Here is a 57,671-nt window from a genome sequence, read left to right on the forward strand (position 1 = left end):
CGTTTTTAAACTCACTACCGCGGTCCGTATGAAACCACTGGATTTGACGCAGATCACCTTGTACGGTAGAGAAGGCACGGGAAATCAGAGCCGCATCCTTGTTTGGGCCCGCACTATGCCCGATGATTTCTCGATTGAACAAGTCGATCAGCACACAAATGTAATGCCACTTGTTTTGAACCTTTACATACGTTAGATCGCTAACGACGAAGCGCTTTGCTTCTGTCTGCTCAAACTCACGAGCCAGCACATTTGCCGTCTTTGCTTCATTGGAGGCCGCTTTGTGGGGCTTATACTGAGCGATCGTGTAGGTGGAGACCAACCCCTGCTCCTTCATAATGCGGCCAATGCGACGTCTAGATACAACTATTCCTTGTTCCTTTAGCTTGGCTTTAATCTTGCGCGTGCCGTAGGCTTTGCGGTTCTTGTGGAAGATCTCCACAATCGTTTCTGTTAGTTCATCTTCCTTCGCTCGTTCCTTTGCTTCATAGTAGAACGTACTCTTTGCAATTTGTAGGACGTCGCACATTGCTGATACCGAGTATTTATCACGGTTGTTCTGGATGATAGCTACTTTCGTCCCATGATCAGCGCGGCTTGCTTTAAAATATCGTTCTCCATCTTAAGTCGTTGAATCTCTTTACGTAAAGTGATGAGTTCATTTTCTTCGAAAGAGCGATTGTCCTTCTCCTTGAAGGAGCCTGTGGTCTGGGCTTGCTTGATCCAGCGGTCTAAAGCAGACGCAGTGAGGTCATATTCCTCCACAATCGCTGCGCGGGATTTCCCGTTTTCATAGAGCTGCACCATTTGCTTTTTGAACTCGGTTGTAAACGTGCGTCGTGGTTGTTTAGGCATTGTTGAGATCCGCTCCTTAACATGATAGGTCTATTCTACAAGCCCTTATTTTTATTGTCCAACTAAGTGTAGCCGATCCATTTTTTGATGGAGGAGGGTGGGGGTGAGGTGCTCGTTGCTGGTCTTTTTAAGGATTATCCCGTTTAGTCAGTAAGTTGAAAGAAGAACTGATCCTTATAGCACATCAGTTGCTTATGGGACCAGTTCTTTCTTGATGGAGGAGGTGGAGATAAGGTGCTCGTTGCCGGTCTTTTTAAGGATTATCCCGCTTAGTCAGGTTCAGGTGCAATACAGGGTGGCGTTCCCCATACGGCGTTTCCTGTTCTTACCTCTGTTCTTACCTCTGTTCCTGCTTCTGCTTCCGATTCCGATACTGTCTCTGCTTCTGTTTTGCTTGATTCTGTTTGTGCTTTGTATCTGCTCTGCTTTGTTATGCTCTGTTCTGTTCAGATTCTGATACTGTTTCTGTTTCTGTTTCTGTTTCTGTTTCTGTTTCTGTTTCGATTCTTTATTCTCTGTTCTCTGTTACCCGCTCTGCCGCAGTCCGTTGTCCGTTGCCGTTCCCCGCCCCCTGTTTCCATTCCCATTACCGATTCTCCATTTCTCGTTTCACGAAGCAACAAAAAATGCAGATCCTTTCTCTGAATTGTGCCTCCTGAGCTCCAGACCACCACCTGAGCGAGAGGGATAATGGTGCAAAAGGGGCAGAAGAGAGGGGTAAGAGAGGTCAAGCGAGGTCAAGTGAGGGGGACAGAGTGCTAAAGCAATATTTTGTGAAAGCGCTATACCCAAAACAACCCAAATGGTTTAAAATTAAAACAAACAAAAATAAAGAAAAAACCAAACAAACCAAAATGGAGGTAGTTCAAGAGATCATGGTACAGAACTTATGGGACTCATCTAAAGCATCGGTATTATCCTCAGATTTGGAGCAGCTGGTTTACCGATCGAATCTGCTTGGTGCAGATCGTCGGGTTTGTAACTGGGGCGGCGGTAACACATCGAGTAAAACGATCGAGAAAGACTTCCGCGGCCGGGACATTGAGGTGATGTGGGTGAAGGGCAGCGGCTCGGACCTGGCGACGATGAAGGCGGGCAACTTCACCGGATTGCGCATGGACGACATCCGTCCGCTGTTTGAGCGGGAGGAAATGACGGACGAAGAGATGGTCGCTTATCTGGCAAATTGCATGATTGACGCCAAACATCCACGGGCATCAATTGAAACACTGCTGCATGCGTTTTTGCCGTTTAAGCATGTGGACCATACCCATCCGGATGCGATTATCAGCTTGTGCTGCGCTGACAACGGCCAAGAGATTGCCCGGGAAATCTATGGCAACCGTTTTGTCTGGGTGCCTTACATTCGTCCGGGCTTCAAGTTGTCCCAAATGATCGCCGAAGGCGTGCTGGCTAACCCCAATGCGGAGCTGGTGCTGATGGAGAAGCACGGTTTGGTAACCTGGGGGGAGACGCAGGAGGAGTGCTACGCTAAAACAATAGCCATTATCAATGAGGCGGAAGCGTATATTGAAGCAAAAAGCGCTGCTCAAGCCGCAGAAGGCCGCGTATTTGGCGGGCAATTTGCGAAGCCGTTGGAAGAAGCGCAACGCCGGGCCATTGCAGCCGAAATCATGCCGCTGGTTCGGGGGCTCGCGAGCGGGGAGAAGCCGGTCATCGTGACGTTTGACGATGAGGGGGATGTGCTAGAATTCGTTGGCAGCCGGGATGCAGGCGAGCTGTCGCAGGTTGGCGCCGCGTGTCCGGATCACTTGGTGCACACCAAAGTGGTTCCCCTGTTTATCAACTGGAAGCCGGATGCTGCCGATGTCGCTGGGCTTAAGGAGAAGCTGCAGGCGGGCATTGCCGAGTATAAAGCTCAGTACCAGGCTTATTTCGAACGCAACAAGCAGGCGAATGACGTGATGTTTGATGCGGCACCGCGGGTAATTTTGATTCCTGGCATCGGGATGTTAAACACTGGAAAAAGTTGGGTGAATTCCAAGCTCAGCGGAGCGTTATACCATCGGGCGATCGCGGTGATGAAAGGCGCGACGGCCATTGGCCGGTTCGTATCGCTTAGCGAAAACGAATCCTACAACGTTGAATATTGGCCGCTGGAGTTGTACAAATTGTCGCTGGCTCCTGCCGAAGCTGAATTTTCGCGTAAGGTTGCGTTTATCACTGGAGGCGCTGGCGGCATCGGAAGCGAAACGGCACGACGATTGGCGGAAGAAGGGGCTCATGTTGTGCTGGCGGACCTCAATCTGGAAGGGGCGCAAAAGGTTGCAGCCGAGATCAACGCCAAATACGGGGAAAATCGAGCGCTGGCCGTGAAAATGGACGTAACGCAGGAGGAGCAGGTTGCAAGGGCTTATGCCGAAACGGCTTTGACCTACGGTGGAGTTGATATTATCGTCAACAACGCTGGTTTAGCCACGTCCAGCCCGTTCACCGAAACGTCGCTGCAGGAATGGAATCTGAATATGTCGGTGCTGGGAACGGGATATTTTCTCGTTGCGCGGGAAGCGTTCAAGCTGATGAAGGAGCAGGGGCTCGGCGGAAGCATGGTGTTCATTGGCTCCAAAAACTCCGTATATGCCGGCAAAAACGTTACGGCCTACAGCTCCGCCAAGGCGTTGGAGGCTCATTTAGCCCGCTGTATTGCGGCGGAAGGGGGAGAACTTGGCATTCGGGTGAATACGATTTTGCCGGATGCGATTTTGCAGGGCTCGGCGATTTGGAACTCCAACTGGCGGAACGAACGAGCGGCCGCTTATGGTATTGAGCCGGATCAATTGGAGGAGTATTACCGCAAGCGTACGACGCTGCTGGTTAATATTTATCCGCGAGATATTGCGGAAGGGGTTGCCTTCTTCGCTTCGTCCAAGGCGGCGAAAACGACTGGATGCATGTTGACGATTGATGGCGGTGTTCCGGCAGCTTTTGTACGGTAAGGCAGAATCTTTACATGTGAAGATTGCTTCTAAGTTGGAGATCAAGTCATGGGAGGTGCGAGGATGGAGCGGAGGAATCAAACGGACACGATAACGGCAGCGGCGAAGACGGACATCAAAGTATCCATGTTCGCTACCTGCATCGGCGATGCGGTGTACCCGCGAATCGCGGAAGCGATGGCCCGTTTGTTGGCCCGGGTGGGGGTCCGCCTGGAATTTCCGCAAGGTCAGACTTGCTGCGGCCAGCCGGCGTTTAACAGCGGGTATTGGGAGGAAGCACGGCGGTCGGCGGCTACGCTGCTGGAGGCTTTTGCGGACAGCGATTTCGTGGTCGGACCTTCCGGCTCGTGTATCGGGATGATCCATCACTACCCGAAGCTGTTCGAGCATGACCCGGTGCGGCTGGCAATGGCCGAGGAGCTGAAAGCAAAGTCGTATGAATTTACCCAGTTCCTCGTCCAGATGCTGGGCATAACCGATCTTGGGGCGGTGTTTCCGCATAAGGTCACGTATCATCCGTCCTGTCACGGCAGCCGGTTGCTTGGCATTCAGGAGGAGCCGATGGCGCTGCTCCAAAACGTCAAGGGTCTGGAGCTTGTCCCGCTTCCGTTCGCGGAGGATTGCTGCGGGTTCGGTGGAACGTTTGCGGTGAAGATGGCGGATATTTCCGGAGCGATGGTGACGGAAAAAGCAGATCACGTGCTCGAAACGTCCGCTGAGGTGCTGACCGGTCTGGATATGGCCTGCCTGATGAATATCGCCGGTCAACTGCGCTACCGCCGCCAGCCGGTACGAGTCATGCATCTGGCTGAACTGCTGTACGAAGGAGTGAGCGGAGCATGAAGACTGTGAAGGAACGGGTAGAGCTGGCGCTCAACAATGAGTTTTTGCGCAAAGCAGTGCGCTTTACAACCGAACGGTTGCGGGACGGGAAGCGTAAAGCCTCCGAAGACCATGGCAACTGGGAGGAATGGCGGGAACGAGGACGGCAAATTCGCCTGCATACGATCGCGCATCTTGATTATTACTTGAATCGGTTTGCCGAACAAGCCCGGGCGAATGGGGCGCATGTCCATTTTGCCGAAACGGGAGCGGAAGCGGTGAAGATCGCTTTGGAGATTGCTGCTCATAAAGCAGCCCGCTCCGTCGTGAAGTCGAAATCGATGGTCAGCGAAGAGCTGCACATCAATCGAGCGCTGGAGGAAGCAGGCATCGAGGCGGTGGAGACCGATCTGGGGGAGTATATCATTCAGCTTGCAGGGGAAGCACCTTCGCATATCATCATCCCGGCGATTCACAAGAACCGGCATCAGATTGCCGAACTGCTGTCCCGCGAGGCTGGGGAAGAGCTGCCGCCGGAGACAAGTGTGCTTGCCGGGTTTGTGCGCCGGAAGCTGCGGGAGAAGTTTCTCTCTGCGGACATTGGCATGACCGGCTGTAACTTCGCCATTGCCGAGACGGGGTCGATTGTGCTGTTCGAAAATGAAGGCAATGCCCGCATGGTGTCGACCGTGCCCAAAACGCAAATTACGTTTATGGGCATGGAGCGCATCATCCCCTCCTGGAGTGACCTGGAGGTCATGGCTACGCTGCTACCGCGATCGGCCACCGGTCAGAAGCTGACGGTGTACATGTCCGGTATCACCGGCCCGCGCCGTACGGCGGATGGAGATGGTCCAGAGGAGATGCATATCATCATCCTCGACAACGGCCGATCCGAGCAGCTGGGGGATCCGGAGTTTCAGGAACTGCTCAACTGCATCCGCTGCGGCGCATGCCTGAATGCTTGTCCGGTCTATCGCCATATCGGCGGTCATGCCTATGGCGGAACGTACAGCGGCCCCATCGGAGCGGTGTTGACGCCAGCGCTCAACAAGAACGTAGCGGAATGGGACGATATTGCTTCGGCCTCCAGCTTATGCGGTGCTTGTTATGAGGCGTGTCCGGTCAAAATCCCGCTGCATGACATGCTGGTGTACTTGCGTCGCCGCAAGGTTGAGCAAGGTTATGGCAACAAGCTGGAGACGGCGGGGATGAAGGGGTTTGCCGCAGTGACGGCGAGCTCCAAACGATTTCATCGCGCGCTGAAGGCCGGAAGAGTTGTCCAGCGGCTAGTTGTACGCAACGGGGAAATTCCGGCGCGCATCGGTCCGCTCAAGGGGTGGAACAAGTACCGCGTTGCCCCAAGCCTGGCTAATCAACCGTTCCGCGAGCGCTGGGATACGCTTCAGCATGAGTTGCGCGCATCCGCTGCCCTAACCGTGACTGCACAGGCGGCACAGGAGCGAATGAAGGCGGCGTTAAACCGGCGTGCGGCGAAGGTGGAAGGGCGTGAAGCAGCGGATCGAACCCAAAGAAGCGCCGGGGATCATGCTGGTCCTGCGTTCGTACGGAAAGAAGGTCAAACCTATGATGGATAACGAATATAACGCATGGCTAAAAAAGAAGGAAGCGGAAGCGCGGCAAAAGCAGGAGCAGTTCATGAACCGGATAGCCGGGAAGTTGAAACGGCCGCGGCAGCAGGAGGCACCGGCACATCCGTTTCGAGGTGCGCCAACGTATTGGCGTGAGCTGGAATGGGGGCTGGAGGAGCGCTTGGCGCGATTTGAAGACAATTTTACAGCAGCCGGCGGGCATGTTGCCCGACTCCCCGATTTAAAGGCGGCCAAGGAGTTTATCACGGCCAAGGCGCAAGAGCTTGGCGCCCGTTATATCGTGCGCCAGGACGATCCGTTACTCGCGGAGCTTGGGCTTGATGAAGCGTTGGCCGCCGAAGGAGCTAAGGTGTCCGTATGGAACGGGCACCGTGATGAGGCCTGGATCGCCCGGGCCGCAGAAGCGGACTTCGGCATCGTAGCGGCGGACTCTGCCGTCGCCTACACCGGTTCGCTGGTCGTTCAGTCTGCGGCAGAGAAAGGGCGCTCGGTCAGCCTGCTGCCGACAGCACTGTTCGCCATCGTCCCGGCCGAACGGCTAAAAACCCGCCTGGGCGAGGTGCTGGAGACGTTTGATGCAGCCGGGCGTGAAGCCCTGCCTGCGGGCATCCATTTTATCTCCGGCCCCAGCCGCTCGGCGGATATTGAAAACGATCTCACGATAGGAGTGCATGGCCCAGGCATCGTGTTCGCCCTGCTGGTCGGTTAAGCCGAGTGAGGAAACGAGTGTGCTAGTACAACACTTCGATGTTCTTGCTTTGCAGCAGCTCCAGCCAAGCTTCCGAAGGGCGCTGGTCAGTAATTAAATAATCGATCTGCTCCCAATCGGCCAGCTTGACGAAGGCATTCTTGTCAAACTTCGTATGGTCAGCCAGCAAAATCACTTTGTCGGCATGGCGAAGCATATGCTTCTTCAGCTCGCATTCCGGCTCATTGGAATCGGAGATGCCTTTGTCCGGCGTCATGCCCTTGCAGCTGATCACGGCGGTGTCAACGTTGTACTTCTGCACCGTTTCCTGGGCGGCAGGACCAACCAGCGACAGGGAACGGGCGCGCAGCGAACCGCCGGTGGAGATGATGTTCAGGTTCGAACTGGCGAATTCGTGGAGGACGCTGACGGAATTGGTAATGACGGTGATGTTGTTCTTCGAATGCAGTGTCTTCAAAAATTCAAAGCAAGTCGAGCTCGGGTCGATCATCAGCGTGTCGCCGTCGTTTACCAAATCGATGGCCTTCAGTGCGATGGCTCGCTTGATTTCCACGTTCAGCGTGTTCCGCGTCGTATATGGCAAGTCTTCGTTCGTGTGCCGATTGAGCATCGCTCCGCCGTAGGAGCGGGTTGCGATACCTTCTTTTTCGAGCTTTTCCAGGTCACGGCGGATCGTCTCCTCCGTCACTTCGAACATCCGGCTAAGCTCGGATACCAGAACACGCTTGTCCTGATACAGCAGGTCGATAATTTTTTGTTTGCGTTCTGCCGCCAACATGGCGTTCACCTCGGGTCCGTTCATATTGTCAAGACGCCAGGGTCTTGATTCCTTCCCATCATAGCGAGAAAAAGGGGCGATTGGCAACCGGTTATGAGGAAGCGACCAGAGGAACATTTTCACGGAAAATACAAAAACAAAAATAAAACAACATAATAATTGTTTGTTTATGTTGACTTCAAAGAAAAACAGACATAGGATGAAATTAGGAACAGGCAGCATTCCAGAGCGAGGTGCGTTTAGCGATGAGAGATTACGTTGCCGTGGATATCGGCGCCTCCAGCGGGAGGCTGGTAAGGGGAACCCTGCAGGACGGACATCTGTCGCTGCAGGATATCCACCGGTTTGATAACGGGTTTTCTGAGCGTGACGGGCATTGTTACTGGGATATCGATCATTTGTACCGAGAAATTCTCCGCGGCTTGCAACAGGCGAAAAAGCTAGGCATCGAGCGCTGCACGTTGGGCATCGATACATGGGCCGTGGACTATGCGTTGTTGGACCAGAAAGGTGAGCGGATCGGCGAAGTATATGCTTATCGCGATACCCGGACGAACGCGGCGGTCCCTCAGGTACATGCGGTTATCCCATTTGCACGGATCTATGAGAAAACGGGGATTCAGCATTTAGCCTTTAATACGTTGTATCAGTTGTATGCGCATGATCGTGAGGAGTTGGCGAAAGCCAAGCACATCTTGCTTGTACCGGATTATCTCCATTATTTGCTGACCGGGCAGCGGATCAGCGAGATGACTAATGCGTCAACCACCTCTTTGCTGAATCTGCAAACCCGCGACTATGATCCGGAATTGCTCGCGCTTCTGGGGCTGTCCCGATCGAAGTTTCCGGCTCTGACGGAGCCGGGGACGCGGCTGGGGGCCATCAAGCCGGAGCTGGTTCAGGAGTATGGGCTGCCCGAATGCGAGTTGATCGTGGCGGCGACGCACGATACGGCTTCTGCCGTACTAGGCGTTCCGGCCAGCGGTGATTCGTGGGCGTATCTGAGCAGCGGAACCTGGTCACTGATCGGTGTAGAGCGGCAGGAGCCGCTCGCGACCCCGGAAGCGATGGAGCACAATTATACGAATGAATGGGGCGCGTACGGGACGTACCGTTTTTTGAAAAACATCATGGGCATGTGGCTGATCCAAGAGGTCCGGAAGGATTACGGAAAACAGCACAGCTATGCGGAGTTGGTGGAGCTGGCCGAGGCCGCGACGCCGCTTAGGTCCCTGATCAACTGCAACGATGACCGGTTCCTAAATCCTGCGCAGATGACCGAGGAAATCCGGCAGTATTGCAGGGAGACGAATCAGCCCGTTCCGGGTACACCGGGTGAGGTAGCGCGGTGCATTTTTGACAGTCTGGCCTTATCTTATGACGTTTACTTGCAGGAGCTGACAAGGCTCACCGGCCAAAAACCGAAGAAGCTCCACATCGTTGGCGGCGGTGCCAACAATGAGCTGCTGTGCCAATGGACTGCGGACGTAGCGGGCATTCTGGTGGAAGCCGGGCCAACGGAGTCCACCGCGCTGGGGAATCTGTTGGTACAGATGATCAGCAGCGGCGCTATTCGCGATATTAGCGAGGGACGTGAGCTGATTCGGCGGTCTTTTTCGATCCGGACGTATGTTCCTCACGGGAACCATGCCGATGAGATAGCAGAGGCAAGGAAACGGTTCGCGGCTTTGTTGGCGCGGTGACGATTGGATTGATGATTATAGCATTGAGCGGATAGATAAATGAATCTAGGCCAAAAAGGAGGAGCAAACATGGACAACGCGATTCAAACCAGCTACAACGAAGCAAAAAAGCTGTATGAACGCCATGGAATTGACGTCGACGCTGTGCTGGCCCGGCTGGCTCAAATCAAAATTTCGCTGCATTGCTGGCAGGGGGATGACGTTAAGGGATTCCTCAACAAGGATCAGGAGTTGGGCGGCGGCCTGGCGGTTACCGGCAGTTATCCAGGGCGGGCGCGGACGCCGGAGGAACTGCGCCAAGACCTGGACCAAGCGCTTCGTTTGATACCGGGTCAGCATAAAGTCAACCTGCACGCTATTTACGCAGATACGGATGAAGCAGTTGAGCTGGACGCGCTGGAACCGCGGCATTTTGCCGGTTGGGTCGATTGGGCGAAGGAGCGGGGGCTGGGGCTGGATTTTAACCCGACCTGCTTCTCCCATGAAAAAGCGAAGGACGGATTTACGCTCAGCCATCCGGACCCGGAGATACGCAAGTTTTGGATCGAGCACTGTAAGGCATCGCGCAAAATCGCTGAATCGTTTGGTCGTGCGCTTGGGCAGCCTTGCGTCACCAACGTCTGGATTCCGGACGGGTTCAAGGACTCGCCGGTGGATCGGCTTTCACCGCGGGCCCGTCTGATGGAGGCGCTTGACGAAGTTTTTGCCGAGCCAATCGACGAGAAATACAACATCGACGCGGTCGAGAGCAAGCTGTTTGGCATTGGCTCGGAAAGTTATGTCGTTGGCTCGCATGAATTTTACATGGGCTATGTGTTATCCCGGGGCAAAGCGGTTTGCTTCGACGCCGGTCATTTCCATCCAACGGAGACGATCTCCAACAAGCTGTCCTCCTGGCTGTTGTTTGGCCGTGCGCTGCTGTTGCACGTCAGCCGCCCGGTGCGCTGGGACAGCGACCACGTTGTAACGATGGATGACGAACTGCTGGAAATCGCTCGCGAGCTGGTGCGTGGGGAATTGCTGGACCGCACGCATATCGGTCTCGACTTCTTCGACGGCAGCATCAATCATATCGCGGCTTGGGTCATCGGTACGCGCAACACCCAAAAAGCCCTACTGCGGGCGATGCTGGAGCCGGTTGACACGTTAAAGCAGTTGGAGCTGGACGGCGACTACACGTCTCGACTGGCGCTGGTCGAAGAGTTTAAATCGTATCCGTACGGCGCGATTTGGGATTACTTCTGCGCTTCCCAAGGTGTGCCGGTGCGGGAGGAGTGGCTGGCGGAAGTGAAAGACTACGAGACGAAGGTGCTCGAGGCGCGGTAACGAAGGTAACTCATGCAGTTGCATTTTTTTAAGCTTTATATATTTGAGTAAGGAGAGGAACCTACTGTGATTACGATGGTATCGGAAGTGGAGAAAGGTTGGCGGATCCCAGGTTTGGAAGTCCCGTTTATCCGGGAGATGGCGGAAATTACGTACCATATGTGGCGGTTGGGCTGGGATGAGCGCAACGGAGGCAACATCAGCTATTTGCTCCATGAGGCGGAGGTAGAAAAATATATCGGAACCGCCTCTGCTGCGGAGCGCCGCAAGCTGCCGCTGACGTTTCCGGTGAAGGAACTGGCGGGATGTTATTTTATCGTAACGGGCTCGGGCAAGTATTTCAAAAATGTGATCTCCGATCCGGAGGCAAACCTGGGCGTGTTGCGGGTGAGTGATAGCGGCGATGAGATTGAGGTGCTGTGGGGCTTGCGGGATGGGGCGGTGCCAACCAGCGAGCTGCCGTCCCATTTGATGAGCCATATCGAGCGCTTGAAGGTCGATCCGGCACACCGGGTCATTATGCACTGCCACGCCACACATGCGCTGGCGATGACCTTTGTCCATGAGCTGGACGAGAAAAGGCTGACGAAAACGCTGTGGGAAATGTGCACGGAATGCCTTGTGGTGTTCCCCGACGGCATCGGGATCGTGCCGTGGATGGTGCCCGGCAGTCCGGACATCGGGCGGGCGACCGCAGCGAAGATGCGTGAGCACCGCGTGGTGATATGGCCGCAGCACGGGATTTTTGGCACCGGTACGACGATCGACGAAGCATTTGGCTTGATCGAGACGGTGGAGAAGGCCGCGCAAATCTACATGCTGCTCGGCGACCGCCCGGTGTTGCAAAAAATCACCGACGCTCAGCTGCGCGACTTAGCCGCCGCATTTGGCGTAACTCCGCAGCCAGGGATTTTGAGCTAGGGAGAAAGATACAGAGGATTCGGTCCGCGGGCATAAGCCGTAGGTTGATGCTGAGGTTTGGATTGTGCGTGGAGGGCATGAGGGAAAGAGATGGAGAGCTGGTATAGAGGAGAGAATAATCGTAGACATAGTAGACATGTCCAGAGCATGAAAACGGACTCCGGTTTAAATGGGGTCTGTTTTTTCGTGATGAGGTTTTCTCGAAAGGAGCTTGATGAGCTGGAAAGGAGTTTGGTGTGCTGTTGTACGCTTGATGAGTTTGGAAGGAGCTTAATGTGTAGGAAAGCCGCTTGATGAGTTGGGCTAACGGACACAGGAGACGTTATTTGCACCATTTTGCTGGATTTTTGATTCTAGCTAAGATGAACGTAAAACAAAGACAGCCCTCCAAATTGCTACATCTCGTAGGTTAAAATGGATAGTGATTAACCCAAACCATTTCAGAGCTACATAGCAAAGGAGAGCTGATACTATGCAGTCTACCACAAAATTCGTCGGTTTAGATGTATCCAAAGAAAAAATTTCGGTTGCGATTGCAGATGTGAGCGGGGAAGCTCCACGCTATTACGGAACCATTCCCCACACACCGGCAGCGTTACGCAAGCTTATCAAAGAGCTGGGAGCGGCCGAAACGCTATCGTTTTGCTACGAGGCAGGACCCACAGGTTACGAAACCTATCGCTGGATCACCTCCATGGGGGCCCACTGTGTCGTCATTGCTCCATCGCTCATTCCCAAACGCCCCGGCGACCAAGTGAAAACAGATCGACGGGATGCCGAGCAACTCGCGCGTTTGTATCGTGCAGGAGAGCTCGCTCCCGTTTACGTCCCCGAACGGGAAGATGAGGCTCTACGGGAATTGGTTCGCGCCCGTGAAGCTGCCAAGGAAGATGCCCACCGGGCTCGTCAGCGGGTCTTGAAGTTCTTGCTCCGTCACCAGATAGAGCCACCGGCCACAATCAAGCGTCGCTGGACGAAGAAGTATCGCGTCTGGCTGGGGCAACTGGTATTCCCGTACGAGCCCATGCAGGTGGCCTTCGATGAGATGCTTCATGCTTTGAATGAGATCGAGCAGCGCATGGGTCGCCTAGAAAAAGCACTGGTAGAGCAAGCGGCGACCGGCTCCAAGGCTTCGCTAATTCAAGTTCTTCAGTCCTTACGCGGGATTGGATTGCTCACAGCCATCACCCTTGCGGCTGAAATCGGAACCTTTGCGCGTTTTCGCTCCCCAGCCCAACTGATGGCGTACTTGGGACTGGTCCCTCGTGAGTATTCCACGGGCCTAAGTACTCGTCGAGGCAGCATGACCAAAGCCGGAAACGGCCGCTTGCGCCGGACTTTAGTGGAGTCCGCTTGGAGTTACCGTCATCGTCCTGCCGTGAAGGGCGATCTCGCCAAACGACTAGATGGCATGCCGGCCGACGTACAACTGTTGTCCTGGAAGGCCCAAGAAAGACTGCATTCCAAATACCGCCATCTTGTGTTTGGAAAGAACAAACACAAGAATGTGGCCGTCGGTGCGGTGGCCAGGGAACTGATTGGGTTTGTATGGGCTGTTGCCCGAACCGTGGAACAGCCCGCCGCATCCTAACAGCTTTTCGATGATGAAGGACGCAGGGGACCTTGCCCCCTGCACCCCCACACTCGCCGTGTGGCGTTCCTCATCTTCGATGAGGAATTGCAAAAGTGTTGATTTGTAACTACCCGCTTGTCAAGGAAGACGCTTGACAAGCTCACGCCTGAGCACGAGGCCCGGGAGCAAACGAAGGTTTGGGAGAGAAATTGCGTTGTCCGTTTGCACTAAGTTTCGGAAGGGACTGAACGTGCGTTTCTAGCTTGCAAAAGCTCTCCTTGACGAAGGCATAACATGTGGTAACCAACCCACGGATAGCAGCGTGCCGACCGTCGCTCGCATTTTTGCTCTCGCGCCACGTGCTCAGGCAAGGTTTAAACTGAGGGCTTGACAAAAACGTTCATAGCAACGGACCTCAGTGCGCTTATTCTGCCCAAAACAAGCCTAAGACACCGGATTGGGGCCAACTAAGGTCACCTCTGTCCGTTAAAATTGGGAGAAGGCGCATATGATCAAAATAAGGGCGCCTCGGTCCGTTAGCACTGCAGGGGTGGTGCTGGAAGCGCTGGATGGTGACGGAACAGGGGGGAGCTGGCGTTGCAGCATGGTGATGGATAGTGTTGGCGTTGATCAATGTGCTGGATGGAACTAATGGTGCTGGATGGAACTAATGGTGCTGGATGGAACTGAATGGAGCTGGATGGAACTGAATGGAGCTGGATGGAACCGAATGGTGCTAATGCCGCTGGGGCTCGTGCTGCCAAAAATTCATTTTAATTTCGGGAACCCTATTGTCATTTGAAGTCACGGGAAGTACAATGAGGGTAATTCAACTTGTACGTACAATTAGTAATAAAGTGTCGGAATTAATAATATGGTATGTACAAGTTAGGGAGCAATCATTTTACCTAAGGAGGCGCTTTGGCATGAAATTGAAACCGCATTCATTTTGGTTCGTGACTGGCAGCCAGCATTTATATGGCCCTGAAACACTGGAGGAGGTAGCCGACCACTCCCGCATTATCGCAGAACAACTGGACCAAGACCCGGCGATTGGGTTCCCGGTGGTGTTCAAACCGATCGTGACGACACCGGACGAGATCTACAAGCTGATTCTAGCTGCAAATAGCGACGAGACTTGCGCGGGGATTATTACCTGGATGCACACGTTCTCGCCAGCCAAAATGTGGATCGCTGGCTTGTCTCAACTGCAAAAACCGCTGCTGCACTTCCATACGCAGTTTAACCGCGATATTCCGTGGGAAACGATTGATATGGACTTTATGAACTTGAACCAATCGGCGCATGGGGACCGCGAGTATGGACATATCGGTGCCCGGCTTGGGCTCAACCGCAAAATTGTCGTTGGACATTGGGAGGACGAGGAAGTTCGTGCATCGCTGGCGGGCTGGATGCGGACTGCGGTCGCTTACGCCGAGAGCCGGCAGCTGAAGGTGGCGCGCTTTGGCGATAACATGCGCGAAGTTGCCGTGACGGAAGGCGACAAGGTTGAAGCGCAAATCAAGTTCGGCTGGTCGGTGAACGGGTACGGCGTTGGCGATCTGGTGCAGGTGCTAAACGAAGTCACCGATGCGGAAGCCGAAGCGCTGCTGAAGGAATATGCCGAACAGTACACTATTACGCAAGCTGGTTTAAGCAGCGGGCCGGTTCGCGATTCCATCGCGTATCAGGCGAAGCTCGAAATTGCTATGAAACGCTTCTTAGAGCAAGGCGGCATTGGGGCGTTTACGACGACGTTTGAGGATCTGCACGGACTCAAGCAGCTCCCGGGTCTGGCTGTGCAGCGGTTGATGGAAGCCGGGTACGGTTTTGGCGGGGAAGGCGACTGGAAGACTGCAGCTCTGACTCGTGTGCTCAAAGTACTGGCGAACAACCAAAGCACCTCGTTTATGGAGGATTACACGTATCATTTTGAGCCAGGCAATCACATGATTTTGGGCGCGCACATGCTGGAGGTATGCCCGACGATTGCGGCGACGAAGCCAACGATTGAAGTGCACCCGCTGGGCATCGGCGGCAAAGCCGATCCGGCACGGATGGTGTTCGACGGTCAGGCAGGTCCGGCGGTCAACGCTTCGCTTGTAGATTTGGGCCATCGCTTCCGGTTGCTGGTTAACGTGGTTGACGGTGTGAAGGTGGAAAAGCCGATGCCGAAGCTGCCGGTAGCCCGCGTGTTGTGGAAGCCGCAGCCTTCGTTGCGTGAATCGGCGGAAGCGTGGATTTTGGCCGGCGGGGCACATCATACGGTGCTGTCTTACGCGATTACGGCCGAGAACCTGTCCGACTGGGCGGAAATGGCCGGTATCGAAGCGGTGATCATCGACAAGGATACCTCGGTACCTCGCTTCAAGAACGAACTGCGCTGGAGCGATGCGGCTTACCGGTTGCGCTAATCGCATCGGCAGTGACGCGAGTTGCAGCGGTTTGACGCCAAACTGGCTTGCTATTGGATAAGGTGTGGAAACAGCCCTCTGCGTTCGCCCGGCCTATGTTACAATAACGGGTAGTAAAAGAGAACGGTGGCATTGGTGAAGGGTGGACGAAACATGAATGACCGGAAAATTCCGAAATATATGCAGCTGAAAAACGAACTATTGTCTTGGCTTGAGCAAGGAAAGCTTCAGCCTGGGAAACAGGTTCCGTCAGAGAACGAAATTGCCGAGCAGTTTGGCTTAAGCCGGCAGACGGTACGGCAAACGTTTGGCGAACTGGAGAAGGAAGGCTGGCTGGAGCGCATCCAGGGCAAAGGTACGTTTGTCCGGCATCCCGCCCGCCGGGAGAGCGAAGCGGTGAAGACGATCGGCATTATGACGACGTATATTTCCGATTATATTTTTCCCCATATCGTTCGAGGGGCGGAAGCGGAGCTGCGCCAACATGGGTATCGCTTGATGCTGTCGAGCACGGACAACACGAAGGAGAAGGAACGGGACAGCCTGCAGCTCATGACGAGCCAGCCGCTCAGCGGACTGATTATCGAGCCGACAAAGAGTGCGGAGGGGAACCCGAATTTGGGGTATTTTTTGGAGTTGCAGGAGAAGGGGATTCCGTATTTGATGATCAATGCGAGATACCCTGAGCTTGAATGTCCGTGCCTGAAGGTGAACGACGAGGCGGGAGGCCGGAAGGCAGCGCTGTTTTTGTTGGAAAAAGGGCACCGGCAGATCGCTGGATTTTTCAAAAGAGATGACCTGCAGGGTGTCAACCGGCTAAAAGGGTTCCTATCCGCCCATCGGGACTTTGGAATTACGGTGTCGCCGCAGCATGTGGTGACGTTTACGACGGAGCAAAAAGGTGATTACACCTATCAAAAAGCGCTGGAATTGCTTCGAAAATCGGAGGATCAGCGGCCAACCGCATGGGTATGTTACAACGACGAGTTAGCGGTACGGCTGATGGATGCTGCTGCCGCGTGCGGCTTGAGGATTCCTGAGGATTTGTCCGTTATCGGCTTTGACGATTCCAGCCTGGCGGCGGCTTCGGGCACGAAGCTGACGACGCTGACCCACCCCAAAACGGCGATGGGCGAGCTTGCCGCCCGCCAGTTGATCGGGATGATTGAGCGCGGGGAAACACCGGGAGATACGGTGTTTGAACCGGAGCTGATTGAACGGGATTCGGTGCTGGAACGAACGGTATTGAAATAAACTGGTATGAAAGAGCTATCAGATCAGACACAACGGGAAATAGACCACTTGGCGATCACCGTCCTGCTGGAGATTGGCTGGGCGGTGCCGCTTTAGGCCGGAACAGGTGCTTGGTAACTTGTACGTACCTTTTATGGTGTAGGAAGACATGGGAGAACGAAAGGGGACGAAGCTTGCGATGTTGGAAGCCTTAAAACAGCAGGTTTGGGAAGCCAATCTGGAGCTTCCGAAGTATGGACTGGTCACGTTTACGTGGGGAAACGTCAGCGGGATTGACCGGGAAAGCGGACTATTTGTCATTAAGCCGAGCGGCGTGCCGTATGAGGAACTAAAGCCGGAGCATATGGTCGTGGTCGACCTGGACGGCAATGTGGTGGAAGGGAATTTGCGTCCGTCCTCGGATACGCCGACGCACCGGGTGCTGTATCGTGAATTTCCTGACATCGGCGGGGTTGTGCATACCCATTCGCCGTGGGGAACCAGCTGGGCTCAGGCAGGGCGATCGTTACCGGCGTATGGGACGACGCATGCAGATTATTTTTACGGAGAGATTCCGGTGACGCGGCCGATGACACGAGTCGAAATTGAAGGCGCTTACGAATTAGAGACAGGAAATGTGATCGTAGAACGGTTCAACGAGCTAGGGCTGGATCCGAATCAGGTGCCGGGAGTGCTTGTGCATTCGCATGCGCCGTTTGTTTGGGGCAAGGATGCGCACAATGCGGTTCATAATGCGGTCGTGCTGGAAGAGGTGGCGAAGATCGCCGCTCGTATGGAACAGATCAATCCGAATACGCCGGCGATGGATCAGGCGCTGCTGGATCGGCATTTTTTGCGGAAGCATGGAGCCAATGCCTATTACGGGCAGAAATAATCGAGAAAGTAGCAGGGAGGGGTTACGATGAGCAAGGGAAAAAAATACACGATTGGCATCGACTACGGCACCCAGTCTGGCCGCGCCGTGCTGGTGGATTTGTCGGACGGCCGCGAAGTTGCCGATCATGTGACGCCGTATCCGCATCATGTGATTGATGAGCGGTTGCCTGGCTCCGGGATCAAACTGGAGCACGACTGGGCTTTACAGCATCCTGGCGATTATATTGAGGTGCTGCGTCGCTCGGTGCCTGCAGTGCTCCAGGAATCGGGTATCGATCCGGCGGATGTGATCGGGATAGGGATCGATTTTACCGCCTGCACGATGCTGCCGGTGGACGCGCAAGGCCAGCCGCTCAGCTTCGATCCGGCGTTAGCCGATAACCCGCATAGCTGGGTGAAGCTGTGGAAGCACCATGCGGCTCAGCCGGAGGCAGACAAGATCAACGCGATTGCGGCGGAGCGGGGAGAAGCATTTCTGGCGCGGTATGGCGGGAAAATCTCGTCGGAATGGATGATTGCGAAGGTATGGCAAATCCTCGATGAAGCGCCGGAGATCTACGAGAAGGCGGATCTTTTTCTGGAAGCGACCGACTGGGTTATCGCGCAAATGACCGGCAACATCGTCCGCAACAGCTGCACAGCGGGATACAAAGCGATTTGGCATAAGCAGGACGGATATCCGAGCAAGGAGTATTTTAAAGCGCTGGATCCTCATCTGGAGCATTTGACGGATACCAAACTGCGCGGCGACGTGATTCCACTCGGGTCAAACGCCGGCGGACTGCTGCCGGAGATGGCCGAGATGATGGGCCTGAAGCCAGGCATCGCCGTGGCCGTGGGGAACGTGGACGCCCATGCAGCCGTACCGGCCGTTGGCGTTGTCACGCCGGGCAAGCTGGTGATGGCGATGGGGACCTCCATTTGCCACATGCTGCTGGGGACGGAAGAGAAGCAGGTGGAAGGCATGTGCGGCGTTGTTGAGGACGGGATCATCCCGGGCTTTTACGGCTATGAAGCGGGGCAGTCGGCTGTGGGGGATATTTTTGAATGGTATGTTGAGGAAGCGTTGCCTGCGTACGTGAAGGAAACGGCGGAGAAGGAAGGCCTGAACGTGCATCAATGGCTGGAGCGGGAAGCGGCGGCGTATAAACCGGGGCAAACGGGCTTGCTCGCGCTTGACTGGTGGAACGGCAACCGTTCCGTGCTGGTGGATACGGATTTGACTGGCATGATCCTCGGGATGACGCTGCTGACCAAACCGCAGGAGATTTATCGGGCGCTGCTGGAGGCAACGGCTTTTGGCACGCGTAAAATTATCGATGCGTTTGTTCAAAATGGGGTGCAAGTGGACGCGTTGTATGCCTGCGGCGGACTGCCGCAGAAAAACCGCCTGCTGATGCAGATCTATGCGGATGTGACGAACCGCGAGATTTTTGTGGCAGATTCCAAGCAGACGCCGGCCCTCGGAGCGGCGATGTTCGCAGCGGTGGCGGCAGGCGCGGAAGCAGGCGGCTACGACTCGATTCTGGATGCGGCCCAGAACATGGCCCGCGTCAAAGAGGAAACGTTCAAGCCGATCCCGGCGCACGTTGAAGTATACGAGAAGCTGTATCAGGAATACAGCCAGCTGCACGACTACTTCGGCCGCGGTGCAAACGACGTGATGAAGCGGCTGAAGCGAATCAAGCAATCGGCGGAGTAAGCGGAGGGAAGATGCAGGGGAGTGAGGAGGCCGACTTGTTCAAGGGCTGTACAAGGACGGGGGAAGGACTGGAAGCTTCGCTCCCCTTATGCTAAGTTCATAATCACTGATTTAAGCCGGAACCGTGGGTGTTGCGAGTGATGAGTTAGGGAACTTTTTTCGCTGATCGGGGAAGTGTGGCATTTGTAGGACCATGAGGTTTTGGATGTGGTTTTCAGAAAGTTGCAGGAAGTTGATGGATGGTCAAGGGAGGGAAATACATGCTGCAAGACAGAACGTTGGAGCCGTTGAAGGTGATTGAACTCGACCGCGGGGTCATCCGGAAGGTTGCTCCTTACTTGCGAGAACAAGGTTATCGCCAAATCCTGCTGGTGGCGGACGATCACACGTATGCGGCGGCGGGAGAGCAGCTGATGGGTTTGCTAGAAGTAGCGGGCGTGAAGACGCGCGTTGTTCTCATTCAACCGGATGCGCAAGGCGATGTAGTTGCTGACGAGATTGCGATCGTTCAGCTGTTGCTGGAGATCCGTCCTGACGAGACGGATGCGCTTCTGGCGGTGGGCTCCGGGACGATCCACGACATCGTCCGGTTTGCCGCCCACAAAACGGGCAAGCCGTTTGTGTCAGTGCCGACCGCGCCGTCCGTGGACGGCTTCACCTCGGCGGGCGCGCCGCTGATTGTGCGAGGGGTCAAAAAGACGGTGCCGGCGGTGCCGCCGGTGGCGATTTTTGCTGACCTCGACATCCTGATGGCGGCCCCGCAGCGGTTGGTGGCTGCGGGCTTTGGCGATATGCTCGGGAAATACACCAGCCTGTTCGATTGGAAGTTCTCCCACCTGACAGCGGGGGAACCTTATGACGAACAGGCGGCGGCGATTACCGAGCGCGCGCTGCGCAGCTGCGTATCGCACGCCGAAGCCATCGGCGCGCGCACGGAAGAAGGGATCCGCGCCTTGATGACGGCGCTGATCGAATCCGGCATCGCCATGCTGCTGTTCGGGCAGTCACACCCGGCCTCCGGCGCAGAGCATCATCTCTCCCATTACTGGGAGATGGAGTTCTTGCGCCAGGGCCGGCGGGCGTTGCTGCACGGTGCCAAAGTTGGCGTTGCCTGTGCGGAGATCGCCCGCGTGTACCACGCCGCGGGCGAAGGGACGCTCCCGGGCGCCGAGCCTGCGGCGCTCCGGGAGCACCGGGAGCAGGTCCGCGCTTGGCTGCGGGACCTGCCCGGCGAAGCCGAGCTCCGCGGCCTGCTGCGCCAGGCCGGCGGGCCGTCCACCCTCGCCGAGCTGGGCGTCGGCGAGGAGCTGTTCGCGCGCAGCCTGCGCGAAGCCCATCGCGTGCGCGACCGCCGCACGCTGCTGCGGGCGCTCAACGAGGCGGAGCAGGCCTAGCGCGCGAACCCGCCCGCGGCCTCGCCGGGCGTACGGCCGCGCCAAAACGAGCCGGCTGGACTCCACGTTCACGGAGTCCAGCCGGCTCGTCCTGCGAATAGCGGTAATTCATTCCGCTATTCGGCCAAATCCCAAATTTTTGGCGTGAATAACGCCAAAAATTTCCCTTATCTGGCGCGGATCCCCCTAAAAACGGGGGGAATCCGCGCCACCTCCCCCAAATAAGGCCCTAAAATGGCCTTATTTTTCATCAAATCCGCGGCAAAGGCAAAATAAGGCCATTTTTTACCGCTATTTTGCCGCGCCTCTTGCGCCGCACCGCCTCATGATTTTGCCGTGCCTCATACGCCGCTCCTTCCGCCGCACGCTTCTTCCGCATGCCTCTTCCGCACGCCTCTTCCGCATGCCTCTTCCGCCGCATGTTTCTTCCACCGCATGCCTCTTGCACAGCGCCACCTCTTGCGCAACACCGCCCTTGCACCGCACTGCCCTAGCGCAGCACCGTCCCTAGCACGGCACCGCGTCGAGCGCAGCACCTCACCGTCATCGTACCCTCACTCGTCGCAGGTAGCTTCTACCGTCACCATTACTCTGTTGCGCAACCTTTCCCGTACATTCATCATCCCTTGCAACTGTCATCCCCTCCACAGAGAGCTATGGCGGCGGCAGGAGCAGGCACCGCTCCTCACTTACGAAACCATCCTTTCCTGCTCTCCCAGCAACTCGATTAACGCGCGGAGTGCACTGGTGGGTTGGGCGGTTTTGCGGTAAATAATCTCGGTTTTCAAGTAGCGCATCGATTCGGGAACTTCGTGAATCCGCATGGCGCCTTCCTGCGCCTTCTGCTCGGCGACCATCCGCGGCAACAGCGAGATGCCAAGTCCGGCGGAGACGCCGCCAAGAATGGCTTCCAGCGTGCCGAACTCCATCGTGGCGACGTTGGTTTGACCGTGGGTCTTCTTCATCTCCTCGAGCTGTTCGCGGAAGGTGCAGCCGCGGTTGTACACCAAGCTAGGCTTCAACAGGGCCTCGTCCAAGCTCTCAATGCCCGGTGGAGAAATAACCACCACTTCCTCGTCAAAGACGGGAAGGCGAGTGAGATCCTCATGATTAAATCGGAAGCTGCCAAAAGCGACATCCAACTCATATTGCAGCACTCTCTCCATCAGGCGATCGGACATATCTGTCAGCAGGGTTAACTCCACCTTCGGATACTTTTCATAATACTGGCTGAGCAGTTTAGGCATCCGCACTGCCGCCGTCGTTTGCGTCGAGCCGATCAGCAACGGACCGGTCGGCTCGCCGGAGAAGGAGAGCGCCGACGCTGCTTCGTCCAGCAAACCGATAATTTTGTCTGCATAATCCAACAGCATCTTGCCGCTGGAGGTTAAGGTCATCCCCCGGTTGTGCCGGTAAAACAAATCAGTCCCCAGCTCCGTCTCCAGCTGCTTGATGCGAGCCGTCACATTGGACTGCACATAGCCAAGCCGGGCGGCAGCTTTTGTGATGGAGCCGTCCCGAGCAACGGCTTGAAATATCCGCAATTCCGCACTATCCATATGGAATGCCTCCCTTTTGGCCCGTTGTCATCACAAAAAATGATATCAGATATCTTTATCAATCATTATACATAATCACCAACCTCCGATACAATACAAATCATGAAAGTGACACCTAAGGAGGAAACGACAACGTGAATATATTCAAATATACCGGTCTGCTGTTGCTGACCACTTTCTTGATGGGGACGGCGTATCCGGCTGCCAAACTGGGGATGATGCATACCACCCCGCTCATGCTGATGGGGATCCGATTCTTATTGGCCGGGGGATTGCTCGCCTTACTCAGCGCCAACAAACCTCAACCTAAGGGTGCGAAGTCTTGGCTGCAGCTTTTGCTGCTCGGGTTGTTCCAATCGGTTGGGGTGATGGGGTTCACCGCTTACAGCATGCGCTGGATTACCTCTGGCGAGTCCGCTATCATCTCAAGCACGAGCCCGTTGATGCTGATCCTTTGGGGAGCTCTGATGGGAACTGCCTATCGCGTAAGGCAATGGGTTGGCGTGGTGATTGGCTTTGCTGGTGTGGTTATCACCTTTGGCATGAACCTGAGCATTAACCCTGGCACGGTATTTGCATTGGCGGGAGCCGTCAGCTTCACGGTGGCCACGTTGATCATTAACCGCATCGGTCCGGCGTTTGACAAAAGAGTGCTGGCCGCCTATCAAATGCTGCTCGGCGGCGTGATGCTGTTAATCTTCAGCTTTGCAGGGGAGCATCCCAGCTTTGAATTGAACCTGTCGTCCGCGTCCGTGGTCATCTGGCTCGTGATCTTTTGTTCCATTATTCAATTTACGATCTGGTTTTATTTGCTCAGCCACAGCGATCCCGGCAAAACCAGTTCATTCCTGTTCCTTGTGCCGATCTTTAGCGTCATTTGCAGTTGGCTGCTGTTTGGTGAGCAGATCACTTGGTACGTTTATGTTGGCGGGGCTTTGACTTGTGTAGGGGTGTTCCTGGTGAATTGGCAGGGAAGCAGTAACAGCCAGTCGGCTGAAAAAAATAAATCGAGTGTACTTCGCTTACAGGAGGAGATGGAAGCATGAGTTACCATAACAAAGTTGTGCTAATTACCGGGGGCGCTACGGGGATCGGCCGGGCGACGGCAACGCTGCTGGCTGAACGCGGGGCAATGGTTGCCGTCAATTACTCCCGTTCAGAGGCGGAGGCCCAAGAGACCGTGCAAACCATTCAGCAATTTGGCGGCTGGGCGATTGCGATTCGCGCCGACGTTTCAAACAACGAGGAGGTCATCTCTATGGTTGACCAAATCGTCCAGCAATTTGGGACGATCGATTATCTGGTCAATAACGCCAGCATCACCCGGTATATTGCAATGGGCGATCTGGATGCAATTACGGAGGATGCCTGGGACGATCTATTTGCGGTAAATGTAAAAGGGATGTTTTATTGTGCGCGAGCGGCAGCTCCGTATTTAAAGCAGGGTAAAGGGGCAATCGTCAACGTGGGCAGTATAGCAGGGATTACGGGCAAAGGCTCCTCGGTCCCCTATGCGGTATCCAAAGCAGCGGTGCACGGTTTGACCAAATCGCTGGCTCACGCATTGGCGCCGGATGTGCGGGTGACCGGTGTAGCTCCTGGAGCGGTCAGCACACGTTGGTGGGCTGGACGGGAGGAGCAGATGCGGTCGCTGACTTCCCAGCTGCCATTGGACCGGATCGCTTCGCCGGAGGAGATTGCCGCACTGATCGCGTCGATTCTGGAACAACCTTCGATGACGGGACAAATCCTTACCATCGACAACGGGCAAACGATGTAAGAACCTATTCCTTATGCTAAAAATAAATCAGCCTTCAGGACCTAACGGTAACCTGGAGGCTGATTTTTTTGATTGTTGTTATTGCTCTTTCACATCATACAGCACCCGAGCCAGCAGGTCCTGGCTGTAGTTGCCGAAGTTCTTGCCGTAGATGGTCAGTCCGCGCTTGTTGATCGGCTTGTCGGTGACGGCGATGCGGAACGTCAGCTCGCTTTTGTAATCCAGTTGAATCTGTTCCAACGTAACGTCGGAAATGCGGCAACCGTCGATAAAGCTGCCCTCATTGTTAATGCGGATCAGCTTCAGCATTCCATATTGGTTCAAGTGCGGCGGCCACCAATCCGGATTAAATGTGCCGCGTGCATCACCGAAGTCCCCCGGACTCGTCCAGAAACCGATTTCGACGCCGTTCAAGTAAAAATAGATGTCCGACGGGTAGTTATCGCAATACCCGGGTGCCTCGGAACCCAGTTCCATCGAAAATTGAATTTCCCGGAACGTTTGATTGGGCTTCAAGTAATTCGGGATGCGGTATTCCAGAAAGCCCTCGGACAACCAAATAATCTCCGAGTCGATTCGCTGTGGATCGGCGAAGTAACGCGGATCGTCAAAATCACCGATAATGCTGTGCTTCGTAGCCAAACCGCAGGTAGGGACCGCATGATAATTGCTATAATGGCCCACCTGAATTTCCACTTCGTATAAATTGTCGACATCCTTGCTCCGCAGGTCGACCATCAACTTGTCTTTGTTCAGATAACATATCTTCTGGATGCCATGCTTGCCAACGGAAGTATTAATCTCAATCAGACCGCTTTCCTCCAGCTTCTTGATGTGCATCGTTATCGCTCCGTTGCTTAAGCCCAGCTTGGTGGCGAGGTCATTGAGGTTTAAAGCCTGATTTTTGGCCAGCAGTTCGAGGATTTGAATTCTGATCTCCGAGCTTAATGCTTTGAAAATGTCGATCCCGCTCATCAAATCCTTAATATAGATCATCGGATAATCGAACCTTCTTCCAATAATTAATGGGTAGTTTTATTTTAGATAATTATAAACTAACTTGGTCGCATAATAAAGCATCAAATCAAAAAATGAAGATCCGATTCGAAAAATAGATTAAATTTGCAGTAAATGAGTAATTAATTTTAAGTTTATTTAAACTAAATTTCAAAATCACATTGTAATTTCAGGCAATTTTTCAGCATTTTCACGGTGTTTAGGACCATTCATTCAATTAATTTTATATAAATATAAAATGTTTTAGGTAAATATATTTACAACCCTAATCTCATATGTTATTTTATACCTGTAAACGGATTCATTCAAGGATATTCGAAATAATTTAATATTTACTAAAATGGAAGGTGGTCAACATGTCATCCACAGCACTGCGAGCAACGATGGTCATCGACAAAGCCTTTAAAATTGCGGAAGTAGATCGGCGCATTTACGGCTCCTTTATTGAACATTTGGGCCGAGCTGTCTACGGGGGGATCTATGAGCCTTCGCATCCGGAGGCGGATTCACATGGATTCCGTAACGACGTCAAGGAGCTGGTGAAGCAGCTGAACGTCCCGATCATCCGATATCCCGGCGGGAACTTTGTTTCCGGGTATAACTGGGAGGATGGGGTTGGTCCGGTTGAATCGAGGCCCAAACGCTTGGAACTGGCCTGGAGGACGATTGAACCGAATTGGGTAGGCACAAACGAGTTTGCTGGATGGGCCAAAGAGGTTGGTGCCGAAGTCATGATGGCGGTGAATTTGGGGACCCGCGGCGTTGATGCGGCCCGCAACCTGCTGGAATACTGCAACCATCCGGGGGGCAGCTATTGGAGCGATTTGCGCCGAAGCCACGGTTATGAGCAGCCCCATAAGTTCCGAACCTGGTGCCTGGGTAACGAAATGGACGGTCCATGGCAAATCGGACAAAAGACACCTCAGGAATACGGACGGCTCGCCTATGAGACTGCGAAGGCGATGCGACAGGTTGATCCTGATATCGAACTGGTATCGTGCGGCAGCTCCAGCTCGTCGATGCCAACGTTCCCGGAATGGGAAGCGGTGACATTGGAGCATACCTACGAGGTGGCGGATTATATTTCCCTGCATCAATACTATGGCAACCGGGACAACGATACGGCGAATTTCCTCGCCCGTACGATGGATATGGACCACTTCATTCGTACGGTGATTTCCACCTGCGATTATGTTAAGGCGAAGAAACGCGGCAAGAAAACGATGTACCTCAGCTTCGACGAATGGAACGTTTGGTACCATTCCAACGATGCCGATGCCAAGCTGGAGCCCTGGGGAATTGCGCCGCCGCAACTGGAAGACGTTTATAACTTCGAGGACGCTTTGCTGGTCGGAAGCATGCTGATTACGTTCCTGCGCCACGCCGACCGAGTGAAGATGGCTTGCATGGCCCAGTTGGTGAACGTAATCGCTCCGATCATGACGGAGAATGGCGGACGTTCCTGGAAGCAAACGATTTATTATCCTTACATGCATGCTTCGCTTTTTGGACGGGGCGTATCGCTGCAGCCGGTAGTTAACTCCCCGGTGTACGACGCGAAGGATTATACCGATGTTCCTTATTTGGACAGTGCGATTGTATATAACGAAGCGGACGAGACGTTGACGATTTTTGCGGTCAACCGTCATTTGGAGGAAGCGCTTGAGCTGGATTGCGATATTCGCGGGTTCGAAGGCTACTGTGTGATCGAGCATCTGGTGCTGGAACATGACGACCTCAAAGCTGTAAATACAGCGGACCAGGAAAATGTTAAACCTCACACCGGAGGTAATGCGGTCTGCGAGGACGGTTATGTAAAAGCTCGTTTAGCTAAAGCCTCCTGGAACGTGATTCGCTTGGGTCAAGCGAGATCTTAAAGAACCAAACGCTTCTGAGAAGCAACGGCTTCATTCACCCTTGAGACGATGACAACACCTAGCTATACACAACAGGCATGCGCTTCTTCAGGTCATCGATTGACCATCGGTTTTACTAGAGAAGTGGGAGATAACCGACTGTAAATGAAGTGTGTAGATTTTATTTTGTCAGGGAGGGTCAAGGATGAAGAAAAAGGTTTGGATTGTGCTGTTAGTCTTATCAATGGCCACATGGCTGTGGGGTTGCGGCAAGACGTCAACCACGGCGGGGGGTGAAACCTCCGTGTTGGACGGCGGTGCGGGGGAAGATGCGATAGAGCTTTCCTATTGGACGTTTGTGGAACTGCATGGACAGCATTTTGAGAAAATGCTGGAGAAATGGAACACCGCCAATCCGGATCGGCAAATTAAGCTGAACGTCACGGTGATGCCTTACGATGATATGCACAACAAATTATCCATCGCCGTCCAGACGGGTGTTGGGGCGCCGGACATCGCGGATATTGAGCTGGGCAAGTTCCCGGATTTTCTGGCCGGCACGCCGCAGCTGGTCGAATTAAATGACGTCATCGACCCGTACCGGGACACGATCGTCAAATCCAGAATCGACCTCTACAGCAAGGACGGTGTGAATTACGGTATCCCAACTCACGTTGGCGCCTCGGTTGCTTTTTACAACACGGAAATTTTAGAAGAGGCCGGAGTGGATTACAAGACGATCGTCACCTGGGAAGATTTTAAACAAGCCGGAATCCAAGTGTATGAGAAAACAGGCAAGTATATGGGCACCGCCGATACGAGTGCAACGTGGCAGCTTTCCCAGCTGCTGGCGCAGCAAGGTGCGGATTTCACGGATGACGCCGGGAACCCGACCATCAACTCGGAACCCTTGGTGAAGGCACTTACCCTGCTGAAAGACCTGCAAGACAACAATGTGATCGCCACCATCGCCGGAGGGCAGCCCGATACGGAGGAAGCTTACGGGGAGTTTAATGCGGGCAACTATGCGACCGCTTTCATGCCGTTGTGGCAAATGTCGAGATACACGAACTATATGAAGGATCTCTCCGGCAAAATCGCCATCGCCCCGATTCCGGTTATCGAAGAAGGGATGCCGCGTTCGGTTGGCGGCGGCGGAACCGGGACGGTCGTAACCAAAACGGCCAAAGACATTGAGCTGGCCAAGGATTTCCTCGCTTTTGCCAAATTGTCGGAGGATGCCAACATTGAAATTTGGAACACGTTGGGCTTTGACCCGGTCAACATGGACGTTTGGGAAATGAAGGATGTAACACATAACCCGGACAACCAGTTTGTGCAATACTTCATTAACAACCCATTTGACGTGCTGAACGACATCAAGGACGAAATCCGATTGATTAAATCCACCTCCGCTTCACCTACGATCAATAACGTGCTTTGTACGGTAACGTTAAACGAGGTTTTTGAAGACGGGAAGGATATTAAGCGAGCTCTGGATGATGCGCAAGCGCAAATCGAGCAGGAGCTGAAGTAATTGAAATAAGCAGCGAGCTACTCCTCCGGGAGTAGCTCTGTTTAAAAAAAGGGGTAGGGCGATGTTTAAAAAATTCCTTTACTCACAAAAGGTTGCTCCTTACGTATTTGTGTTGCCGTTCGTGCTCGTATTCCTCATCTTTTGGGTGTATCCGCTGATCAGCTCCTTCGGGATGAGCTTCCAGAAAGTGACCCTGGGACAGGAAGCAGCGTGGATTGGCATAGACAACTATGAGAAATTGATGGGCGACGGGGTTTTCCTCAAGGCCGTGACCAACAGTGCCATCTATATGGTCTTAACCTTGGTGATTCTGATCCCGTTTCCGATGTTGTTTGCCGTATTGATTAACAACAAGTTCATGTGGGCGAGGGAATTTTTCAAATCCTCGTTTTTCTTCCCGGCGTTGACGTCAGTGGTGGTGGCCGGGACGATCTTCCGACTGATGTTCGGTGAAATGGAAGGGTCGCTCATCAACAGCTTTTTGGGCTTGTTTGGCGTGGAGCCGATTAAATTTTTGAAAGGACAAACGACTGGCTTTATTGCCTTATTGGCACTGGCGACCTGGAGATGGACCGGGGTAAACATGCTTTACTTCCTATCTGGACTCAAAAATATTCCCGAAGAATACTATGAAGCCGCTTCCATCGACGGTGCTTCTCCCATCCAGCGATTTACGAAAATCACGATGCCGCTGTTGAAGCCAACGACCATCTATGTTTTAACGATCAGCATCTACGCCGGTCTGGCGATGTTTATCGAAAGCATGATGCTCTGGAACGGCAACAACTCTCCGAAGAACATCGGCTTAACCATCGTGGGCTACTTATACCGTCAAGGGATTGAGAAGAATAATCTGGGGTATGCGGCCGCCGTTGGCATCGTGCTTCTTGTCATTACGATGGTGATCAATCTGACACAGCTGGCCTTTACCGGCATGTTTAAGAAGGGGGAGGAAGCATGACGAAATCGAAGCGCGGCTTGCTAATTAAGATCGTTTTGTTCGTGTTTTTCGCCTTCCTGTGCGTGCTGGTGCTTCTGCCGTTTTATGCTGTAACACTGGCTTCCTTTAAGCCTGGGGAGGATTTGATCCGATACGGACTGAACCTGAAGTTCGATCTATCGGTCATGAGCTTGGATAACTTTGTCTACTTATTTACGGGCAATCATTCCTATTTCTTATGGTTTTTCAATTCACTATTGCTGACGGTCGTCCAAGTCATGGTGACACTGTTGGTCAGCGCTACGGTGGCATACGGGTTTTCAGCTTATGAGTTCAAAGGGAAAAATACCCTGTTCATCTGTGTCCTGCTGATCATGATGGTTCCATTTGAAATTCTGCTCCTGCCACTGTATACCCTAACCTACGATATCGGGCTAATGAACTCTTATTCGGCCATTATTCTGCCTGGCATCGCCAGCGCGGCGACGATCTTCTTCTTCCGGCAGTATTTGCGGGGAATTCCCCGGGAAATTATCGCTGCGGGACGCGTCGACGGAGCGAGTGAGTACGGAATCTACGTGCGGATTATCTTACCGGTGATGAAGCCTTCTTTTGCGGCGATGGCCATCCTCAACGGGATGAACAGCTGGAACAACTTCCTTTGGCCGTTTATGGTGCTCAGCGACGCCAATAAATACACGTTACCGATTGGGCTCAAGACGCTGCTAACCCCTTACGGGAACAACTATGATTTGCTGATTGTAGGTTCCTTCTTCTCCATCATTCCGATTTTTATCTTGTTTGTGGCCTTCCAAAAATACTTTATCGACGGGATGACGGCAGGAGCGGTGAAGGGATAAATAGACCGTCTATGAATGAAAAGTGATAGTCGTACTCTATCGAGTGGATGCAGAAACTACCAAGCTGCTCAATCCTTCAATTGATGAGGGAGAGAGCAGCTTTTTTTGCGGGGCATCAAAATAGTGCAACAAATGAACAGAATAATGTTTGTGAGCGATTTAAAAACTAACCTATAATCAAATTGTAAACGCTTTATTGAATGCTGGGGAAAACTAAATTTTTTTCCGGCCGGAGGAATGCAAAATGATTAAAGTGCTGATTGTTGACGATGAACCGAAACTTAGGGAGGGTCTGCGGACCTTTATCGATTGGGGCGCCTATGGCTACGAAGTTGTGGATACGGCGGCTAACGGGAATGAAGCGCTGGAAAAATATCAGCAATATCATCCCGATCTGGTCGTGGCCGATATCCGCATGCCAGGGATGGACGGGTTGCAGTTGATCGAGAAGCTTCGCACGCAAGATCCGAATTTGCATATTTTGATTCTTAGCGGTTACGCAGATTTTAGCTATGCCAAGAAGGCGATGACCCACCGGGCGGACGGTTATTTGCTGAAGCCGGTGGATGAAGATGAGTTGAAGGATTACCTTTGGAAAATCAAGCTGACGATCGACGAAGAGAAAGCGTCCGAGCAGTGGAAGCACGTCACAACGGAGTGGAACCGGGAAGCGCTGATCCAGTCCGTACTGACTGGCGAAGACGAGGAGGACCCTACGCCGCTGTGCGAGCGGGCTCATGAAGTGGGCATCAGCGGCAAGGTGTTTCAAATTTTGCTGCTAGCCCCGCAAATGGAGGGAGACACCGATGCCCAAATTAACGCGCTGATCCGCAAAGCGTTGGTTCGGCAGTTCGAGGAGACAGGCCGTGGCTGGGTGTTTGCGATCCACTCGAAGTTTGGTGTCCTACTGAAGGAGCCGCTTCTCTCTGTAGAACTTACGGGAATCTATCGCGAGCTTGCTGCTGAGCTGGCTGATTTAGGCATCCGCTATTCCGTGGCGATTGGCGAGAAGGTAGGATGCATGACGGAGATTCGGGAATCGTACCGGACGGCATGTGATTTGGTCCGCCGTCATTTTTTCCTTGATCAGGGAACGATCTTAACGCCCGATAGCTTGTCTGCCGGAACGGATCCAGTTGCGGGTTCAGGTATCGGTGCAGTTTCAGGTAGAGGTACGGGTTCAGATGCAAATTCAGGTGCAAGTCCAAGCATGAGTGCGGGACCAGAGCTTTCGACTGATGAACTGGGAGAGCAGCTCTTTTATGCGGTAGATATCGGGAATCGCGATGCCGTCAAATCTCTGCTGCACCAGCTGGGCGAAGCTTATAAAGCCGAAGGTGCGATGGAGAACGAAATCAAAAACCGTTATGTGGAGCTGCTGACCACGATTTTCAGTAAGGCGCTGAAGCAGTCACCGGAACTGCAAAACCGCAGCAAAGAGTTTTCCGACGGGTACTCCAAAATCCAAAAAGCCTACTCCATTCTGGAGTTAAACGGGCAGGCGGAGCAACTGTTGCAGCAAATTATGAACCAACTCGGTGAAGATGGGAAACACCGCGAAGTCAAGATTATGTTGGATCTGATTCACCGGAATTACAGCGAAAATCTTAAACTAGAGACGCTCTCCGGCATCTTCAACTATAACAGCGCATACTTAGGCAAATTGTTCAAAAACACGACCGGAGAATACTTTAACACGTACCTGGACAAGGTGCGGATCGAGAAAGCAAAACACTATTTAGAGGAGGGCCTGAAGGTCTATCAGGTGGCCGAAAAGGTCGGATACACCAATGTCGACTATTTCCACAGCAAATTCCGCAAGTACGTCGGCACCTCGCCTTCCGCTTATCGCAAGCAGATGAACCATGCCTGATGCCGGCCCTGTAAGTTTCCATGGGGGCACTGAGGTGTGCTTTGGTCCGTTGCCCTAGGGCATTTGCTTTAGTGGCATATTGCGCAAGTGGCATATTGCGCAAGTGGCATATTGCGCAAGTGACATATTGCTCTAGTGGCATATGATCTATCGGCGGCGCTCTTCTGACGATTATCCCGTTGAATCAGGGAGTGGAGAAAGAGAAACCTGAAAACGTTCGGAAGAAAAAATGAAATAACAAATAAAAGACAAATGGATAAAACTCCAAGTCCAATCGATCATAGACATAGAAGAGCTCGTCCTGTTAGGTGTAAACAAATTCGTACACTAGTACAGCAAGCACTTGTAGCCCGTTCATTCGGCAGTGGTTTAAGCCGCTGCTGCAATGGACGGGTATTTTTGTTGGCGGTTGATTAGCTCACGGTAAGGGATGGCAGAAATGGACAGGCACATCTGCAGCAGATTTTGGCGCATCTCTTCCTCGGAACAAGTCATGCGCAGGTAACGGCGGGCGGTGTACTCATTCAAATACGCCTGCAAATGCGTTGTCCCCAAGGCGACATACGTGCGTCGAATCGAGTCTCTTGCTTGTCTCACGACTCTCCGCAAGGGCAGATACATCCGATAAGCGAAAGGAAACCACCGCTTGGTTGAAGTATGTTGAACATCCACATGCTTGTTGATGAAAGCCTCGAGATCGGGCCGAGTAGCCCATTGATCGCTTCCTCTTTGATGCGAAACCAGTTGAATCTTCACCCGCTCGGGTTCGCCAGTCTCCGTTACCGTGCAGCCGGTAACAACCGCGGTGGCATAAGGTTGATCAGCAGGATGAAAGCGTCTGGTATCCGTCCCATATTGATCGCGGCACACTTTGACTTCTCCAGAGAGCAAAACCTTCGCATCGCATTCACCGAGGGTATGGCGGATTTTGTGCAGCATGAGCCAAGCGGTCTTGTAGGTCACTTGGATTACCTGACTCAACCGCAGCGCCGAGATGCCATCTGGGAGCAGGAACAGCTCCAGTGCTTGAAACCACTTCACCAAAGGCAGATGGGTTCTTTCAAAAATGGTGCCGACCAAAGGAGAGGCTTGATAACTGCATCTTCCACATTCAAATAAAGGAATATGTCGAGTGGACAGACGGGTGCACTCGGTATAAGCACAGCGCGGGCAGACGAAGCCATTTGGCCATTTCATCGCGATAATCGCCTCGATACAGTCGGCTTCATTTTGAAAACGACGGCTAATAGCTTGATGCTCCGTGTTCATCCTTAATTTCATGTCCGCTTCCTCCATTGATTCTTCTAAATGACACAAACAAGCACATACGTTCTCTTTTCCTAAATTATACCAAACGCATGTTCTGATATCAAGAAAAAAATCCCAAAAATACTAACTTATATACGGAGGACTAATCAGATTCCGGGAAACCAGCTTTCCGTCTCGCCTATTGATTCCTTTTATCTGAACAATAGGGATAGCGGCGAAAAAGGGCGGTAAGAAGATGATCCTCCTGAAAAATCCCAATTCTGAACCAAAGGGATAATGGTGCAAAAGAGAGGGCCAGAACATCATCCTCTCCCAAATCTGAGCAAAAGGGATAATCTGCAGAGAAGCTGCTTAGAAGATCCTCTTCTCGATTTCTCCATTCTGATTAAAGGGGATAATCGTGCAAAAGGAGGTGCAGCTAGGGGAAACTCTTCGGGGCGTACCGTGCTGATCATGCGATATTTTTATATGAAAAATACACTAATGTTCCGTGTATCGCTGAAGGGGGCGGCAGACTAAGATAGGGTGGAAGACTTGATGGTATCAGCAGCAACAAATTCTTAAGCGCTTACAATGAGTTTGATAGAGTAGGAGAGCGAGGTAATTGTATGACGGACAACAAGTACCAATATCCTTTTCAGAATCCTGATCTGCCGTTGGCGGAGCGGGTGGACGACTTGATCAGCCGATTTACGTTGGATGAGAAAATTGAGTTAATGTGCCAATTCCAAACGGAGGTGCCGCGGCTCGGCGTCAAAAAATATAAGCATGGCACGGAGGGGGCGCACGGCGTTGCTTGGCTGGGGGAAGCCACGTCCTTCCCGCAAAATACGGGGCTGGCTTGCACCTGGGATCCTGAGTTGATGCGTCAGATCGGCTCGGTGATCGGGGATGAGGCACGCGTCTATTTTCAACGGAATCCGGAAGTGAACGGTTTGACGATCTGGGCGCCAACCGTCGACATGGAACGCGATCCACGCTGGGGCCGGACAGAGGAAGCTTACGGCGAAGATCCATACCTCACGGGAGCGTTAACGACCGAATTGGTGAAGGGGCTGCAGGGGGATCATCCGTTTTATTATAAGGCTGTAGCCACGCTGAAGCATTTTTACGCAAACAACAATGAGATTGGCCGCGGCAGTGAATCGGTGAGCATCGACCCGCGTAACAAACGGGAGTATTATTTGAAAGCGTTTGAGCGGACGTTCCGTGAAGGCCGGGCCGGTTCGATGATGACGGCTTATAACGGGATTAACGGCACGCCTTGCAATTTGAATTCAGAAGTCAACGAGATTGTTAAAGGTGAATGGGAGATGGACGGGTTTGTTGTCGGCGACGCCGGCGACGTCATGGGTACGGTGCTGGACCACAAGTACGTGGAGTCATATGCTGAAGCAGTTGCAGGGAGTATTAAGGCCGGCATCGACAGCATGACGGATGAGCAGCCGATCATGTTCCAGGCGTTGCGGAATGCGCTGGAGCAAGGCTTGCTGGCCGAATCGGATTTGGACCGTGCGCTGCGCAACGCCTTCCGTGTACGCTTCCGTCTGGGGGAGTTCGATCCGGAGGAGCGGAACCCGTACAGCCGAGTGCCGGAAGAGAAGCTGTGCGCACCAGAGCATACGGCTTTGGCGCTGAGAGCTTCCCGCGAAGCAATCGTGCTCCTGAAGAACGAAGGCTTGCTGCCTCTTCCGCAAACGTTAGGTTCCATCGCGGTTGTTGGACCGTTGGCCAATGAAGCCTATACCGACTGGTACAGCGGCACGCCGCCGTACCGCGTCACCCCGCTTCAGGGCATCAAGGAGAAGATGGGTGACCGCCCTGTCCTGTTCGGAACCGGCTCGGATCGGATTCGCCTTCGTTCGGCCCTGACCGGCAAATACGTCCGGATCACCTCTGGCGAAGGAGCGGAGGCTGTTCTAGAAGCAACCGGTGAGAATGCAGCGGATGCAGCTGTTTTTGAGCGTAACGATTGGGGCTGGGGCTCCATCACGCTGCGGTCTGTGGAAAATGGCAAGTTCGTTACGGAGACCGATTCGGGGCTGCTGATGGCAACGGCAAATGAAGCAAGCGGTTGGTTTGTCAAGGAAGTGTTCGACTTCCGCCCTGCTTCAAACGGCAAGGTTGAGATGAAGGCGTGGAACGGACGGCCAATCATCCTGAACGAACGCGGCGGGTTGATCGCTGTGGGCGAGAATGTTTTTGATAATACGGTGAAGGTAGATAGTCGCCTTCCAGGAGAACAATGGATCGTTGAAGTGGTGGAGAACGGGATTGAGCAAGCTGTAGAGGCTGCGAAGTCGGCAGAGACCGCGGTAGTTGTCGTAGGCAATAACCCGTTCATTAATGCGAAGGAAACGATCGACCGAGTGGACATCGTGCTGCCGCCGACGCAGCAAGCTTTAATCCAAGCGGTCAGAGCAGCAAATCCGAATACAGTGGTTGTCATTGTCGGCAGCTATCCGTTTGCAGTGAACTGGGAGAACGAGCATGTGCCATCGATCCTGTTCACCTCTCATTCTGCTCAAGAACTGGGCCATGCTGTGACCGATGTGTTGTTCGGCGACTATAATCCAGCAGGTCGATTAAATATGACCTGGTACCAATCGGTAGACCAACTGCCGGACATTATGGATTACGACATTATTAAGGGTAAACGGACTTATCAATATTTTGACGGCGAGGTCTTATATCCGTTTGGTCATGGACTTAGCTATACGACGTTTGAATATAGCAATCTTGCTCTTGATCGGACTCAGGTTGATCAGGAGGGCGAGGTTCAGATTTCGTTTGATGTGCGAAATACGGGGAATATCGCCGGGGACGAAGTACCGCAACTGTACGTGCGAATCGGGCAATCGCGCGTGCCGCGGCCGTTGAAAACGTTGAAAGGCTTTACTCGCTTGCATTTACAGTCGGGTGAAACGCAGCGGGTGACCTTTGCGCTGAAGGCAGAAGAGCTGGCGTTCTGGGACGTAACCCGAGATCGCTATTGCGTGGAGTCGGGCGAATATACGGTGATGGTCGGCTCTTCCTCGGGGCAGATCGCATTGACAACGACACTTCAGGTTGATGGCGAAACCGTACCTCCGCGTTCGCTGCGTGAACCGGTCCGCGCGGTCAACTATGACGACTACGAGGAAGTCTACCTGGACGAATGCCGTGAAGGCGGCGACAGCATCCGGCTGAAAGGTGAACGCGGGTGGATTGCCTTCCGTGATGTCGAGCTAGATGAAGGAACAACCCAACTTGAAGCCCGTGTATCGGGGAATTTGAAGGGCGGCGAAATCGCCGTCACGCTGGATTCACCAGAAGGCGAGTCGGTGATTAGCTGCAAGATCTTGCCTACCGGCGGTCGCCAAGCTTGGACAACAGTCACCGCAGAAGCACCGGCAAGTTTGTCGGGCCGACATGATGTGTATCTGCATCTGCAAGGGGAAGTGCAAATCAGCTGGTTCAAGCTGAGCTAAAACAAGGACGAAACCAAAATTAGCTGGAATACTCCAGCTAATTTTGCTGCATGGGGGATGCAATGGGGAAACAGCCCCCTCCAGGGAATTTAGACCTCAACCGAAGCATGTAGCCGTTTGCGGAATTCCGAAGGCGAGCAATTCATCGCTTTACGGAACACGCGGATGAAGTAGCTGATGTTGTCGAAGCCGACCTCCAGCGCGATATCGGAGATTTTTCGTTCCGGATCGCGCAGCAGCTCGGCGGCCTGGCGGATCCGGTACGAATTGATATAATCCATCGGCGTCTGTCGGGTCATCGACTTAAAGAAGCGGCAAAACTGTCCTTCGCTCATCGGAATCAGCGCCGCCAGCTCCGCCAGCCGGATGGGATGGCTGTAGTTCTGCTGAATATGCTGAATGACCGTTTTGAGCCGGTCGATTTTGGACGATTCGCTGCGGGTGCTGCTATAGGAGCGGTTGACGGCCCGGCCGGTAGCCGCGATCTCCGACAGCATCAAGTAGAGATGCCCTTTGACGGCGCCTTCATAGCCGGGCGCCTCGGTGCTGCAGCTGCGCATCAACGTCACGATATGCTCCAGAAGTGATAAGTCTGCCGCGGTCTCGCGCCGGATATGGCGAGGAAACGTCGCCTTCCGTTCCTGCAAGGGCAGCACCAGGTTCTCCTGGACCGCATCATAATGTGCGCTGGCTAGCAGCTGCGTATCGAATACGAGAGAGAAGAATGCGCAGCCCTGCTCACCATGCGCATGGGCGGCGTGAATGTCGCCGCCGTCGATAAACACCGCTTCCCCGGCACGAACCGGGAAGTAATCGGTATCGACCTGAAACAGCGTCTCGCCTTCCAGGCAATAGAAGAACTCTGCTTCATCATGCCAATGGCAGTCGATGACATGTTCACCAGGGCCATAGCGGTACCAATAGGTTCCAAACGGCTGCCGCTCGTTGCCGTGACTCTTGCTCTCTTTCAGAGAGCGGCGAAGCGCCTGATCCATATACGGTCACCCCATCAAAATAGTGTTATATTTTGGCTTGATAATGTTAGTTTTATTTGAGTGATATCAGTATAATGCAAGTATAGAGCGTTTTCATAAGAAAAACAATGTGACGAAAGGCGGTATTCCACCCATGAAGTTTACCGATGGCAACTGGCTGATTCGCGAGGAGTTTACGCTCTCCACCGCGGTGCAGGCCTATGATTTTCAAGTCAAAGACCATACTTTAATTGCCTCCGCCTCCACAACTCCGCTTCGCGGCCGGGGCGATATGATTAATACGACATTGCTGACGATGCAGTTCCACTCTCCGTTGCCGGGGGTCATTGGTGTTAAGCTGATCCATTTTGCGGGGACAGTGGACCATGGTCCTCATTTTGAATTGGCAAAGGGCGGCGATCATGCCGAGATTACCGAGACCGAGCATTATGCCGAGCTCAAGAGCGGCAACCTTAGCGTCCGCATTAACAAAGGCCCGCAATGGTCCGTGGACTTCTTCCGCGGCGACGAGCGGATTACCGGGAGCGGCTACAAATCGATGGCGCATATCACCGAAAGAGGCGGCAACACCTATATGCGCGAAGAGCTTGACCTGCGCGTCGGCGAATGGGTGTATGGTTTGGGCGAACGCTTCACCTCGTTCCTCAAGAACGGTCAAGTGGTTGACATCTGGAACAAGGACGGCGGGACAAGCTCTGAGCAGTCCTATAAGAACATTCCTTTTTACGTGACAAATAAAGGATATGGCGTGTTTGTAAACGATCCAGGTGCGGTTTCGTTTGAAGTCGCATCGGAAAAAGTCAAAAAAGTACAATTTAGTGTTCCCGGCGAATCGCTGGAATATTTCGTCATCGACGGTCCGGAGCCAAAGGATGTGCTGAATAAGTACACCGATTTAACCGGCAAGCCGTCGCTTCCGCCGGCATGGAGCTTTGGTTTGTGGCTGACGACGTCGTTCACAACCGATTATGACGAAGCTACCGTTAACTCCTTTGTGGACGGCATGGCAGAGCGTGATTTGCCGCTGCACGTCTTCCACTTCGACTGCTTCTGGATGCGTGAATTCCATTGGACGGACTTCAAATGGGATGAGCGCGTATTCCCGGATCCAGTGGGCATGCTGAAGCGCCTGAAGGAGAAAGGCTTGAAAATTTGCGTTTGGATCAACCCGTACATCGGTCAGCGTTCCCGTCTGTTTGAGGAAGGGAAGAAGAACGGTTACCTCGTGAAAAAGCCAAACGGTGACGTATGGCAATGGAACCTGTGGCAGCCGGGCATGGCGCTGGTAGACTTCACAAATCCGGCGGCTTGCGAATGGTTTGCCGGATATTTGCGGGAGCTGATCGACATGGGCGTCGACTGCTTCAAAACCGACTTCGGCGAACGGATTCCGACGGATGTCGTGTATCACGATGGCTCCGATCCAGTGAAAATGCATAACTACTATACGTACCTGTACAACAAAGTTGTTTTTGAAGTACTGGAAGAGAAGCTGGGTAAAAATGAAGCAGCTTTGTTCGCACGTTCTGCAACCGTCGGCGGTCAGAAATTCCCAATCCACTGGGGCGGCGACTGCTACGCCGATTATGAGTCGATGGCAGAAAGCCTTCGCGGCGGCTTGTCGTTGGGCTTAGCCGGCTTCGGCTTCTGGAGCCACGATATCGGCGGCTTTGAGAACACCGCTCCGGCGCATGTGTTCAAGCGTTGGCTGGCCTTCGGCTTGCTGTCCAGCCACAGCCGTCTGCACGGCAGCAGCTCCTACCGCGTGCCTTGGGCTTATGATGACGAGGCAGTGGACGTAACCCGGTTCTTCACCAAGCTGAAATGCCGTTTGATGCCGTATATGTTCGACATTGCGGTCCAAGCGACGCAACAAGGTGTACCAACAATGCGGGCGATGTTCCTGGAATTCCCGGACGATCCGGCGGCCGAAACCTTGGACCGTCAATATATGCTGGGTGACTCGCTGCTTGTAGCGCCGGTGTTCAGCGAACAAGGCGACGTGACGTACTATCTGCCGGACGGCCAGTGGACCCATCTGCTGTCGGGCCAAACGGTAGAAGGCGGCAAATGGCGCAAAGAGAAATACGACTTCTTCAGCTTGCCGCTGTTCGTTCGCCCGAACTCGATTCTGGCGACAGGAGCTAACGATGTTCGTCCAGATTACGACTATGCCAATGAAGTCCAACTTGGCTTGTATGCGATCGAAGACGGGGCAACCGTATCCCGTACGGTACGCAACATCAAGGGCGAAGCTGAACTTCAAGTTACAGTCGTTCGCGAAGGCAAGCTTGTGAAGGTGACTGCGGAAGGCGCGGGCAAACCGTTCTACGTAACATTGCACGGCATGGGCGAAGCGGAATCGGTGCAAGGGGCTACGTTGTCCAGTAATGGCGCTGTAAAAGTGGAGGCTTTCACAGGCAAAACCGAACTGCAAATCACCTTGAAATAATTGGTCCTAGACCTTGATCGCATCTTAATTTAATATGTGACAGACATCCCCGGCGCACGGTACGTGCCCGGGGTAACTGAAATATCCCCTTTCCCTTGGATGAAGGGGATATTTCCATTTAGATGAGAGGTGATCCGATTTGATAAGCAAACTGATTCGCATCACCAATAATTTGCGGTTGAAGCATAAGCTGCTCATTTCCTATATCGTCGTGGTCATGATTCCGGTCCTGATTGTCGGCGTTGCCGTAACCGCTTACTTTCGCAATCAAGCCATGGATCGGGCGATCGCCCAAACTACCAATAACGTCGAGAAGGTGAAAACCCGGACCGCCGCGTTGCTTCGGGTGCCGATGGACATCTCCGATATTTTTATGCTCGATGAAGGGCTGGAGAAGATCGTCAGCACTCCGTATCCCAATGTGTTGGAGCTGACCAAGGCGTACCTCAATTACAATGATTTCCGCGCTTACGACAGAACCTATCGGGAAGTGTCGGGGATTCGTTTCTATTACGATAATCCGACCTTGATCAACAACCTTGAATTAATCCCGGTGAACGAGGAGATCAAGGGGATGTATTGGTACCAACAAGCGATGAAGAACAAAGACATCGGGTGGTTTTACATTGACGACAAGCAGGAGGTTCCGGTGAAGCGGCTCAGTCTCGTTCGGCAGATCTCTTTTAAAGGAACGAAGAAAAGCGGTGTCCTTATGGTCATTATGAACCAGGAGGAACTCAACCGGATGCTGCAGCAAGAACCTTTTGAGACGCTGATCACCGATGATTTAGGTTATGTGGTGGCCGCCAATAATCCGGCGATCGTCGGCAAGACACTGGAAGATCTGGATTACGGCATCGACTTGCGAACTCAGCAAAAAGGGACGTTTCAGGTGGATATCCAGGGGGTTCCGTCCTATCTCGTTATCGACACCTTGAATCCGGAAGCCAGCATGAACGGGCTAAAGTTTATTTCCGTATTTGCGACGGAGCCTATTGTGAAGGACGCCAATACCGTAAGCCTTGTCGGATTGCTGATCATTCTACTCGTATTGCTGATTGCGCTGGTATTCGTATACACCGTCTCGTTCTTGACCACCAACCGGATGCTGCGGCTAAGCCGGCACTTAAATCGTCTGGCTTTAGGGGACCTCAACGTCGTATCGCGGATCGATGGGAACGATGAAATTGGTCAGCTGTCTCGGCAGTTCAACTACATGGTGGACAGTATCCGCCGGCTCATGAACCAGGTCGTTGAGAAAACAGAACAAAATAACGCTCTGGAGCTGGCTCAACGCGAGATCAAGCTAAAGATGATGGCCAGTCAGATTAATCCGCATTTTTTGTTTAACGCATTGGAATCCATCCGGATGAACGCTCATCTGAAGGGGGACAAAGAAATCGCCAACGTGGTCCGGCTGCTAGGCAAGATGATGCGCAAAAATTTGGAGGTTGGGCGGGAAAGCACACCGTTGAAGGAAGAGCTGGAAATGGTCAGCTCCTATCTGGAAATTCAGAAGTTTCGTTATGAGGACCGCTTAACTTATTCCTTAACTATTGATCCTGCAGCCAGCGCCATTCGGGTACCGCCGCTGATCATTCAGCCGCTCGTTGAGAACGCGGTCGTGCACGGGGTGGAGGACAAGGAAGAAGGGGTCCATGTTGAGGTGAATATTCAGAGAGACAAGGGAATGGTTCGCGTCTCGGTACAGGATAACGGAATGGGAATGACCCCGGAGCGGCTTGAAGAGGTCATGCGTTTTATCTCCGGGTCGAAGGAGCCGGAACAGGGACGCATCGGGCTGCGTAACGTGCATCAAAGGCTTGTCCTCTCCTATGGGGAAGAGCACGGATTGCGGATCGTCAGCGAATATGGCGCAGGGACGAAGATCAGCTTTACGATCCCGGCGGGAGGCAATCTCTAATTTTTATATGGTTTTGTTTGAAATCTCTCGGGTATTTCGTGAGCCGCTCCTCCCTTATCATTAAGCTATAGCAGACAAGGGGGGAGAAATTGAGATGGAAACGCTGTCAACTCAGCCTGAAACCAAAAATGTAAGCGCAACCCCTGCGCCGCAGAAGAAGCGGAAGAACGGTATCTGGCGGAGCATTTTGCAGCAAAAGTACTTATACTTAATGTCCATGCCATTCGTGATCTGGTTGTTTGTATTTAACTACCTGCCAGTGTGGGGATGGACGATGGCTTTCCAAAACTATAAGCCGGCGAAATCCTTCTCGGAGCAAAAATGGGTGGGATTTAAAAACTTCGTGGACTTGTTCCAGGACGAGCGGTTTTACCTGGTCCTCCGAAATACGCTGGCGATGAGTTTTATGGGGCTGGTCGCGGGATTCGTCATTCCGATTACTTTTGCGGTGTTGTTGAATGAGCTGCGCGGCAAGTATTTTAAACGAACGGTTCAGACAGTTTCCTATCTGCCGCACTTTGTATCTTGGGTTGTCGTTGCGGGGATCGTGACGAAAATGCTCTCGATCGACGGCGGGATCGTCAACGAAATCTTGGTTTCCTTGCATATCATTGACGAACCGATCCAATTCATGGCCCAAGGGAAATGGTTTTGGGGAATTGTAACCGCTTCCGATGTGTGGAAAGAAACCGGTTGGAACGCCATCATTTACTTGGCGGCAATCACCGGCATCGATAAAGAATTGTATGAAGCGGCACGGGTTGATGGAGCCGGACGCTTCCGGCAAATTTGGAACATTACACTGCCGGGGATCCGGACGACGATTTCGGTACTGCTGATCATGTCGATCGGCCATTTGATCGGCATCGGGTTCGAGAAGCAGTTCCAGCTAAGTAACTCGCTCGTAACGGACTATTCCGAAGTGCTGGACTTGTATGCACTAAACTACGGAATCAATATTAGCCGTTTCTCCTACGGTACAGCCATCAGTATGTTCACTTCCGTGGTCAGCATCATCCTGCTGCTTACGGCCAACGGAATCATGAAGAAAACGACAAAAGAGAGCATCATGTAAGGGAGGGAGAAGGGCGATGGCAAGTTCAAGCAGAGGCTTTAATGATACCCGGGGCGATAAAATTTTCAACATTTGCAACATCATCCTGATGAGCGTTATTTTGGTCATCACGTTGTATCCTTTCCTGAACGTGTTGGCGATCTCCTTCAATGATTCCACCGATACGGTTCGAGGCGGCATCTACATCTGGCCTCGGGAATTCACTTTGGAGAACTATAAGACGATCTTTAATTATTCCAGCCTGATTACCGGCTTTAAAATTACGATTTACCGGACCGTGCTTGGGACCGTGCTTGGCTTGATCAGCGCATCGATGCTGGCCTATACGCTTAGCCGGCCGGATTTCAAATCCCGGAAGTTCGTATCCACCTTCCTGGCGTTGACGATGTACTTCTCTGGCGGGTTGGTTCCAACCTATATGCTGATGCGCCATCTCGATTTGATCGGCACGTTCTGGATTTACATCCTGCCTGGGGTGGTCAGCGCGTTTAACGTGTTCGTGATCCGTTCCTTTATCGACGGATTGCCGTATGCGTTGCAGGAATCAGCCAAGCTGGACGGAGCCAACGATTTCACGATTTATTACAAAGTGATTTTGCCGCTCTGTAAGCCGGTTCTGGCAACGATCGCCTTGTTCCTGGCGGTAGGCCAATGGAACTCTTGGTTCGACACTTATCTGTACAACGGGAACAAAGCGCATTTGACGACGCTTCAATATGAGTTGATGAAAATTTTGCAAAGCACCAACCAAGGAGCAAGAATGATCAACGCCAACGATATGGCGAATCAGATGGCTCAGGTCTCACCGGAATCGATCAAAATGGCGATTACGATCGTCGTTACAGTACCGATCTTGATCGTTTATCCGTTCTTGCAACGTTACTTCGTCGACGGGATGACGCTGGGTGCCGTCAAGGCTTAACCCTAGATCCTGACGGCAGCAAGCCCGCGATGGAGTAACGCTGCCAACTCCGCTCCGCCGCCGCAAGCTGAATTCGCGGTGGGGCGGCACTCGGCGGATGGAAAGTGCTTCTTTCTTAAAGCAAAGATGAAAGCCCTTACTTTTCGGTGAGTGCCGGGAATGAGGGGAGCAGCTAAGGTATCAGCAGGCGAAGGCCTGTTCATACAATACAAGTTTGATCAAGATGACGAGGGGGAACGTAGAAATGAAGTGGAAAAGCCCTAAAGCATTCGCGGCGATCTTGCTTGCGAGTACGGTGTTGGTAGCAGGTTGCGGAGGTAACGGTAACAATGCGGCCAACAGCAGCAATACCGGCAGCGCGGGAAGCAATGCGGAAGCGTCCGCTGATAACAGCCCGATCACCTTTACTTTCTTTGGTGCGGATGCCAGCCCGAACTGGAACAACATGCAAGACGACGTAGGTAAAGTGATTACAGAGAAAACCGGGGTAACACTTGAAGCTGAGTTTGACGTAGGGGCCGGCGGCGGCGAAAACAAAATTGCGCTGATGGCGGCAAGCGGCGATGTTCCGGATATGATTTTTGCCAAAGGGGAATTGAGCAAGCTGGTGGATGCCGGACTCATTATCGATTTGGCTCCGCTGATTGAAGAACATGCACCAAACCTGAAGAAAATGTTCAGCGAAAATATGAACCGTCTGAAATACAGCAACGATGATCCTGCTATTTACTCAATCTTCACGAACGGCGGCGTGGATCAGCAATACTTCGACGCTGGCGGCGGCTTCGAAATCCAGCAACGTGTCTTGAAAGAGCTGGGCTATCCGAAGATTCGCACGGTGAAGGATTTTGAAAACGTACTGAAGCAGTATGTGGAGAAACACCCAACTACCGACGGTCAACCAACGATTCCGTTGACGCTGAGCGCTGACGACTGGAGAATCATGATTACCGTAACGAACCCGGCGTTCCTGACAACGGGCGCACCGGACGACGGCGAATATTATGTTAATCCGGAAACGTATGAAGCGATGCTGCACTACAAGCGTCCGGAGGAGAAGGAATACTTCCGTTGGCTGAATCACATGTATAACGAAGGCCTCCTGGATAAAGATACGTTCGTGCAAAAAGAAGACCAATACAAAGCGAAAATCGCCAGCGGCCGCGTGCTTGGCCTGATCGACCAAGAGTGGGGTTATCAGGATGCAGAAAACGCATTGAAAACCGCAGGCAAAGACGAGTACACGTACGCGCACTTCCCGGTCACGTTGACGGAGGAATATGAAGATCATTCCTTCCAACAAGCAGGTGTCGACGGTTACGGGATCAGTATCACCACAGCATGTAAAGATCCGGTTCGCGCGATCAAGTTTATCGACTGGTTGTCTTCTGACGAAGGTCAGGTCCTGAGAAACTGGGGCGTAGAAGGTAAACACTACACCGTGGATGAAAATGGCCAACGCGTCATCCCAGCTGACATTCAAGAACGGAAAGTAAATGACAGCACGAACTTCACCAAGGAATCCGGCATCAGCTTGTACCGTATTCTCGGTGCGAACTATGGTGACGGCGTGAAAGATCCTTCGGGCAACTATTACACCACGAACTTCCCTGAACAAATCGTAGCTGGCTACACGGAAGCTGAAAAAGAAACATTGAAAGCTTACAATGCAACAACTTGGAAAGACCTGTTCCCAAGTGAAGATGCATTCCCAGCGAAGGATTGGGGCGCTCTGTACAACATGCCAGTTCCAACGGACGGCGATTATCAAGTGATTTACCAAAAAACGCAAGATATCGTCCGTAAACGGATTCCGGAAGCGATTCTGGCGAAAGAAGCCGATTTCGACAAGATTTATGACGCTTTCCTTGCAGAGCTCGATAAAGCCGGCGCTGAGAAGATGGAAGCCGAGTATACGGAATTGGTGAAGAAGAGAGTCGAATTGTTTACCGGTAAGAAACTGCAATAGTAGATTAGCTTGAACGATCTAAATAGGATTGCAAAAAGGCCCGTGTGATTTCGGGCCTTTTTGCGCCAGTTTGCGATTATATACATCAGTCAGGCGGTAGGAGGGCGAGGAAAATGAACTATTTGGAGCAAACGGAGTGGAAGCTATGGTACGGTCGCCCCGCTTCCCGCTGGGAGGAAGCTCTTCCCGTTGGCAATGGACGAATCGGCGGGATGGTGTTCGGCGGCATTCATCGGGAACGAATTGCGTTGAATGAAGATACGTTGTGGTCGGGCTTTCCCCGGGACCCGCAAAACTACGATGCACTGCGTCATCTCGGACCGGCTAGGGAGCTGATCTTCGCCGGGAAATACAAAGAAGCCGAGAAACTGATAGATGCAAAAATGCTAGGCCGACGCACGGAATCCTACCAGCCGCTGGGGGATTTATGGCTGGAGCAGGGAGATCCGGCGGCTGAGACCAATGGGTCCGAGGTGCGAGGATTCCGACGGGAGTTGGATCTGGCGACCGGGGTTGCAACGACCGTTTATCGAATCGGTGAGGCGGAGTATCAGCGTGAGATATTCATTAGTGCGGTAGATCAGGTGATGGTTGTCCGCATAACTGCGCTGGGGAATGAACCGGTACAGATGACCGCTTCGCTGGACTCACCGCTTCGGCATCAAGCCTTCGGCGGGCCGGCCGGAATGGCACGGATCGGCATGAGCGGCCAGGCTCCCAGCCATGTTGCCGACAACTATCGCGGAGACCATCCGCAGTCGGTCTTGTACGAGGATGGCCTGGGCCTCACCTTTGTGGCCCAGCTCTTGGCGCTGCCGGAGGGAGACGGCAGCGCACAGGCGGATGCCTCCGGCCGGCTGACGGTAGACGGCGCGAAGGCGGTGACGCTGCTGCTGGCAGCCGCCACGGATTACGCCGGCTTCGATCAGGCGCCGGGCAGCGGCGGCATCGACCCGGCGGAGCGCTGCCGGGCGGCGCTGGATGAGGCGGCAGCGCTCGGCTATGAGCAGCTGCGCCAACGTCATGAGGCCGATCACCGCCGGCTGTTCGGCCGCGTGGAGCTGCGGCTGGGCCGCGCAGAGGAGGCCGTAGAACGAGCCGCCCGGCCGACCGACGAGCGGCTTGAGGCTTATCGCCGCGGCGAGGCGGATCTCGGGCTGGAGTCGTTGTATTTTCACTACGGCCGATACTTGCTAATGGCCAGCTCCCGCCCGGGGACAGAGGCAGCTCATTTGCAGGGCATCTGGAATCCGCATGTGCAGCCGCCGTGGAACTGCGGGTATACGACCAATATCAATACGCAGATGAATTATTGGCATGCCGAAGTGGCGGGGCTGGCTGATTGCCATGAGCCGTTGTTTGAGTTAATTCGCGATCTTAGCGTTACCGGTGCGCGAACGGCGCGGATTCATTACGGTGCCCGGGGCTGGGTCGCTCATCACAATGTGGATGTATGGCGTCAATCCACACCGTCGGACGGCGAGGCCAGCTGGGCGTTCTGGCCGATGGGCGGCGTGTGGCTGTGCCGCCATTTATGGGAGCATTACGAATTTGGGCTGGACGAGCAGTTTCTGCGGGAGACGGCGTATCCGCTGATGAAGGGAGCCGCCGAGTTCTGCCAGGATTGGCTGGTGCCCGGACCGGACGGACAGCTGGTTACAGCCCCATCAACTTCACCGGAGAACAAGTTCCTGACACCGGATGGCGGTGAGCCTTGCAGCGTGTCTGCGGGCAGTACGATGGATCTGTTCTTGATCCGTGAGCTGCTGGAACATACGATTCAGGCATCTGAAATCCTTGGCGTTGACGAGGCGTGGCGACAAGAGCTATCCCATATGCTGGCGCGTATGGCTGAACCGCAGATCGGCCCGGACGGCCGGCTGCAGGAGTGGAGCGAGCCGTTTGCAGAAGCCGAGCCGGGACATCGGCATGTGTCCCACTTGGTTGGCTTCTATCCGGGCAATGCGATTACGGTGCGGCAGACGCCGAAGCTGGCGGAAGCCGTCCGCCGTACGCTGGAGGCGCGCATCCAGAATGGCGGAGGTCATACCGGTTGGAGCTGTGCTTGGCTGATCAACCTGTATGCCCGGCTGGGCGACGGGGAAACCGCTCATCGGTTCGTGAACACGCTGCTGTCACGTTCCACTTATCCGAACCTGTTCGACGATCATCCGCCGTTCCAGATCGACGGTAACTTTGGCGGGGCAGCAGGCATCGCCGAGATGCTGCTGCAAAGCCATATGGGCGGCATCGATCTGCTTCCGGCCCTGCCTGCGGCCTGGACGAGCGGGCAGGTCAGCGGCCTAAGGGCCCGCGGCGGGTTCACCGTCGACATGACGTGGGAGAACGGCCGCTTAACGTCGGCCCGCATCACGTCAACGTCCGGCAGCCACTGTACGCTGCGCGGGCTGCAGGGCCTGACCGTCCGCTTGCCGGACGGCCGCACCGTGCAGGAAGGCGAACGCTTCCTGACGGAGGCGGGGGCGACGTACCTCGTAGGCTAGAAGGAAAAGCCCCGAATTTCTCGCGGGGGGCGCTCGGCGTCAAATGAATGCAAAAGTGCAGTTTTCCACGAAAAAAAGCCCTCCCCTTTTGGGTTAGGCTTTGTTAGACGAATGCGCCGTACCGCCCCGGACTTGAACGTTCCCTAATGCAGCCTGCGGAACTGCTGGGGCGTCATGCCTGTGTGCTTGCGGAACGTGGCGACGAAGTGGCTGGCATCGCGAAATCCCGTTTTGCCGGCAATCGCAGCGACGGTGACGCCGGGTTCGCTGGCCAGATGCTCCTTCGCCTTATGGATGCGCATTTGCGTGAGGTAACTGTACGGGGCGATGCCAAACGATTGCTGGAACAGCTTGCTGAGATGTCGCCCGGACATTCCGGCTACTTCCGCCAACGTATCCAGCCCCACGTTAGGATTGCCGTATTCCCGCTCCATCCAGGCGAGCAACGGTCCCAGCTTCTCCATGATTCGCGGGACAGCGCTGCTGCTTACTTGGCCGAATTGGCTCAGGACAGCGAGGAACCGGTACACCTCGGTTGAGGTCTCCAGGCCAAACGGGTCCTGAATGCTGTCCAGCCGGTTCAGCAAGTGGCCGAGCAACGGGGATATGGGGGCCTCCGGTTCCCAGCGGAACAGGACGGCCTCCCGGATGCCAAACGCAGCCAATATCGATCCGGCAGCCGCTCCGCCAAAGGTGAGGTAATAGGTCTCCCATGTCGAGCTCCGCTTGGCCTGATAAGCGTGAGGCATACCTGGCGGCAACAGCATCCCGCTGCCTGGCTGAAGCAGGAACGTACCGCTGCCGAACGTTAGCTCTCCCTCGCCCTCGGCGGTATGCAGCCAATGGTAATAAGGGTAGCCGTCCGGGCGGACGATTTTTTCCTGATTTGGATTATAGCCGACGCTTTCGAGGAGTAAGGGAAGATCCGGCGTGGCGGCCGGTGAAAAGACAAAACGGGTAAAGGCCCGTGAACTCATCGTACGAAATGCCTCCTAGGTATGATCCATATAATTATATTACAATTCGAAATTATTATATATAAAGCGGGAAATTTCAACCTTACAATGGACTTAGAAGTTATATATCGCAAAAGGATGTGGATATGGTGATCAACGAGAAACTGCCGAAGATTTGGTACGGCGGCGACTACAATCCAGAGCAGTGGGGACCAGACGTCTGGAAAGAGGACGAGCGGATGTTTAATCTGGCTGGGATTGATGTGGCGACGGTCAACGTTTTTTCCTGGGCGCTGATTCAACCGAGCGAGGAAACGTATGACTTTGCACAATTGGACGAAACGATTGACCGCTTGTACAAAAGCGGCGTGTATGTCTGCCTGGCGACCAGCACCGGGGCTCACCCGGCGTGGATGGCTCGCAAATATCCGGACGTGCTGCGCGTAGACGTGCAGGGACGGAAACGCCGGTTTGGCGGACGTCATAACTCTTGCCCCAATTCGCCGACCTATCGCAAATACGCTGCCCGTCTGGCCGGCAAGCTGGCAGAACGATACAAGGATCATCCGGGGCTGTTAATCTGGCACGTGTCCAATGAATACGGCGGCTACTGCTATTGCGACAACTGTGCGGCGGCCTTCCGCGTCTGGCTGCGGGAACGTTACAAAACGCTGGATGAGCTCAACCGGGTATGGAATACGCGATTCTGGGGCCACACGTTTTATGATTGGGAAGAGATTGTGGTGCCTAACGAACTCAGTGAGGAATGGGGGGGCAACCGCACGAACTTCCAAGGAATTTCGCTGGATTACCGGCGCTTCCAGTCCGATTCGCTGCTGGAGTGCTACAAGCTGGAATACGACGAAATCAAGAAGCATACGCCTAACGTACCGGTAACCACCAACTTGATGGGCTTTTATCCGGAGCTGGATTACTTTAAATGGGCGAAATCTATGGACATTGTTTCTTGGGATAACTACCCGTCCTTGGATACGCCGGTCAGCTTCACGGCGATGGCTCATGACTTGATGCGCGGGTTGAAGAGCGGCGCTCCGTTTATGCTGATGGAACAGACGCCAAGCCAGCAAAACTGGCAGCCGTACAACTCGCTGAAGCGCCCTGGCGTGATGCGCCTTTGGAGCTATCAGGCCGTAGCTCGCGGCGCCGACACGGTCATGTTCTTCCAGCTGCGCCGCTCAATTGGGGCGTGCGAGAAATACCATGGGGCGGTTATTGAGCACGTGGGCCACGAGCACACCCGGGTCTTCCGTGAAGTAGCGGAGCTGGGCCGAGAGCTAGATCAACTGGGCGATACGCTGTTGGATGCGCGGACGGAAGCCAAGATCGGCATCGTCTATGACTGGGAGAACCGTTGGGCGATCGAGCTTTCCAGCGGCCCATCCGTAGCCTTAAATTACGTCAATGAAGTGCACAAATATTACGATACGTTGTTCCAAATGCATGTAGAGAGCGACATGGTGTCAGTGGAGGAGGATTTCAGCAAATACGAAATCCTGATTGCCCCGGTGATGTATATGGTGAAGCCGGGCTTTGCGATAAAAGTGGAGGAGTTCGTAGCCGGCGGAGGTACGTTTGTCACCACCTTCTTCAGCGGCATCGTGAACGAGAACGATCTGGTGACGCTTGGCGGTTATCCAGGCGAGCTGCGCTCTGTACTAGGCATTTGGGCAGAGGAAATCGATGCCTTGCTGCCAGGCCGCACGAACCAAATCGTGATGAAAGAAGCTTGGGGTGCATTGTCCGGGCAATACGAATGCGGCCTCTTGTGCGATTTGATTCACGCCGAAGGCGCGGAAGTGCTGGCGGAATATGGCTCCGATTTCTATCAGGGGATGCCGGTTGTGACGGTCAACTCGTTCGGCAAAGGTCGCGCGTATTATGTGGCAAGCAGCCCGGACGCCGCCTTCTTGCAAGGATTCCTGAAGAACCTCTGCGAGGAGAAAGGGATCCAGCCGCTGCTGGATGCGCCAGAAGGCGTTGAAGTAGCACGCCGCGTGAAGGATGGGAAAGCTTTCTTGTTCCTGCTGAACCATAACGAAGGGGCCGCCGAGGTGGAGATTGGGTCCGAAGCTTATAAGGACCTGTTGGCGCAAACGGAAGTATCGGGGACGGTTCAAGTTCCTGGCCGAGGCGTTGTCATTTTGGAAGGGAAAAAATAAAGACCATAAAAAACCGCAAGGCCGTTTAAGGCAGGCCTTGCGGTTTTTGCAAATCGGAGAGGTTCAGCTGTTCTCCAAAATTGTGTTCAGCGTAGTCCGATCCAGTCCGCGCACGAGGCGGATCAACAGCTCCTTCGCTGCAGCGTAATCATCCGTGTGGATGATCGAGGAGGACGTGTGGATGTAGCGGGAGCAAATGCCGATCACGCTCGAGGGGACGCCGGTGCCGCTGAGATGCACTTGACCGGCATCCGTGCCGCCCGGCGACACGAAATATTGGTACTTAATCTTGTGCGTATCTGCCGTATCACGGATATATTCGACCAAGCCGCGATGGGTGATCATCGTCGGGTCGAGGATACGCAGCAGGGTGCCTTCACCCAGCCGGCCAAACGCTTTTTTGTCGCCGGTCATATCGTTGGCGGCGCTGGCATCCAAAGCGAAGAAGATGTCCGGCTTAATGAGGTTCGCTGCCGTCCGAGCCCCTCTAAGGCCAACTTCTTCTTGCACATTCGCCCCGGCATACAGTACATTCGGCAGCTTCTCTCCGTGCAGCGCTTCAAGCAGCTCAATGGCCAAACCAACGCCATAGCGGTTATCCCAGGCTTTCGCCATAATTTTCTTCGGATTTACGAGGGGGGTGAATTCGCAAATCGGTACGATTTGCTGGCCGATCTGCACCCCTGCGGCTTCGGCTTCCTCCCGGTTGTCCGCGCCGATATCCAAATACATCGATTTGAGATCTACCGGCTTGTTGCGCTGCGACTCATCCAGCAGGTGGGTCGGAATCGATCCGACGACGCCGACGATGGGGCCGTTTGGCGTAATGATTTGCAGGCGCTGCGCCAATACGGCCTGACTCCACCAGCCGCCAAGCGGTTGGAACGACACCATTCCGTTGTCGCTGATTCCGGTGGTCATGAAGCCCACTTCGTCGAAATGCCCGGCCACCATGACCCGAGGTCCTTGCTCATCTCCGCGCAAGACCCCGAACAGCCCGCCAAGGTTATCCTGCACGAATTCCTGCGTGTAGGCCGACATTTTCTGTTTGACGAGGGCCCGCAGTTCTCGTTCAAATCCAGGAGCCGCTGGAAACTCCGTCAGTTCTTTAAATAGCTCGCGCGTTTTTTCATTCATTGCTTGCTTCTCCTTTTTCTAAAGATACGGGTTCCAAAGGCCCGATTTACAGCACTTGATATTTTAGAATCACTCGAAGTTGAATCTTCCTCTCCTAGTATGAACTACCTTTTTTCGATTGTCCATGCAGCGATTGTGTTCTGAATTTCCAGCATTGCTGTAACGTTGATGAGCACCCGGCTCCCAAGCAAAGCATATACTGCAGAAGCAGCAGTTCGATGGGCGAATGAGGAGGCTAGGCTGAATGGAACGGTATGCCAAGGATTGGCTGGTGATCTGTCTGCTCTTTATCCTGTTAGTGATCGTCCTTTTATATTTATAATAACAGGATGCAATTCCCTTGCCCCACCTGATGCAAGTCCGCCGGAACTTGATTCCTGCGGGCTTCTTTGTGTTGTAATTGAGCAGTTTGGAGCCGAAATCCATGGATCATTTTCCAAACATAACAAGCCGCCGGATGACAAATAATGAGTATACCGTGCAAGTTAGGAAAATAAGGAGGAATGTCGTTTGCCTGCAAAAGCGAAAAACAAGCCGGGAGCTCGGGTGAAGCTGAACAACCTGCTGCTGACGGAGGAAGAGTACCAGCAGGTTGCCGACCAGCATAAGCCGAAAACCAACGTTTTGCGGAACTGCGTAAGGGCGTTTCTGGTCGGCGGGTTCATCTGCTTTATTGGCCAATGTATCCAACAGCTGTTTATGACTTTTGCCGACATGTCCGCGCGGGAAGCAGCGAGTCCTACGGTCGCGGTCCTGATTTTCATCTCCGTTGTACTGACCTCGTTTGGCGTGTACGACAAAATCGCCCAATGGGCTGGAGCCGGCACGGCTGTACCTGTGACAGGGTTTGCCAACTCCATGTGCTCCTCGGCCATTGAATCCCGAGCAGAAGGCCTTGTCCTTGGCGTCGGGGCCAATATGTTTAAGCTGGCGGGGTCGGTGATCGTGTTTGGCGTTGTAGCCGCTTTTATTGTAGGCGTGATTCATGTGATCTTCGGCTTGGGAGGAGTGCATTAACCGATGCTGATCGGCGCGCAAACCTGGGAGTTTCGCTCCAAGCCGGCCATTATCGGGGCGGCGACCGTTGTTGGACCGGAAGAAGGGGAAGGGCCGTTGTCCCACACCTTTGACTTTGTTTATGACAATTTGGAGATTGACGAGAAGACGTGGGAACGAGCGGAGCGCAAACTGTTGGAGCACGCTTCTGCCCTCGCCTTGGTCCATGCCGGCATCAACCGCGAGGACCTGTCCTTCTTCATCGGCGGCGATTTGATGAACCAAATTATCACTGCGACGTTTGCAGCCCGGTCGATTGCAGCTCCGTATCTCGGGGTGTTTGGCGCCTGCTCGACCTCAATGGAGAGTCTCGCTTTAGCCGCTTTCCTGGCTGATGCCGGCGGAGCAAAATATGCGATGGCCGGTACGGCCAGCCATAACTGCACCGTGGAGAAGCAATTCCGCTATCCCACCGAGTACGGTTCACAAAAACCGGCCACCGCCCAATATACGATTACCGGTGCGGGCTGTGCGGTGGTATCGAAGGAAGGGAAGGGGCCGCGCATTACCCACGCTACGATTGGCCGGATCCAGGATCTTGGGGTCAAGGATCCGTTTAACATGGGAGCGGCCATGGCGCCGGCTGCCGTGGATACGCTGGTTTCCCACTTCCGTGATACGGGCCGGGGACCCGAGGATTATGATTTGATCGTCACCGGAGACTTAGCTTCGGTCGGACATGCTATCGCCAAGGATCTGCTTGAAAAAGACGGCGTCTTGATGGATAAAACGGAATTTAACGATTGCGGACTGATGATTTATGACCGCAACAAACAAACGTATGTGAACGCCGGAGGCAGCGGCTGCGGCTGTTCCGCCGTCGTCACCTACGGCCACATTTTACGAAAATTAAAGAACCGGGAACTAGGCCGGGTGCTGGTCGTTGCTACGGGTGCCCTCTTGTCTCCGCTGTCCTATCAGCAAGGCGAGAGCATTCCTTGCATCGCGCACGCGGTCGCCCTGGAACAGGAGGTTAGTGAAGAATGATATTTTTCTGGGCATTTGTTGTTGGCGGATTGATCTGCGTCATCGGTCAACTGATGATGGACGTGCTAAAGCTCACCCCGGCGCACACAATGAGTACGCTGGTCGTTGCCGGCGCAGTGATGGATGCGATCGGCTGGTATGACCCGCTGGTGAAGTTCGCCGGAGCGGGGGCTTCGGTACCGATCACTAGCTTCGGCAACTCGTTGGTACACGGGGCATTAACCGAGCTGCAACGGGACGGCTGGATCGGCGTAATTACCGGGATCTTCGACGTGACAAGTGCCGGGATCTCGGCGGCGATCATTTTCTCCTTCCTTGCGGCACTGGTTGTTCGGCCCAAAGGCTAAATTTTTTGGAAATCGCGTTGCTTTTTACGGGAACAGTGTACTCCCTATCTATCTTCATGTAAAATAGGTAGATATATACAGGTCTTATTTGGGAGGGAAAATGCGTGCCCGTACATGAGCAATCGATTCAAACTTTGAACGCCGTAAAGAACAACCTGGAGTCATGTATTTTAGGAAAGTCTTTTGAAATTAAGCTGCTGCTTTCGGCGCTGCTGGCCGGCGGCCATGTGTTAATCGAGGACGTACCCGGTACAGGCAAGACTCAGCTCGTGAAGGCGCTGGCGAAGTCGATGAGCGGAGATTACCGGCGGATTCAATGCAATCCGGACATATTGCCCAGCGACATAACGGGGGTATCGGTTTTCCATCCTCATGAAGAACGTTTTGTATTCCGGCCGGGGCCGGTTATGACGCATATTTTGCTGGCGGATGAAATCAACCGGGCAACGACGAAGACGCAATCCGCTTTGCTGGAAGTCATGGAGGAGCGAAGCGTCACCGCTGATGGCGTGACCTACCCGCTTCCTCACCCCTTTATGCTCTGCGCTACGCAAAACCCGATTGATTTTGAAGGCACTTATTTGCTGCCGGAAGCCCAGTTGGACCGTTTTATGATGAAAATTGGGATCGGGTATCCCGACGCTGACACGGAGAAAGCGATGCTGCGCTCTCATAGTCAAGGCCAGCCGGCAGAACAGTTGAAATCGGTTACAACGATGGAAGAGATCGCCGAGATTCAACGCGAGGTTCAGCGCGTGCATATCAGCGAACCGCTTGCCGATTACTTGCTGGAGATCGTCCGTCGGACACGGGAGCATGAAGATGTCCTGCTGGGGGCTTCGCCGCGTGCTTCGCTCGCTTTTATGGCTGCAGCCAAGGCTTATGCTTACCTAGAGGAACGGGATTATGTGCTGCCCGATGATATTAAGACGCTGGTGCCATTCGTGCTGGAGCACCGGATTCTGCTGCGTCCCGAGTCCCGTCTGGGGCATCGGAACGTCAGTGAGGTATTGCAGCAAATTCTCCGGCAAGTCCACGTACCGGTCGCCATAGGACGGTAACCGATGCGCGCGCTGGTCGAAGGCTTTAAAGCGGGCCTCACCTCCCGAAAATTCTGGAGAGTGGCGTCCGTTTGGCTGATCTGCCTGTTGTATGTCTTGTTTCAAGGCGGGAAAACCTCGCTGATGCTATTTATGATGGTTTCGGTACTCTGCTTCTACTGGGCGATTGGAGGGTTTGGCGGCGTCAAACGCATTACAGGCTCACGGACGCTCTCGCTCTCTGGAGAGCGGGGCGGGTTGCTTCAAGCCGGGGATCAGGTGGTGGTGAAGCTGCAGCTGCAGCTTCCCGCATTCCTTCCCCTGCCTTACATCGTCGTCAAGGAAACGCTGCGTCGTCATAACGGAGACAGCTGGATGTTTGAGGATAGCATCGTGCCCTACTTCAGCTCCCGATCCGAGTTGGTGTATAAAACGCCGCCGCTCGAGCGTGGAAAATATGCATTTGCCGGTACGAATTGCAGTGCTGAGGATATTTTTGGCCTCATGGAGCATACCAGCGTCTTTCAGACCGGCGGGGAGTTTCGCATCCTTCCCCGGACGGTGTTTATTCCCTACTGGGAGCTGTACAGCCGCAATTCGCGTCTAGCGGGTCCGGAGACGGCGGTTGCGCTGTCACGCCGGGAATCCACTCAAATCAACGGGGTGCGCGACTATGTATATGGAGATCGGATTTCGCGGATTCACTGGAGCGCCACTGCGAAGACAGGAACCTGGAAGTCCAAGGAGTTCGAGCATGAATCGCTGCCTAAGATGGTGCTGGTGCTAGACGCCCATACCAGCGGATATTACCGTGCTTCGCAGTTCGAATTGGCCGTATCAACGGCTGCATCGCTGTTGGAATTTGGGGCCAGAGAGCGGATTAGCATGGGGTTGTGCACTCTGGGCAAGTCCCTTCGTTACTTCCCGCCGGCGGAAAGTTATCTGGAGCGACAGCAGATGCTGCACCATCTCGTAGATATCGATGCAGACGGGTTCGGCAACTATAAGGATCGCTTAGAAGCGAAGCCGGATTTATTTCAGCCGGGCGCATTCTTTATCCTCATAAGTC

General features: G+C 53.7%; 43 protein-coding genes and 1 pseudogene (2 of these 44 running past the window's edge). 35 read left to right on the top strand and 9 right to left on the bottom strand.

Features of this window, described 5'->3' with window-relative positions; all coding sequences use genetic code 11:
* Positions 1–855, bottom strand: a protein-coding gene (locus C812_RS03615; RefSeq protein WP_157274695.1) for an IS3 family transposase whose coding sequence is annotated in 2 segments (ribosomal slippage) — positions 1–606 and positions 606–855 — 1,122 coding nt in all (it extends 266 nt beyond the left edge of the window). Because the reading frame shifts where the segments join, the coding sequence is not laid out codon by codon here.
* An 875-nt stretch (positions 856–1,730) separates the two neighbouring features.
* On the opposite strand from C812_RS03615, the gene C812_RS03625 reads away from it, so the two are divergent.
* From C812_RS03625 to C812_RS03640, 4 genes are all read left to right on the top strand, one after another.
* Entirely contained in the window at positions 1,731–3,812 is a 2,082-nt protein-coding gene (locus C812_RS03625) for a bifunctional rhamnulose-1-phosphate aldolase/short-chain dehydrogenase (RefSeq protein WP_036624611.1), read from the top strand.
* Positions 3,813–3,926: 114 nt separating this feature from the next.
* On the top strand, positions 3,927–4,655 hold the full coding sequence (locus C812_RS03630; protein ID WP_036624613.1) for a (Fe-S)-binding protein: 729 nt from the start codon (positions 3,927–3,929) through the stop codon (positions 4,653–4,655).
* On the top strand, positions 4,652–6,232 hold the full coding sequence (locus tag C812_RS03635) for a LutB/LldF family L-lactate oxidation iron-sulfur protein (protein ID WP_016311333.1): 1,581 nt from the start codon (positions 4,652–4,654) through the stop codon (positions 6,230–6,232). The genes C812_RS03630 and C812_RS03635 overlap by 4 nt, the downstream gene beginning before the upstream one ends.
* Positions 6,225–6,956, top strand: coding sequence for a LutC/YkgG family protein (locus C812_RS03640; protein ID WP_036624617.1), 732 nt, complete (start codon positions 6,225–6,227; stop codon positions 6,954–6,956). Before C812_RS03635 ends, C812_RS03640 begins: the two co-directional genes overlap by 8 nt.
* Before the next feature lie 22 nt (positions 6,957–6,978).
* Here the strand turns inward: C812_RS03640 and C812_RS03645 are convergent, their stop codons facing one another.
* The gene (locus C812_RS03645; RefSeq protein WP_016311335.1) at positions 6,979–7,734 is read right to left on the bottom strand and encodes a DeoR/GlpR family DNA-binding transcription regulator; all 756 of its coding nucleotides are present in this window, start codon (positions 7,732–7,734) and stop codon (positions 6,979–6,981) included.
* Between the two features lie 245 nt (positions 7,735–7,979).
* Between C812_RS03645 and rhaB the strand changes: the two genes are divergently transcribed.
* From rhaB to C812_RS23060, 11 genes and pseudogenes are all read left to right on the top strand, one after another.
* A complete protein-coding gene (gene rhaB, locus C812_RS03650) occupies positions 7,980–9,437 on the top strand; it encodes a rhamnulokinase (RefSeq protein WP_016311336.1) in 1,458 nt (485 codons plus the stop codon).
* Between the two features lie 69 nt (positions 9,438–9,506).
* On the top strand, positions 9,507–10,763 hold the full coding sequence (gene rhaA, locus C812_RS03655) for an L-rhamnose isomerase (RefSeq protein WP_016311337.1): 1,257 nt from the start codon (positions 9,507–9,509) through the stop codon (positions 10,761–10,763).
* Positions 10,764–10,832: 69 nt separating this feature from the next.
* Positions 10,833–11,684, top strand: a complete 852-nt coding sequence (gene rhaD / locus C812_RS03660; RefSeq protein WP_036624620.1) for a rhamnulose-1-phosphate aldolase — start codon at positions 10,833–10,835, stop codon at positions 11,682–11,684.
* Positions 11,685–12,156: 472 nt separating this feature from the next.
* On the top strand, positions 12,157–13,275 hold the full coding sequence (locus C812_RS03665) for an IS110 family RNA-guided transposase (RefSeq protein WP_016310904.1): 1,119 nt from the start codon (positions 12,157–12,159) through the stop codon (positions 13,273–13,275).
* Between the two features lie 490 nt (positions 13,276–13,765).
* A complete protein-coding gene (locus tag C812_RS22200; protein WP_157274696.1) occupies positions 13,766–13,909 on the top strand; it encodes a hypothetical protein in 144 nt (47 codons plus the stop codon).
* A gap of 9 nt (positions 13,910–13,918) precedes the next feature.
* Positions 13,919–14,059, top strand: a complete 141-nt coding sequence (locus tag C812_RS22490; protein WP_167669294.1) for a hypothetical protein — start codon at positions 13,919–13,921, stop codon at positions 14,057–14,059.
* Positions 14,060–14,183: 124 nt separating this feature from the next.
* On the top strand, positions 14,184–15,671 hold the full coding sequence (gene araA, locus C812_RS03670; RefSeq protein WP_016311340.1) for an L-arabinose isomerase: 1,488 nt from the start codon (positions 14,184–14,186) through the stop codon (positions 15,669–15,671).
* A gap of 153 nt (positions 15,672–15,824) precedes the next feature.
* Positions 15,825–16,925 (top strand): GntR family transcriptional regulator, encoded by a 1,101-nt coding sequence (locus C812_RS03675; protein ID WP_016311341.1) that lies wholly within the window; start codon positions 15,825–15,827, stop codon positions 16,923–16,925.
* Between the two features lie 178 nt (positions 16,926–17,103).
* Positions 17,104–17,799 (top strand): L-ribulose-5-phosphate 4-epimerase, encoded by a 696-nt coding sequence (gene araD / locus C812_RS03680; protein ID WP_036624622.1) that lies wholly within the window; start codon positions 17,104–17,106, stop codon positions 17,797–17,799.
* A gap of 27 nt (positions 17,800–17,826) precedes the next feature.
* On the top strand, positions 17,827–19,503 hold the full coding sequence (locus tag C812_RS03685; RefSeq protein ID WP_016311343.1) for a ribulokinase: 1,677 nt from the start codon (positions 17,827–17,829) through the stop codon (positions 19,501–19,503).
* A gap of 260 nt (positions 19,504–19,763) precedes the next feature.
* Positions 19,764–20,252: pseudogene (locus C812_RS23060) on the top strand (iron-containing alcohol dehydrogenase); the annotation flags it as partial.
* Positions 20,253–21,147: 895 nt separating this feature from the next.
* Here C812_RS23060 and C812_RS22925 read toward each other — a convergent pair.
* A complete protein-coding gene (locus C812_RS22925; RefSeq protein WP_279626206.1) occupies positions 21,148–21,276 on the bottom strand; it encodes a hypothetical protein in 129 nt (42 codons plus the stop codon).
* Positions 21,277–21,586: 310 nt separating this feature from the next.
* A complete protein-coding gene (locus C812_RS03700) occupies positions 21,587–22,456 on the bottom strand; it encodes a LysR family transcriptional regulator (RefSeq protein ID WP_016311345.1) in 870 nt (289 codons plus the stop codon).
* Positions 22,457–22,590: 134 nt separating this feature from the next.
* Between C812_RS03700 and C812_RS03705 the strand changes: the two genes are divergently transcribed.
* Positions 22,591–23,502 (top strand): DMT family transporter, encoded by a 912-nt coding sequence (locus C812_RS03705; protein WP_016311346.1) that lies wholly within the window; start codon positions 22,591–22,593, stop codon positions 23,500–23,502.
* Positions 23,499–24,236 carry an SDR family NAD(P)-dependent oxidoreductase gene (locus tag C812_RS03710; RefSeq protein WP_016311347.1) on the top strand — a complete coding sequence of 246 codons (738 nt, stop codon included), beginning with the start codon at positions 23,499–23,501 and terminating at the stop codon, positions 24,234–24,236. The genes C812_RS03705 and C812_RS03710 overlap by 4 nt, the downstream gene beginning before the upstream one ends.
* A 78-nt stretch (positions 24,237–24,314) precedes the next feature.
* Here C812_RS03710 and C812_RS03715 read toward each other — a convergent pair whose 3' ends face one another.
* Complete coding sequence (locus C812_RS03715) at positions 24,315–25,232, bottom strand: ArsR/SmtB family transcription factor (RefSeq protein WP_016311348.1); 918 nt, start codon at positions 25,230–25,232, stop codon at positions 24,315–24,317.
* A gap of 377 nt (positions 25,233–25,609) precedes the next feature.
* Between C812_RS03715 and arfA the strand changes: the two genes are divergently transcribed.
* The 5 genes from arfA (at position 25,610) to C812_RS03740 (ending at position 32,319) form a co-directional block, all read left to right on the top strand.
* The gene (gene arfA / locus C812_RS03720; protein ID WP_016311349.1) at positions 25,610–27,130 is read left to right on the top strand and encodes an arabinosylfuranosidase ArfA; all 1,521 of its coding nucleotides are present in this window, start codon (positions 25,610–25,612) and stop codon (positions 27,128–27,130) included.
* A 184-nt stretch (positions 27,131–27,314) separates the two neighbouring features.
* Complete coding sequence (locus tag C812_RS03725) at positions 27,315–28,646, top strand: ABC transporter substrate-binding protein (protein ID WP_016311350.1); 1,332 nt, start codon at positions 27,315–27,317, stop codon at positions 28,644–28,646.
* Positions 28,647–28,707: 61 nt separating this feature from the next.
* Positions 28,708–29,607 carry a carbohydrate ABC transporter permease gene (locus C812_RS03730; RefSeq protein WP_016311351.1) on the top strand — a complete coding sequence of 300 codons (900 nt, stop codon included), beginning with the start codon at positions 28,708–28,710 and terminating at the stop codon, positions 29,605–29,607.
* Positions 29,604–30,446, top strand: coding sequence for a carbohydrate ABC transporter permease (locus C812_RS03735; RefSeq protein WP_016311352.1), 843 nt, complete (start codon positions 29,604–29,606; stop codon positions 30,444–30,446). Before C812_RS03730 ends, C812_RS03735 begins: the two co-directional genes overlap by 4 nt.
* A 244-nt stretch (positions 30,447–30,690) precedes the next feature.
* Positions 30,691–32,319 carry a response regulator transcription factor gene (locus C812_RS03740; RefSeq protein WP_016311353.1) on the top strand — a complete coding sequence of 543 codons (1,629 nt, stop codon included), beginning with the start codon at positions 30,691–30,693 and terminating at the stop codon, positions 32,317–32,319.
* A 369-nt stretch (positions 32,320–32,688) separates the two neighbouring features.
* Here C812_RS03740 and C812_RS21460 read toward each other — a convergent pair whose 3' ends face one another.
* On the bottom strand, positions 32,689–33,600 hold the full coding sequence (locus C812_RS21460) for a transposase (RefSeq protein ID WP_016311354.1): 912 nt from the start codon (positions 33,598–33,600) through the stop codon (positions 32,689–32,691).
* Positions 33,601–34,196: 596 nt separating this feature from the next.
* Between C812_RS21460 and C812_RS03750 the strand changes: the two genes are divergently transcribed.
* Positions 34,197–37,058, top strand: a complete 2,862-nt coding sequence (locus C812_RS03750) for a glycoside hydrolase family 3 protein (protein ID WP_016311355.1) — start codon at positions 34,197–34,199, stop codon at positions 37,056–37,058.
* 89 nt (positions 37,059–37,147) lie between these two features.
* Here the strand turns inward: C812_RS03750 and C812_RS03755 are convergent, their stop codons facing one another.
* Positions 37,148–38,053 carry an AraC family transcriptional regulator gene (locus tag C812_RS03755; protein WP_016311356.1) on the bottom strand — a complete coding sequence of 302 codons (906 nt, stop codon included), beginning with the start codon at positions 38,051–38,053 and terminating at the stop codon, positions 37,148–37,150.
* A gap of 133 nt (positions 38,054–38,186) precedes the next feature.
* On the opposite strand from C812_RS03755, the gene yicI reads away from it, so the two are divergent.
* The 6 genes from yicI to C812_RS03785 all read left to right on the top strand — a co-directional run bounded on the left by yicI (position 38,187) and on the right by C812_RS03785 (position 48,899).
* Positions 38,187–40,505 carry an alpha-xylosidase gene (gene yicI / locus C812_RS03760; RefSeq protein WP_016311357.1) on the top strand — a complete coding sequence of 773 codons (2,319 nt, stop codon included), beginning with the start codon at positions 38,187–38,189 and terminating at the stop codon, positions 40,503–40,505.
* Between the two features lie 139 nt (positions 40,506–40,644).
* Positions 40,645–42,429: a sensor histidine kinase gene (locus C812_RS03765; RefSeq protein WP_016311358.1), complete on the top strand. Its 1,785-nt coding sequence runs from the start codon at positions 40,645–40,647 to the stop codon at positions 42,427–42,429.
* 94 nt (positions 42,430–42,523) lie between these two features.
* Positions 42,524–43,504: an ABC transporter permease gene (locus C812_RS03770; protein ID WP_016311359.1), complete on the top strand. Its 981-nt coding sequence runs from the start codon at positions 42,524–42,526 to the stop codon at positions 43,502–43,504.
* A 16-nt stretch (positions 43,505–43,520) separates the two neighbouring features.
* Positions 43,521–44,426 (top strand): carbohydrate ABC transporter permease, encoded by a 906-nt coding sequence (locus C812_RS03775; RefSeq protein WP_009224200.1) that lies wholly within the window; start codon positions 43,521–43,523, stop codon positions 44,424–44,426.
* 244 nt (positions 44,427–44,670) lie between these two features.
* Entirely contained in the window at positions 44,671–46,395 is a 1,725-nt protein-coding gene (locus C812_RS03780) for an ABC transporter substrate-binding protein (RefSeq protein ID WP_016311360.1), read from the top strand.
* 113 nt (positions 46,396–46,508) lie between these two features.
* Positions 46,509–48,899, top strand: coding sequence for a glycoside hydrolase family 95 protein (locus C812_RS03785; protein ID WP_016311361.1), 2,391 nt, complete (start codon positions 46,509–46,511; stop codon positions 48,897–48,899).
* A 143-nt stretch (positions 48,900–49,042) separates the two neighbouring features.
* Here the strand turns inward: C812_RS03785 and C812_RS03790 are convergent, their stop codons facing one another.
* Positions 49,043–49,876 (bottom strand): AraC family transcriptional regulator, encoded by an 834-nt coding sequence (locus C812_RS03790; protein WP_016311362.1) that lies wholly within the window; start codon positions 49,874–49,876, stop codon positions 49,043–49,045.
* A 128-nt stretch (positions 49,877–50,004) separates the two neighbouring features.
* Here C812_RS03790 and C812_RS03795 point away from each other — a divergent pair, with 128 nt between their 5' ends.
* Complete coding sequence (locus tag C812_RS03795) at positions 50,005–52,035, top strand: beta-galactosidase (protein ID WP_036624626.1); 2,031 nt, start codon at positions 50,005–50,007, stop codon at positions 52,033–52,035.
* A 63-nt stretch (positions 52,036–52,098) separates the two neighbouring features.
* Here the strand turns inward: C812_RS03795 and C812_RS03800 are convergent, their stop codons facing one another.
* Positions 52,099–53,172, bottom strand: a complete 1,074-nt coding sequence (locus C812_RS03800; RefSeq protein ID WP_016311364.1) for a M42 family metallopeptidase — start codon at positions 53,170–53,172, stop codon at positions 52,099–52,101.
* A gap of 510 nt (positions 53,173–53,682) precedes the next feature.
* On the opposite strand from C812_RS03800, the gene spoVAC reads away from it, so the two are divergent.
* From spoVAC to C812_RS03825, 5 genes are all read left to right on the top strand, one after another.
* Positions 53,683–54,189 (top strand): stage V sporulation protein AC, encoded by a 507-nt coding sequence (gene spoVAC, locus C812_RS03805; protein ID WP_016311365.1) that lies wholly within the window; start codon positions 53,683–53,685, stop codon positions 54,187–54,189.
* A 3-nt stretch (positions 54,190–54,192) separates the two neighbouring features.
* The gene (spoVAD, locus tag C812_RS03810) at positions 54,193–55,215 is read left to right on the top strand and encodes a stage V sporulation protein AD (protein WP_016311366.1); all 1,023 of its coding nucleotides are present in this window, start codon (positions 54,193–54,195) and stop codon (positions 55,213–55,215) included.
* Positions 55,212–55,562 (top strand): stage V sporulation protein AE, encoded by a 351-nt coding sequence (gene spoVAE, locus C812_RS03815; RefSeq protein ID WP_016311367.1) that lies wholly within the window; start codon positions 55,212–55,214, stop codon positions 55,560–55,562. Before spoVAD ends, spoVAE begins: the two co-directional genes overlap by 4 nt.
* 104 nt (positions 55,563–55,666) lie before the next feature.
* On the top strand, positions 55,667–56,623 hold the full coding sequence (locus tag C812_RS03820; protein WP_016311368.1) for an AAA family ATPase: 957 nt from the start codon (positions 55,667–55,669) through the stop codon (positions 56,621–56,623).
* Between the two features lie 3 nt (positions 56,624–56,626).
* Positions 56,627–57,671: the 5' portion of a DUF58 domain-containing protein gene (locus tag C812_RS03825; protein WP_016311369.1), read on the top strand. It continues 230 nt past the right edge of the window; the window shows 1,045 of its 1,275 coding nt (coding positions 1–1,045); the start codon lies at positions 56,627–56,629; its stop codon lies beyond the right edge, outside the window.

Source organism: Paenibacillus barengoltzii G22 (assembly GCF_000403375.2).
Taxonomy (GTDB): Bacteria; Bacillota; Bacilli; order Paenibacillales; family Paenibacillaceae; genus Fontibacillus; species Fontibacillus barengoltzii.

Coding starts and splice junctions, on each gene's coding strand:
- C812_RS03625 (WP_036624611.1), top strand. CDS start 1,731: ATGGTACAGAACTTATGGGACTCATCTAAAGCATCGGTATTATCCTCA.
- C812_RS03635 (WP_016311333.1), top strand. CDS start 4,652: ATGAAGACTGTGAAGGAACGGGTAGAGCTGGCGCTCAACAATGAGTTT.
- C812_RS03640 (WP_036624617.1), top strand. CDS start 6,225: ATGGATAACGAATATAACGCATGGCTAAAAAAGAAGGAAGCGGAAGCG.
- C812_RS03645 (WP_016311335.1), bottom strand. CDS start 7,734: ATGTTGGCGGCAGAACGCAAACAAAAAATTATCGACCTGCTGTATCAG.
- rhaB (WP_016311336.1), top strand. CDS start 7,980: ATGAGAGATTACGTTGCCGTGGATATCGGCGCCTCCAGCGGGAGGCTG.
- rhaA (WP_016311337.1), top strand. CDS start 9,507: ATGGACAACGCGATTCAAACCAGCTACAACGAAGCAAAAAAGCTGTAT.
- C812_RS03665 (WP_016310904.1), top strand. CDS start 12,157: ATGCAGTCTACCACAAAATTCGTCGGTTTAGATGTATCCAAAGAAAAA.
- C812_RS22200 (WP_157274696.1), top strand. CDS start 13,766: ATGATCAAAATAAGGGCGCCTCGGTCCGTTAGCACTGCAGGGGTGGTG.
- C812_RS22490 (WP_167669294.1), top strand. CDS start 13,919: ATGGAACTAATGGTGCTGGATGGAACTGAATGGAGCTGGATGGAACTG.
- araA (WP_016311340.1), top strand. CDS start 14,184: ATGAAATTGAAACCGCATTCATTTTGGTTCGTGACTGGCAGCCAGCAT.
- C812_RS03675 (WP_016311341.1), top strand. CDS start 15,825: ATGAATGACCGGAAAATTCCGAAATATATGCAGCTGAAAAACGAACTA.
- araD (WP_036624622.1), top strand. CDS start 17,104: ATGTTGGAAGCCTTAAAACAGCAGGTTTGGGAAGCCAATCTGGAGCTT.
- C812_RS03685 (WP_016311343.1), top strand. CDS start 17,827: ATGAGCAAGGGAAAAAAATACACGATTGGCATCGACTACGGCACCCAG.
- C812_RS22925 (WP_279626206.1), bottom strand. CDS start 21,276: ATGCGGAAGAAGCGTGCGGCGGAAGGAGCGGCGTATGAGGCACGGCAA.
- C812_RS03700 (WP_016311345.1), bottom strand. CDS start 22,456: ATGGATAGTGCGGAATTGCGGATATTTCAAGCCGTTGCTCGGGACGGC.
- C812_RS03710 (WP_016311347.1), top strand. CDS start 23,499: ATGAGTTACCATAACAAAGTTGTGCTAATTACCGGGGGCGCTACGGGG.
- C812_RS03715 (WP_016311348.1), bottom strand. CDS start 25,232: ATGATCTATATTAAGGATTTGATGAGCGGGATCGACATTTTCAAAGCA.
- arfA (WP_016311349.1), top strand. CDS start 25,610: ATGTCATCCACAGCACTGCGAGCAACGATGGTCATCGACAAAGCCTTT.
- C812_RS03725 (WP_016311350.1), top strand. CDS start 27,315: ATGAAGAAAAAGGTTTGGATTGTGCTGTTAGTCTTATCAATGGCCACA.
- C812_RS03730 (WP_016311351.1), top strand. CDS start 28,708: ATGTTTAAAAAATTCCTTTACTCACAAAAGGTTGCTCCTTACGTATTT.
- C812_RS03735 (WP_016311352.1), top strand. CDS start 29,604: ATGACGAAATCGAAGCGCGGCTTGCTAATTAAGATCGTTTTGTTCGTG.
- C812_RS03740 (WP_016311353.1), top strand. CDS start 30,691: ATGATTAAAGTGCTGATTGTTGACGATGAACCGAAACTTAGGGAGGGT.
- C812_RS21460 (WP_016311354.1), bottom strand. CDS start 33,600: ATGAAATTAAGGATGAACACGGAGCATCAAGCTATTAGCCGTCGTTTT.
- C812_RS03750 (WP_016311355.1), top strand. CDS start 34,197: ATGACGGACAACAAGTACCAATATCCTTTTCAGAATCCTGATCTGCCG.
- C812_RS03755 (WP_016311356.1), bottom strand. CDS start 38,053: ATGGATCAGGCGCTTCGCCGCTCTCTGAAAGAGAGCAAGAGTCACGGC.
- yicI (WP_016311357.1), top strand. CDS start 38,187: ATGAAGTTTACCGATGGCAACTGGCTGATTCGCGAGGAGTTTACGCTC.
- C812_RS03770 (WP_016311359.1), top strand. CDS start 42,524: ATGGAAACGCTGTCAACTCAGCCTGAAACCAAAAATGTAAGCGCAACC.
- C812_RS03775 (WP_009224200.1), top strand. CDS start 43,521: ATGGCAAGTTCAAGCAGAGGCTTTAATGATACCCGGGGCGATAAAATT.
- C812_RS03780 (WP_016311360.1), top strand. CDS start 44,671: ATGAAGTGGAAAAGCCCTAAAGCATTCGCGGCGATCTTGCTTGCGAGT.
- C812_RS03785 (WP_016311361.1), top strand. CDS start 46,509: ATGAACTATTTGGAGCAAACGGAGTGGAAGCTATGGTACGGTCGCCCC.
- C812_RS03790 (WP_016311362.1), bottom strand. CDS start 49,876: ATGAGTTCACGGGCCTTTACCCGTTTTGTCTTTTCACCGGCCGCCACG.
- C812_RS03800 (WP_016311364.1), bottom strand. CDS start 53,172: ATGAATGAAAAAACGCGCGAGCTATTTAAAGAACTGACGGAGTTTCCA.
- spoVAD (WP_016311366.1), top strand. CDS start 54,193: ATGCTGATCGGCGCGCAAACCTGGGAGTTTCGCTCCAAGCCGGCCATT.
- spoVAE (WP_016311367.1), top strand. CDS start 55,212: ATGATATTTTTCTGGGCATTTGTTGTTGGCGGATTGATCTGCGTCATC.